Source organism: Mycobacterium sp. SMC-13 (genome assembly GCF_045311035.1).
Taxonomy (GTDB): Bacteria; Actinomycetota; Actinomycetes; order Mycobacteriales; family Mycobacteriaceae; genus Mycobacterium.
Genome location: NZ_JBJIAI010000017.1, coordinates 1 through 57,039, shown reverse-complemented (window position 1 = coordinate 57,039; position 57,039 = coordinate 1). Strand labels below are relative to the sequence as shown.

Annotated in this window: 50 protein-coding genes, 2 pseudogenes and 1 riboswitch; of the genes and pseudogenes, 35 read left to right on the top strand and 17 right to left on the bottom strand. The window is 68.1% G+C overall.

Annotated features, from left to right (window positions below):
• Nucleotides 1-159: 159 nt before the first annotated feature.
• Complete coding sequence (gene sepH / locus ACJH6I_RS22250) at nucleotides 160-1,122, bottom strand: septation protein SepH (protein ID WP_226520632.1); 963 nt, start codon at nucleotides 1,120-1,122, stop codon at nucleotides 160-162.
• Nucleotides 1,123-1,247: 125 nt separating this feature from the next.
• Nucleotides 1,248-2,354 carry a phosphoserine transaminase gene (serC, locus tag ACJH6I_RS22245; RefSeq protein ID WP_226520633.1) on the bottom strand — a complete coding sequence of 369 codons (1,107 nt, stop codon included), beginning with the start codon at nucleotides 2,352-2,354 and terminating at the stop codon, nucleotides 1,248-1,250.
• 206 nt (nucleotides 2,355-2,560) lie between these two features.
• Between serC and ACJH6I_RS22240 the strand changes: the two genes are divergently transcribed.
• Nucleotides 2,561-3,577: a diiron oxygenase gene (locus ACJH6I_RS22240; protein ID WP_226520634.1), complete on the top strand. Its 1,017-nt coding sequence runs from the start codon at nucleotides 2,561-2,563 to the stop codon at nucleotides 3,575-3,577.
• Between the two features lie 29 nt (nucleotides 3,578-3,606).
• On the top strand, nucleotides 3,607-5,283 hold the full coding sequence (locus tag ACJH6I_RS22235; protein ID WP_226520635.1) for a 4Fe-4S binding protein: 1,677 nt from the start codon (nucleotides 3,607-3,609) through the stop codon (nucleotides 5,281-5,283).
• Between the two features lie 59 nt (nucleotides 5,284-5,342).
• Here the strand turns inward: ACJH6I_RS22235 and ACJH6I_RS22230 are convergent, their stop codons facing one another.
• The 3 genes from ACJH6I_RS22230 to ACJH6I_RS22220 all read right to left on the bottom strand — a co-directional run bounded on the left by ACJH6I_RS22230 (nucleotide 5,343) and on the right by ACJH6I_RS22220 (nucleotide 7,713).
• The gene (locus ACJH6I_RS22230; protein WP_020098902.1) at nucleotides 5,343-5,795 is read right to left on the bottom strand and encodes a VOC family protein; all 453 of its coding nucleotides are present in this window, start codon (nucleotides 5,793-5,795) and stop codon (nucleotides 5,343-5,345) included.
• A gap of 99 nt (nucleotides 5,796-5,894) precedes the next feature.
• On the bottom strand, nucleotides 5,895-7,037 hold the full coding sequence (locus ACJH6I_RS22225; protein ID WP_226520636.1) for a citrate synthase 2: 1,143 nt from the start codon (nucleotides 7,035-7,037) through the stop codon (nucleotides 5,895-5,897).
• 55 nt (nucleotides 7,038-7,092) lie between these two features.
• Nucleotides 7,093-7,713 (bottom strand): maleylpyruvate isomerase N-terminal domain-containing protein, encoded by a 621-nt coding sequence (locus tag ACJH6I_RS22220; RefSeq protein WP_226520637.1) that lies wholly within the window; start codon nucleotides 7,711-7,713, stop codon nucleotides 7,093-7,095.
• 40 nt (nucleotides 7,714-7,753) lie between these two features.
• Here ACJH6I_RS22220 and pdxH point away from each other — a divergent pair, with 40 nt between their 5' ends.
• The 7 genes from pdxH (at nucleotide 7,754) to ACJH6I_RS22185 (ending at nucleotide 14,747) form a co-directional block, all read left to right on the top strand.
• On the top strand, nucleotides 7,754-8,428 hold the full coding sequence (gene pdxH / locus ACJH6I_RS22215) for a pyridoxamine 5'-phosphate oxidase (RefSeq protein WP_226520638.1): 675 nt from the start codon (nucleotides 7,754-7,756) through the stop codon (nucleotides 8,426-8,428).
• On the top strand, nucleotides 8,425-9,696 hold the full coding sequence (locus ACJH6I_RS22210; protein WP_226522055.1) for an MFS transporter: 1,272 nt from the start codon (nucleotides 8,425-8,427) through the stop codon (nucleotides 9,694-9,696). Before pdxH ends, ACJH6I_RS22210 begins: the two co-directional genes overlap by 4 nt.
• A gap of 118 nt (nucleotides 9,697-9,814) precedes the next feature.
• Entirely contained in the window at nucleotides 9,815-11,110 is a 1,296-nt protein-coding gene (locus ACJH6I_RS22205) for a citrate synthase (protein ID WP_226520639.1), read from the top strand.
• A gap of 232 nt (nucleotides 11,111-11,342) precedes the next feature.
• Complete coding sequence (locus ACJH6I_RS22200) at nucleotides 11,343-12,797, top strand: MFS transporter (protein ID WP_226520640.1); 1,455 nt, start codon at nucleotides 11,343-11,345, stop codon at nucleotides 12,795-12,797.
• Entirely contained in the window at nucleotides 12,787-13,206 is a 420-nt protein-coding gene (locus ACJH6I_RS22195; protein ID WP_053856484.1) for a MarR family winged helix-turn-helix transcriptional regulator, read from the top strand. Before ACJH6I_RS22200 ends, ACJH6I_RS22195 begins: the two co-directional genes overlap by 11 nt.
• Nucleotides 13,207-13,255: 49 nt before the next feature.
• Nucleotides 13,256-13,621: an FKBP-type peptidyl-prolyl cis-trans isomerase gene (locus ACJH6I_RS22190; protein ID WP_036419981.1), complete on the top strand. Its 366-nt coding sequence runs from the start codon at nucleotides 13,256-13,258 to the stop codon at nucleotides 13,619-13,621.
• A 118-nt stretch (nucleotides 13,622-13,739) separates the two neighbouring features.
• Nucleotides 13,740-14,747, top strand: a complete 1,008-nt coding sequence (locus tag ACJH6I_RS22185) for an OmpA family protein (RefSeq protein WP_226520641.1) — start codon at nucleotides 13,740-13,742, stop codon at nucleotides 14,745-14,747.
• 85 nt (nucleotides 14,748-14,832) lie between these two features.
• Here ACJH6I_RS22185 and ACJH6I_RS22180 read toward each other — a convergent pair whose 3' ends face one another.
• Both ACJH6I_RS22180 and ACJH6I_RS22175 read right to left on the bottom strand, forming a co-directional pair.
• The gene (locus ACJH6I_RS22180; RefSeq protein ID WP_226520642.1) at nucleotides 14,833-16,182 is read right to left on the bottom strand and encodes a HAMP domain-containing sensor histidine kinase; all 1,350 of its coding nucleotides are present in this window, start codon (nucleotides 16,180-16,182) and stop codon (nucleotides 14,833-14,835) included.
• A gap of 66 nt (nucleotides 16,183-16,248) precedes the next feature.
• Entirely contained in the window at nucleotides 16,249-16,959 is a 711-nt protein-coding gene (locus ACJH6I_RS22175) for a response regulator transcription factor (protein WP_029104649.1), read from the bottom strand.
• A 73-nt stretch (nucleotides 16,960-17,032) separates the two neighbouring features.
• On the opposite strand from ACJH6I_RS22175, the gene ACJH6I_RS22170 reads away from it, so the two are divergent.
• The 5 genes from ACJH6I_RS22170 to ACJH6I_RS22150 are packed head-to-tail and all read left to right on the top strand — an operon-like array spanning nucleotide 17,033 to nucleotide 22,966.
• Complete coding sequence (locus ACJH6I_RS22170; RefSeq protein WP_226520643.1) at nucleotides 17,033-18,022, top strand: phosphatidylserine/phosphatidylglycerophosphate/cardiolipin synthase family protein; 990 nt, start codon at nucleotides 17,033-17,035, stop codon at nucleotides 18,020-18,022.
• A complete protein-coding gene (locus ACJH6I_RS22165; RefSeq protein WP_226520644.1) occupies nucleotides 18,015-18,614 on the top strand; it encodes a chromate transporter in 600 nt (199 codons plus the stop codon). Before ACJH6I_RS22170 ends, ACJH6I_RS22165 begins: the two co-directional genes overlap by 8 nt.
• A gap of 10 nt (nucleotides 18,615-18,624) precedes the next feature.
• Entirely contained in the window at nucleotides 18,625-19,185 is a 561-nt protein-coding gene (locus tag ACJH6I_RS22160) for a chromate transporter (protein ID WP_226520645.1), read from the top strand.
• Between the two features lie 47 nt (nucleotides 19,186-19,232).
• Nucleotides 19,233-21,152 carry an ABC transporter ATP-binding protein gene (locus tag ACJH6I_RS22155; RefSeq protein ID WP_226520646.1) on the top strand — a complete coding sequence of 640 codons (1,920 nt, stop codon included), beginning with the start codon at nucleotides 19,233-19,235 and terminating at the stop codon, nucleotides 21,150-21,152.
• Nucleotides 21,149-22,966 carry an ABC transporter ATP-binding protein gene (locus tag ACJH6I_RS22150; protein ID WP_226520647.1) on the top strand — a complete coding sequence of 606 codons (1,818 nt, stop codon included), beginning with the start codon at nucleotides 21,149-21,151 and terminating at the stop codon, nucleotides 22,964-22,966. Before ACJH6I_RS22155 ends, ACJH6I_RS22150 begins: the two co-directional genes overlap by 4 nt.
• Before the next feature lie 4 nt (nucleotides 22,967-22,970).
• On the opposite strand, the gene ACJH6I_RS22145 is transcribed toward ACJH6I_RS22150, so the two are convergent.
• Entirely contained in the window at nucleotides 22,971-23,810 is an 840-nt protein-coding gene (locus ACJH6I_RS22145) for a LuxR C-terminal-related transcriptional regulator (RefSeq protein WP_226520648.1), read from the bottom strand.
• Nucleotides 23,811-23,886: 76 nt separating this feature from the next.
• Here ACJH6I_RS22145 and ACJH6I_RS22140 point away from each other — a divergent pair, with 76 nt between their 5' ends.
• The 6 genes from ACJH6I_RS22140 to ACJH6I_RS22115 all read left to right on the top strand — a co-directional run bounded on the left by ACJH6I_RS22140 (nucleotide 23,887) and on the right by ACJH6I_RS22115 (nucleotide 31,502).
• Nucleotides 23,887-25,587, top strand: coding sequence for an AMP-binding protein (locus ACJH6I_RS22140; protein WP_406784515.1), 1,701 nt, complete (start codon nucleotides 23,887-23,889; stop codon nucleotides 25,585-25,587).
• Nucleotides 25,587-27,203: an AMP-binding protein gene (locus ACJH6I_RS22135; RefSeq protein WP_406784501.1), complete on the top strand. Its 1,617-nt coding sequence runs from the start codon at nucleotides 25,587-25,589 to the stop codon at nucleotides 27,201-27,203. Before ACJH6I_RS22140 ends, ACJH6I_RS22135 begins: the two co-directional genes overlap by 1 nt.
• Nucleotides 27,204-27,463: 260 nt before the next feature.
• Complete coding sequence (locus ACJH6I_RS22130) at nucleotides 27,464-27,616, top strand: hypothetical protein (RefSeq protein ID WP_165605587.1); 153 nt, start codon at nucleotides 27,464-27,466, stop codon at nucleotides 27,614-27,616.
• Between the two features lie 76 nt (nucleotides 27,617-27,692).
• Nucleotides 27,693-27,864, top strand: a riboswitch (M-box (ykoK) riboswitch).
• Nucleotides 27,865-28,153: 289 nt separating this feature from the next.
• Nucleotides 28,154-28,306 (top strand): hypothetical protein, encoded by a 153-nt coding sequence (locus ACJH6I_RS22125; RefSeq protein WP_165605588.1) that lies wholly within the window; start codon nucleotides 28,154-28,156, stop codon nucleotides 28,304-28,306.
• 79 nt (nucleotides 28,307-28,385) lie between these two features.
• On the top strand, nucleotides 28,386-30,146 hold the full coding sequence (locus ACJH6I_RS22120) for an NRAMP family divalent metal transporter (protein ID WP_406784500.1): 1,761 nt from the start codon (nucleotides 28,386-28,388) through the stop codon (nucleotides 30,144-30,146).
• 609 nt (nucleotides 30,147-30,755) lie between these two features.
• On the top strand, nucleotides 30,756-31,502 hold the full coding sequence (locus tag ACJH6I_RS22115) for an SDR family oxidoreductase (RefSeq protein ID WP_406784499.1): 747 nt from the start codon (nucleotides 30,756-30,758) through the stop codon (nucleotides 31,500-31,502).
• 6 nt (nucleotides 31,503-31,508) lie between these two features.
• Here the strand turns inward: ACJH6I_RS22115 and ACJH6I_RS22110 are convergent, their stop codons facing one another.
• The gene (locus ACJH6I_RS22110) at nucleotides 31,509-32,102 is read right to left on the bottom strand and encodes an IclR family transcriptional regulator C-terminal domain-containing protein (RefSeq protein ID WP_406784498.1); all 594 of its coding nucleotides are present in this window, start codon (nucleotides 32,100-32,102) and stop codon (nucleotides 31,509-31,511) included.
• On the bottom strand, nucleotides 32,099-33,556 hold the full coding sequence (locus ACJH6I_RS22105; RefSeq protein WP_406784497.1) for an APC family permease: 1,458 nt from the start codon (nucleotides 33,554-33,556) through the stop codon (nucleotides 32,099-32,101). Before ACJH6I_RS22105 ends, ACJH6I_RS22110 begins: the two co-directional genes overlap by 4 nt.
• 254 nt (nucleotides 33,557-33,810) lie before the next feature.
• Here ACJH6I_RS22105 and ACJH6I_RS22100 point away from each other — a divergent pair, with 254 nt between their 5' ends.
• The 3 genes and pseudogenes from ACJH6I_RS22100 (at nucleotide 33,811) to ACJH6I_RS22090 (ending at nucleotide 38,807) form a co-directional block, all read left to right on the top strand.
• Nucleotides 33,811-35,310, top strand: coding sequence for an aldehyde dehydrogenase family protein (locus ACJH6I_RS22100; protein WP_406784514.1), 1,500 nt, complete (start codon nucleotides 33,811-33,813; stop codon nucleotides 35,308-35,310).
• 108 nt (nucleotides 35,311-35,418) lie between these two features.
• Nucleotides 35,419-36,885 (top strand): annotated as a pseudogene (locus ACJH6I_RS22095) (APC family permease).
• Nucleotides 36,882-38,807: a primary-amine oxidase gene (locus tag ACJH6I_RS22090; RefSeq protein ID WP_406784496.1), complete on the top strand. Its 1,926-nt coding sequence runs from the start codon at nucleotides 36,882-36,884 to the stop codon at nucleotides 38,805-38,807. Before ACJH6I_RS22095 ends, ACJH6I_RS22090 begins: the two are co-directional and overlap by 4 nt.
• A gap of 69 nt (nucleotides 38,808-38,876) precedes the next feature.
• Here the strand turns inward: ACJH6I_RS22090 and ACJH6I_RS22085 are convergent, their stop codons facing one another.
• Nucleotides 38,877-40,016: an FAD-dependent monooxygenase gene (locus ACJH6I_RS22085; RefSeq protein WP_226520658.1), complete on the bottom strand. Its 1,140-nt coding sequence runs from the start codon at nucleotides 40,014-40,016 to the stop codon at nucleotides 38,877-38,879.
• Between the two features lie 96 nt (nucleotides 40,017-40,112).
• Between ACJH6I_RS22085 and ACJH6I_RS22080 the strand changes: the two genes are divergently transcribed.
• Nucleotides 40,113-40,655, top strand: a complete 543-nt coding sequence (locus tag ACJH6I_RS22080; protein WP_406784495.1) for a TetR family transcriptional regulator — start codon at nucleotides 40,113-40,115, stop codon at nucleotides 40,653-40,655.
• On the opposite strand, the gene ACJH6I_RS22075 is transcribed toward ACJH6I_RS22080, so the two are convergent.
• Complete coding sequence (locus tag ACJH6I_RS22075; RefSeq protein ID WP_406784494.1) at nucleotides 40,656-42,155, bottom strand: carboxyl transferase domain-containing protein; 1,500 nt, start codon at nucleotides 42,153-42,155, stop codon at nucleotides 40,656-40,658.
• A gap of 17 nt (nucleotides 42,156-42,172) precedes the next feature.
• Nucleotides 42,173-42,979 (bottom strand): DUF6498-containing protein, encoded by an 807-nt coding sequence (locus tag ACJH6I_RS22070; RefSeq protein ID WP_406784493.1) that lies wholly within the window; start codon nucleotides 42,977-42,979, stop codon nucleotides 42,173-42,175.
• 82 nt (nucleotides 42,980-43,061) lie between these two features.
• Here ACJH6I_RS22070 and ACJH6I_RS22065 point away from each other — a divergent pair, with 82 nt between their 5' ends.
• The 7 genes from ACJH6I_RS22065 (at nucleotide 43,062) to ACJH6I_RS22035 (ending at nucleotide 49,379) form a co-directional block, all read left to right on the top strand.
• Nucleotides 43,062-43,796: an enoyl-CoA hydratase gene (locus tag ACJH6I_RS22065; protein WP_061006583.1), complete on the top strand. Its 735-nt coding sequence runs from the start codon at nucleotides 43,062-43,064 to the stop codon at nucleotides 43,794-43,796.
• Nucleotides 43,796-44,911, top strand: a complete 1,116-nt coding sequence (locus ACJH6I_RS22060) for an MBL fold metallo-hydrolase (RefSeq protein ID WP_406784492.1) — start codon at nucleotides 43,796-43,798, stop codon at nucleotides 44,909-44,911. Before ACJH6I_RS22065 ends, ACJH6I_RS22060 begins: the two co-directional genes overlap by 1 nt.
• A 73-nt stretch (nucleotides 44,912-44,984) precedes the next feature.
• Complete coding sequence (locus ACJH6I_RS22055) at nucleotides 44,985-47,393, top strand: HAD-IC family P-type ATPase (protein ID WP_406784491.1); 2,409 nt, start codon at nucleotides 44,985-44,987, stop codon at nucleotides 47,391-47,393.
• A gap of 49 nt (nucleotides 47,394-47,442) precedes the next feature.
• Nucleotides 47,443-47,655, top strand: a complete 213-nt coding sequence (locus ACJH6I_RS22050; protein WP_020098938.1) for an antitoxin — start codon at nucleotides 47,443-47,445, stop codon at nucleotides 47,653-47,655.
• A gap of 2 nt (nucleotides 47,656-47,657) precedes the next feature.
• Nucleotides 47,658-48,095 carry an SRPBCC family protein gene (locus tag ACJH6I_RS22045; RefSeq protein ID WP_406784490.1) on the top strand — a complete coding sequence of 146 codons (438 nt, stop codon included), beginning with the start codon at nucleotides 47,658-47,660 and terminating at the stop codon, nucleotides 48,093-48,095.
• Nucleotides 48,096-48,240: 145 nt separating this feature from the next.
• Complete coding sequence (locus tag ACJH6I_RS22040) at nucleotides 48,241-49,011, top strand: VOC family protein (RefSeq protein WP_406784489.1); 771 nt, start codon at nucleotides 48,241-48,243, stop codon at nucleotides 49,009-49,011.
• 107 nt (nucleotides 49,012-49,118) lie between these two features.
• Complete coding sequence (locus ACJH6I_RS22035) at nucleotides 49,119-49,379, top strand: hypothetical protein (RefSeq protein ID WP_212813138.1); 261 nt, start codon at nucleotides 49,119-49,121, stop codon at nucleotides 49,377-49,379.
• 7 nt (nucleotides 49,380-49,386) lie between these two features.
• On the opposite strand, the gene ACJH6I_RS22030 is transcribed toward ACJH6I_RS22035, so the two are convergent.
• Nucleotides 49,387-51,066, bottom strand: coding sequence for an NAD-binding protein (locus ACJH6I_RS22030; RefSeq protein WP_226520668.1), 1,680 nt, complete (start codon nucleotides 51,064-51,066; stop codon nucleotides 49,387-49,389).
• Nucleotides 51,067-51,071: 5 nt separating this feature from the next.
• Nucleotides 51,072-51,512: a cupin domain-containing protein gene (locus ACJH6I_RS22025; RefSeq protein WP_226520669.1), complete on the bottom strand. Its 441-nt coding sequence runs from the start codon at nucleotides 51,510-51,512 to the stop codon at nucleotides 51,072-51,074.
• Between the two features lie 62 nt (nucleotides 51,513-51,574).
• On the opposite strand from ACJH6I_RS22025, the gene ACJH6I_RS22020 reads away from it, so the two are divergent.
• From ACJH6I_RS22020 to ACJH6I_RS22010, 3 genes are all read left to right on the top strand, one after another.
• On the top strand, nucleotides 51,575-51,985 hold the full coding sequence (locus ACJH6I_RS22020) for a hypothetical protein (RefSeq protein WP_226520670.1): 411 nt from the start codon (nucleotides 51,575-51,577) through the stop codon (nucleotides 51,983-51,985).
• Nucleotides 51,982-52,572: a GNAT family N-acetyltransferase gene (locus ACJH6I_RS22015; protein ID WP_406784488.1), complete on the top strand. Its 591-nt coding sequence runs from the start codon at nucleotides 51,982-51,984 to the stop codon at nucleotides 52,570-52,572. The genes ACJH6I_RS22020 and ACJH6I_RS22015 overlap by 4 nt, the downstream gene beginning before the upstream one ends.
• 147 nt (nucleotides 52,573-52,719) lie before the next feature.
• Nucleotides 52,720-53,256, top strand: a complete 537-nt coding sequence (locus tag ACJH6I_RS22010) for a CHAP domain-containing protein (RefSeq protein ID WP_318986754.1) — start codon at nucleotides 52,720-52,722, stop codon at nucleotides 53,254-53,256.
• A 5-nt stretch (nucleotides 53,257-53,261) separates the two neighbouring features.
• On the opposite strand, the gene ACJH6I_RS22005 is transcribed toward ACJH6I_RS22010, so the two are convergent.
• Nucleotides 53,262-54,314: a class I SAM-dependent methyltransferase gene (locus ACJH6I_RS22005; RefSeq protein WP_406784487.1), complete on the bottom strand. Its 1,053-nt coding sequence runs from the start codon at nucleotides 54,312-54,314 to the stop codon at nucleotides 53,262-53,264.
• A 212-nt stretch (nucleotides 54,315-54,526) separates the two neighbouring features.
• On the opposite strand from ACJH6I_RS22005, the gene ACJH6I_RS22000 reads away from it, so the two are divergent.
• Nucleotides 54,527-56,365, top strand: coding sequence for an SLC13 family permease (locus tag ACJH6I_RS22000; protein WP_406784486.1), 1,839 nt, complete (start codon nucleotides 54,527-54,529; stop codon nucleotides 56,363-56,365).
• Between the two features lie 158 nt (nucleotides 56,366-56,523).
• Here the strand turns inward: ACJH6I_RS22000 and ACJH6I_RS21995 are convergent.
• Nucleotides 56,524-56,973: pseudogene (locus ACJH6I_RS21995) on the bottom strand (integrase core domain-containing protein); the annotation flags it as partial.
• Nucleotides 56,974-57,039: the final 66 nt, after the last annotated feature.

Below are 57,039 nucleotides of genomic sequence, written 5' to 3'. Positions count from 1 at the left end.
CCCCGCCATTGAATCTGTAACTACGGCGCAGAAGTGCGGGTAGCGGTGACCCTCAGTACAGGGTCAACGTGAGGTCGGCTGACGCTGTCGTTGAGTGTGTAGCTGTGGCGCAGAAGTGCGAGTAGGGGAGACCCTCAGTGCAGGGTCAACGTAACAAGATCAGCGCTGGCCGTTGGCCCGCACGCCGAGCAGGACGTCTTCCCACGCCGGAATCTCGGGCTTCTTCTTGCGCGGACGCGCGGCGGGAGCGGCCGGCTCGGGGGTCTCGACGACGGCTGCCGGCTCCGGCGCCGGGATGGGCTCGGGTGCCGGCGGGGCCACCGGCGCGGCGGGCACCGGGGGAGCGGCCGGGGGCGGCGTCATGACGACGACGGGGGCGGGCGCGGGCTCCGGCGCAGGCGCAGGCGCAGGCGCAGGCGCAGGCGCGGGTTCCGGCTGATGTGCGGGCATCGGGATCTCGGCGACCGATTCCTCGAAATGCAGCTGCGCGAGCGGCGCGACCGACCGCAGGGCCGGGCGGGTGTAGTTCGGGTCGATCAGCTCGGTCGCGGCGTCGTCGAACGCCGTGGTGGTGCCGCCGTGGGCGCCGGGGCTGAACCGGAAGTGTGCGACGTTGTCGGACCGCCCGGCCTTCCAGCCGAACTGCACGGTCCAGCGGCTGTCCTCGTTGCGCCAGGCGTCCCACTTGGTGGCTTCGGGGTCGAGACCGCGGGAGATCAGGGCTCCGGTCACCGTCTCGAGCAGGGTCAGCACCGACGGGCCGTCGGGCAGGATCGGGTGCGACGCGCTGGCGAGTTCGGCGGCGCGGGAGCGCTCCAGCAGCACCGGGTGGGCGAAGCGCATGATGCGCTCCGGGCTCACGCCCGCGGCTGCGGCGAGCTGCTCGACGGAGGCACCGGCCCGGATGCGGGACTGGATGTCACGGGGGCGCAGGGAGTTGGGCACCTCGACCTCGACTTCGATCTCCGTCTGATTGATGGCGGCCCGGTCGCCGCGGACGGCGGCCTTCAGTCGATTGTCGACGCGCAAGACAAACTTGTCTGCGGTGGCCGAACCGTTGGGGGCTTCGCAGATGATGCGCTTGCCGTCGGCGTCGAGTCCGACGACCTTGAGTTCCCTCATTGGTGACCTCCTAGGACGCGGCTTAACGGCTCACCCTAGCGCGTTATCGACTCGTAACCGTGCTGACACACCGAGGCGCGCAGCCCTTCATGGACTGCGCGCCTCGGTTACGTGTCAGGTGGTGCTCAGAGGCGTTCCACAACCCAGTCGACGCACGCCGTCAGGGCGCTGATGTCGTCGGGGTCGACAGCCGGGAACATGGCCACGCGCAGCTGGTTGCGGCCCAGCTTGCGGTACGGCTCGGTGTCGACGATCCCGTTGGCGCGCAACACCTTTGCGACCGCGGCGGCGTCAACGTCGTCGTTGAAGTCGATGGTGCCGACGACCTGCGACCGCAGCGCCGGGTCGGCGACGAACGGCGTGGTGAACGGACGCGACTCGGCCCACGAGTACAGGCGCTGCGACGAGTCGGCGGTGCGCTTGACGGCCCAGTCCAGGCCGCCGTTGCCGTTGAGCCAGTCCAGCTGCTCGGCGAGCAGGATCAGGGTCGCGATCGCCGGGGTGTTGTAGGTCTGGTTCTTGAGGCTGTTCTCGACCGCGATGGGCAGCGACAGGAAGTCGGGCACCCAGCGGTCGGTGGCGGCGATCTGCTCGACGCGGGCCAGTGCGGCGGGGCTCATCACGGCGAGCCAGAGGCCACCGTCGGAGGCGAAGTTCTTCTGCGGCGCGAAGTAGTAGGCGTCGGTGTCGGCGATGTTGACGGGCAGACCGCCGGCGGCCGAGGTGGCGTCGATCGCGACCAGAGCGTCACCGGCGGGACGCTGGATCGGCACCGCGACACCCGTCGAGGTCTCGTTGTGGGCCCAGGCCACGACGTCGACGTCGGGGTCCGACTGCACGGCGGGGGCGCTGCCGGCGTCGGCCTTGATGACGATGGGGTCGCCGACGAACGGGTTCTTGGCGACGCACGACGCGAACTTGCTGCTGAACTCGCCGTAGGTGAGGTGCAGCGAGCGCTTGTCGATGAGGCCGAACGCGGCGGCGTCCCAGAAAGCGGTCGAGCCGCCGTTGCCGAGGATGACCTCGTAGCCGTCCGGAGTGGAGAACAGTTGCTTGACGCCGTCGCGCACGCGGCCGACCAGATTCTTGACCGGGGCCTGGCGGTGCGAGGTGCCGAACAGGTCGCCGGCGGCGGCCAGCGCGGTCAGCTGCTCGGGGCGAACCTTGGACGGGCCGCAGCCGAAGCGTCCGTCGGCGGGCTTGATGTCGGCGGGGATGGTGAGCTCAGCCATGGGTGTCAGCGTAGTTGCAGGTCGACGGCCGGTGTCGTGGGGATCCGGCTGCTCGCCCGGCGGTTCTGCACGTAGGTGTGATCACGGTCACAATAGGTGTGCAGATGTGTGACGACGGGCACTAGTTTTTAGGTGGTACCTCCGGTACCGTTCGACACAAGACAGCCGAATGTAAAGCTGACAGAAAAGCCTTGGGAGGCTCGAAAATGGCTCGTACCCGGATGATCCGTCGTTGGCGCCGGAACATGGACGTGCTGGATGACGCTGTCTACGTGGAGAAGCTTGCCACGCTGTCCGAGGGGTCGGTGCGGCGCAACTTCAACCCGTATCAGGACATCGCCTGGGACTCTCCCGAGTTCGCGGTCGTGCCCAATGACGAGCGCTGGATCCTCCCCGACACCGATCCGCTCGGTGGCCACCCGTGGTACCAGGCGCAGTCGCAGGAACGCAAGATCGAGATCGGCATGTGGCGCCAGGCCAACGTCGCCAAGGTCGGCCTGCACTTCGAGAACATCCTGATCCGCGGCCTGATGGAGTACGCGTTCTGGGTTCCGAACGGTTCGCCCGAGTTCCGCTACTGCACCCACGAGGCCATCGAAGAGGGCAACCACACCCTGATGTTCCAGGAGATGGTCAACCACATGGGGGTTGACGTCCCGGGCATGCCCAAGCTGCTCAAGTGGATTCAGCCGCTGATCCCGCTGGCCGCCGGCCCGGCGCCCATCCCGTTCTTCTTCGGCGTGCTCGCCGGCGAGGAGCCCATCGACCACACCCAGAAGAACATCCTGCGTGAGGGCTCGGAACTGCATCCGATCATGGAGCGGGTCATGGCCATCCACGTGGCCGAGGAAGCCCGGCACATCTCGTTCGCCCACGAGTACCTGCACAAGCGCGTTCCGGAGCTGAGCCGCTGGAAGAAGTTCTGGCTGTCGCTGTTCGTGCCGCTGACCATGCGCATCCTGTGCTCGGCGATCATCGTGCCGCCGCGGGTCTTCTGGAAGACCTTCGACATCCCGCGCTCGGTGCGCGACGAACTGTTCTTCGACGCTCCCGAGTCGCGCATGTTCCTGCGCAACATGTTCTCCGACGTCCGCATGCTGGCGTACGACACCGGTCTGATGAACCCGCTGGCCAAGCTCATGTGGAAGATCTGCAAGATCGACGGCCCGCCGAGCCGGTACCGCAGCGAGCCGCAGCGTCAGCACGTCGTGGTCGCCGCCTGAGCATCTGAAAGATTCAGAGGACGCACGACATGCCTCATGTGATTACCCAGTCGTGCTGTAGCGATGGTTCATGCGTCTTCGCATGCCCGGTGAACTGCATTCACCCGTCCCCGGACGAGCCGGGTTTCGCTACCGCCGAAATGCTGTTCATCGATCCCGCCGCCTGCGTGGACTGTGGTGCCTGCATCACGGCCTGCCCGGTCGGCGCGATCAAGCCGGACACCAAGCTGACCGAAGCGCAGCTGCCGTTCATCGAGCTCAACGCGTCCTTCTACCCGAAGTACGAGGGCAAGCTGCCGCCGACGTCCAAGCTGGCGCCGGTGCCCGACGCCCCGGCGGTCGACCAGCGGCCGCACGGCCCGCTGCGCGTCGCGATCGTCGGCTCCGGGCCGGCCGCCATGTACGCCGCTGACGAGTTGCTGACCCAGCGCGGGGTCCGGGTCAACATCTTCGAGAAGCTGCCGACGCCGTACGGGCTGGTGCGCGCCGGGGTCGCCCCCGACCACCAGAGCACCAAGGGTGTGACGCGCTTGTTCGACCAGATCACGAAGCGCCGCGGGCTCGACTTCTTCCTCAACGTCGAGGTGGGTCGGGACGTCACGCACGCCGAGCTGCTGGAGCACCACCACGCCGTGCTGTACGCGGTCGGTGCGCCGAACGACAAGCGCCTCGACATCGTGGGCATGGAGCTGCCCGGAACCGGAACCGCCACCGAGGTGGTGGCCTGGTACAACGGGCACCCCGAGTTCTCGCATCTGCCGGTCGACCTGGGGCACGAGCGGGCGGTGATCATCGGAAACGGCAATGTCGCGTTCGACGTCGCCCGCATCCTGACCACCGATCCGGATGCGTTGGCGCGCACCGACATTTCCGACCATGCGCTGGCCGCACTGCGCGACTCGAAGGTGCGCGAGGTGGTCATCGTGGCCCGGCGTGGGCCCATCCACTCGGCGTTCACCCTGCCGGAGCTCATCGGCCTGACGTCGACGTGCGACGTGGTGCTCGACGCCGCGGACCACGAGCTGGTTCGTCGGGATCTGGAAGCCGAGACGGACGCACTGACGCGTCACAAGCTCGAGATCCTCACGAAGCTGCCCGACAGCTCGGCCCCGGCGACGCGGCCGCGGATCTGGCTGGCCTACGAGCTGACTCCGGCCCGCGTGCTCGGCTCGGACAAGGTCACCGGCATCGAGTTCACCGTCACCGGCACCGACGAGGTCCGTCAGCTCGACGCCGGCCTGGTGCTGACGTCAATCGGCTACCACGGCAAGGCAATTCGTGGTCTGCCGTTCGACGATGCCGCCGGCGTGGTCCCCAACGACGAGGGCCGCGTCATCGATCCGGCCACCGGTGAACCGGTCCGTGGCAGCTACGTCGCGGGCTGGATCAAGCGTGGTCCGACGGGCTTCATCGGCACCAACAAGTCGTGCGCGGCACACACCGTGGACCGGCTGGTCGCCGACTACAACGCCAGCCGGCTTCGTGAGCCGACCGCGAAAAGCGGTGCGCTGCAACAGCTCATCCGCGACCGCCGGCCCGACGTCGTCGACATGGCGGGGTGGCGGGCCATCGACGCGGCAGAGATCGCGCGCGGCGGCGCCGACCGGCCGCGGGACAAGTTCATCGACGTGTCCGACATGCTGGCCGCTGCCGCGAGCGCGCCCAAGCCGACGCTGCGTCAGCGGCTCCTCAGCGCGTTCTCCTGAGTGGTTTGTGCACGATTTTCCGCGGTCACCGCGGAAAATCGTGCACAAATCACTGGTCGCTAGCCCTGCTGGGCCGCCATCGCCTCGGCGATCTCCTCCGGGCTGACGACGCGCACGGTCTGCGCCAGCGACCAGTGGTGGCCGAACGGGTCCTCCACCTGGCTGTAGCGGTCACCCCAGAACATGTCCTGCGGGGCCATCAGTTCGCGTGCGCCGGCGTCGATGGCGCGCTGGTAGGCCGCGTCGACGTCGGGCACCTGCAGGTGGATGGTGACGGGCGTGCCGCCGAAGGCCGTCGGGGTCTGCGACTTGCCGCCACACATTTCCGGGAAGTCGTCGTTGAGGTAGACGTTCGACCCGTTGATGGTCAGTGCGGCGTGCATGAGCTTGCCGTCGGGCCCGGGCACCCGGCCGAGCTCGGTGGCGCCAAAAGCCTTGACGTAGAAGTCGATTGCAGCGGCGCCGTCGCCGACGACGAGGTGCGGGGCGAGGAAGGTCTGGGACTCGGTCATCGTGTTCTCCTCAGAGCGGTACTGCGTGGATTGGGGTCATTCGTTATGACCATCTCCAACGCTACTTCTCATCGGTGACAAGAAAACGGGTCTGAAGTGTCAGCTGTGCGCGATGCTGTCCCAGCCGGCCACCGAGTCCGCGGGGCGCGGCTGCGGGCCGACATAGATGGCCGCGGGACGGACCAGCTTGCCCAGCCGCTTCTGCTCCAGGATGTGGGCGCACCAGCCCGCGGTGCGGCCGCAGGTGAACATGGCGGGCATCATCGCGCTGGGCACCTGGGCGAAGTCCAGGATCACCGCGGCCCAGAACTCGACGTTGGTCTCGATGGCCCGGTCGGGACGGCGCTCACGCAGCTCGGCGAGGGCGGCCTGCTCCAGCGCGGCGGCGGCCTCGAAGCGCGGTGCGTCCAGGCGCTTGGCCGTGGCGCGCAGCACGCGGGCCCGCGGGTCCTCGGCGCGGTACACCCGGTGCCCGAAGCCCATCAGCTTTTCCTTGCGGTCCAGGATGCCCTTGACCACGGCCCGGGCGTCGCCGGTGCGCTCGGTCTCCTCGATCATCGGCAGCACGCGGGCGGGGGCGCCGCCGTGCAGCGGACCGCTCATGGCGCCGATCGCGCCGGACAGTGACGCGGGCACGTCGGCGCCGGTGGACGCGATGACGCGCGCGGTGAACGTGGATGCATTCATGCCGTGCTCGGCGGCGCTGACCCAGTAGGCGTCGATGGCCTCGATGTGCCGCGGATCCGGCTCGCCCTGCCAGCGGGTCATGAAACGTGCTGTCACCGTGGGGCATTCGTCGACGATGCGCTGCGGCACCGCGGGCTGGTAGATGCCGCGGGCCGACTGCGCGACGAACGACAGCGCCGTCACCGACGTCAGCGCCAGCTGCTCGCGGGCGGTCTCGTCGTCGATGTCGAGCAGCGGCTGGAAGCCCCACAGCGGGGCGAGGGTGGGCAGCGCGGCCTGGACGTCGACGCGGACGTCGCCGGAGTGCACGTGCAGCGGGAAGGGTTCGGCGGCCGGCAGGCCCCGGCCGAACTCGCCGTCGACCAGCAGTGCCCAGACGTCACCGAAGGTGACGCGGTGGCTCACCAGATCCTCGATGTCGACGCCGCGGTAGCGCAGGGCGCCGCCGTCCTTGTCCGGTTCGGCGATCTCGGTCGTGAAGGCGACGACGCCTTCCAGGCCGGCGACGAAGTTCTCGGGGATCTGCGGCGTCGACACTGACGTTGCCTCTGTCATGCCGAAATTGTTCCACTAGCCCGTGGACCGATGGCTACCGGCCGGTAACAAACGGTCAGACGACGGAGAAACCGGCAGGTAGAGCGCCGCGTCCGGTGAGCGCGGGCAGCACTGCGGCGGCCTGACCGGTCAGCGCCGCGATCTGCGCCGCCAGCACCGTGGCGTCGCGCAGTGTCTCGTCGGGCAGCGTGAAATCGATGCCGGTGGCCCGCGCGATGTCGAGGCTGTGCACTGTCAGCTCGAACACCCGGGTCGGCAGGTAGTTGCTGAGCCGGATGCCCAGGCCGCCGATCACGGCGATCAGGGGGTCGCCGGTCCCGTCCAGGTCGGTCCGCACCTGGGCCAGCAGGTCGGCGACTGTGGCCGCGGGGTCCGTCCCCAGATTGCGCCCGGCGTCCCGTCCGCGTTCGACGATGTCGGGGCTGCCGGCGGCGTAGGCGCGCATCAGCGCGTAGTAGTGCGCCGGTCCGGTCACGTCCTCCCGGTCGGCGGGTGTGCGCAGGTAGGTGCTGACGGTGATCAGTGACCGTGAGGTGTGCCCGACCAGCGCCCGCAGGTCCCAGTCACCGAGTCCCGGACCGTCCCACGCCGTGGCCGGGATCTGTGTCACCAGGTCCGCGAAAGCTGTTGCCGCCGAGACGAATACTGAATGGTCCGGGGGTGCGTCGGGCGCCATGTCTGCATTGTGTCACCGCATGGGCGTACCGTCGCCGATCATGGCATCCGATCACGTGGAGCAGTCGGCAGATCATCTGGCCCGGATGCGGGTCGAATACGGCTCGACAGAGAAGGACGGCAGCGTCGACCTCGACGTCGACTGGCTGGACCGGGGCTGGCTGGCGTTGTTCCGCGACTGGATGTCCGACGCGGTGCAGGCCGGGGTCTCCGAACCCAACGCGATGGTGCTGGGCACCGTCGATGCGCAGGGCCACCCCGTCACCAGGTCGGTGCTGTGCAAATCGATCGAAGAGACGGGCATCTCCTTCTACACCAACTACGACTCCGACAAGGGCGAGCAGCTGGCGGCGGTGCCCTACGCGTCCGCGACGTTCCCCTGGTACCTGCTGGGCCGTCAGATCCATATCCGCGGCACGGTGACGAGGGTCGACGCGGCGCACACCGCCGAGTACTGGTCGAAGCGGCCGCGTGGTTCGCAGCTGGGCGCGTGGGCGTCGCACCAGTCAAAATCGATTGCCTCGCGGGCGGCGCTGCTGGAACAGTTGCGTGACGTGACCGAGCGATTCGCCGACGTGCCGGAGGTGCCGGTGCCGCCGAACTGGGGCGGCTACCTCATCGCCCCGCAAGTGATCGAGTTCTGGCAGGGCCGAGAGAACCGCGTGCACAACAGAATTCGCATCACCGGCGACCGGATCGAACGGCTCCAGCCCTGAAAGGTCTGATCGCCGACACCACACCACTGCGCAACCCCGACTACCGCCGCCTGTGGGGGTCCAGCGTCGTCACGGTGATCGGCGCCAACCTGACGATCTTCGCGGTGCCCGTCCAGCTGTACGCGCTGACGCAGAACTCGGCGTACGTCGGCCTGGCGGGCGTGTTCAGCGTGGTGCCGCTCATCGTGTTCGGCCTGTGGGGCGGCGCCTGGGCCGACGCAATGGACCGCCGGCGGCTGCTGATCATCGCGTCCTGCGGGCTGGCGGTCGCGTCGGTGCTGTTGTGGGTGCAGGCCGCCGCCGGGCTGAACAACGTCTGGCTGGTGCTGTGCCTGCTGTCGGTGCAGCAGGCGTTCTATGCCATCAACTCACCGACCCGCTCGGCCGCCATCCCGCGGATGCTGCCTGCCGAGCAGCTGCCGGCCGCCAACTCGCTCAACATGACGGTGTTCCAGGCCGGCGCGATCGTCGGTCCGCTGCTGGCCGGCGTGCTGCTGCGCTGGGTGGACCTGTCGACGCTGTATTTCATCGACGCCCTCACCACGATCGCGCCGATCTGGGCCACGTTCCGGCTGACGCCGATGCCACCGGAGCACTCGCCCGACGACGACACCTCACGCTGGGGCTTCGCCGCCGTGCTCGACGGTTTCCGCTACCTGTCGGGCAACCGCGTCGTCCTCATGTCTTTCGTGGTCGATCTCATCGCGATGATCCTCGGCATGCCGCGGGCGCTGTTCCCGCAGATGGCCCACGAGAACTTCGGCGGGCCGGTCGCGGGCGGAACCGCGATGGCGCTGTTGTCGGCGGCCATGGCGGTCGGCGCGGTGGCCGGCGGAGTCTTCTCGGGATGGCTGCCCCGGGTCCGCAGGCAGGGCCTGGCGGTGGTCGTCTCGATCGTCGTGTGGGGCGCCGCCATGGCCGGTTTCGGGCTGGCGGTCGGCCACGCGACCGGCCGGCCGGACGGCTTCCTCTGGATCGCCCTGGTGCTGCTGGCCGTCGGCGGCGCCGCGGACATGGTCTCGGCGGTGTTCCGGAGCACGATCCTGCAGGAAGCCGCCTCCGACGAGCTGCGGGGCCGTTTGCAGGGCGTCTTCACCGTGGTGGTCGCGGGCGGTCCGCGGATTGCTGACGCGGTGCACGGCGCGGCCGCCGCGGTGGTGGGGACCACGGTGGCCGCGACCGGAGGCGGCGTCCTGGTGGTGGTCGGCGTCATCATCTCGGTCGTGGTGGTGCCGGCGTTCGTGCGCTATTCGGTGGCTCGCAACTGATGCTTGACAGCGGGGTTATGGCGACCCGAGCAAGCACATAGTTCTCTTAACGACTACCGTCTAGTCCCGGACGTTTCACCTGCCGACACTGCAAGTCGACACCGCAAAAGGGGTTCAAGTGGCCGACACCTCCAGCTCTGACGACGTAGCCAACCTCCGGTATCCCGGGGGCGAGGTCGATCTCAAGATCGTGCGCGCCACCGAGGGATCGGACGGCATCGAGCTCGGCTCGCTGCTGTCCAAGACCGGCTACACCACGTACGACGGTGGTTTCGTCAATACCTCGGCCACCAAGAGCGCCATCACCTACATCGACGGTGACGCCGGCATCCTGCGCTACCGCGGGTACCCGATCGAGCAGCTCGCCGAGAAGTCGAACTTCATCGAGGTCAGCTACCTGCTGATCTACGGGGAGCTGCCGACGGCCGCCGAACTCGAGGCGTTCACCACCAAGATCCAGCGGCACACCCTGCTGCACGAGGACCTCAAGCGGTTCTTCGACGGCTTCCCGCGCAACGCGCACCCGATGCCGGTGCTGTCGTCGGCGGCCAACGCGCTGAGCGCCTACTACCAGGACTCGCTCGATCCGAAGGATCCCGAGCAGGTCGAGCTGTCGACCATCCGCCTGCTGGCCAAGCTGCCGACCATCGCGGCCTACGCCTACAAGAAGTCGGTCGGTCAGCCGTTCCTGTACCCGGATAACTCGCTGAACCTGGTCGAGAACTTCCTGCGCATGACGTTCGGCCTGCCGGCCGAGCCGTACCAGGTGGACCCGGAGCTGGTCCGCGCCCTGGACATGCTGTTCATCCTGCACGCCGACCACGAGCAGAACTGCTCGACGTCGACGGTGCGCCTGGTCGGCTCGTCGCAGGCCAACCTGTTCACCTCGATCTCCGGCGGTATCAACGCGCTGTGGGGCCCGCTGCACGGCGGCGCCAACCAGGCGGTGCTGGAGATGCTGGAGAAGATCCGCAGCGAGCACGGCGACGTCCGCGACTTCGTCAAGAAGGTCAAGAACCGCGAAGACGGCGTCAAGCTCATGGGCTTCGGCCACAGGGTCTACAAGAACTACGACCCGCGGGCGCGCATCGTCAAGGAGCAGGCCGACAAGATCCTCGGCAAGCTGGGCGGCGACGACGAGCTGCTGGACATCGCCAAGTCGCTGGAGGAGATCGCCCTCACCGACGACTTCTTCGTCGAGCGCAAGCTGTACCCGAACGTCGACTACTACACCGGCGTGATCTACCGGGCCATGGGCTTCCCGACCCGCATGTTCACCGTGCTGTTCGCCCTCGGCCGTCTGCCGGGCTGGATCGCGCACTGGCGCGAGATGAGCGCCGACCCGGGCACCAAGATCGGCCGCCCGCGCCAGATTTACACCGGCTACACCGAGCGGGATTACCCCAACCACTGAGTTTCACCGAGACGGCCCCTTGCGCACTGTGCGCGAGGGGCTTTCTCTTTTCCCGCGAGCTTGCCGGCTTTCACTTTTTCCGCGAGCGGCCGTGTTTGTACGGCAACACGCCGCCTTTTGCGCGCAGTTCGAGGCCGCTCGCGGGCGCCGAGCGTGCGCGTCCTGCCCATGTCGCCAATGTCACGCCGAAACTCCATTGCCTCGGCAACGGTTGTAGTTTCACAATGGTTGTGTGAATACAACTATCGACGCGCTCACCTCACGGCGCAAGACGATCATCCTGATCTCCTGCTGCCTGAGTCTGCTGATCGTGTCGATGGACTCCACCATCGTGAACGTCGCCATCCCGTCGATCCGCCGCGACCTCGGCGCGAGCGCCGCCCAGATGCAGTGGGTCGTCGACGTCTACACGCTGGTGCTGGCGTCGCTGCTGATGCTCTCCGGCGCCGCCGGTGACCGGTTCGGCCGGCGGCGGGTGTTCCAGATCGGCCTGACGATCTTCGCGTGCGGTTCACTGCTGTGCAGCCTCGCGCCGACCGCGGACGCGTTGATCGCCGCCCGCCTGGTACAGGGCATCGGCGGCTCGATGCTCAATCCTGTTGCCCTCTCGATCATTTCGCAGGTCTTCACCGACAGGGTGGAACGGGCCCGGGCACTCGGTTTCTGGGGCGCGGTCGTCGGCATCTCGATGGCGCTGGGCCCGACCGTCGGTGGCCTGCTGATCCACGCCGTCGGCTGGCGGTCGGTGTTCTGGATCAACCTGCCGATCTGTCTGGCCGCCATCGTGCTGACCGCGATCTTCGTCCCCGAGAGCAAGTCGGGCACCATGCGCGACGTCGACCCGATCGGCCAGGGGCTCGCGGTGGTGTTCCTCTTCAGCCTGGTCTTCACCCTCATCGAGGGGCCGGGGATGGGCTGGGGCCACCCCCGCACCGTGGCCATCGCGGTGCTGGCGGCAGTCGCCCTCGTCGGCTTTCTGCGCTACGAGCGCCGGCGCCACGACCCGTTCATCGATCTGCGCTTCTTCCGCAGCATCCCGTTCGCCGGCGCCACCGTCACGGCCGTGATGGCGCTGACCGGCTGGGGCGCGTTCCTGTTCATGATGTCGTTCTACCTGCAGAACGAGCGGCACTACTCGGCGATGCACACCGGCATCATCTATCTGCCCATCGCCATTGGTGCCCTGGTCTTTTCACCGTTGTCCGGACGGATCGTCGGACGCTACGGCGCCCGGCCGTCACTGATGGTCGCCGGCGTCCTGATGGCCTCGGCGGCCCTCATGCTGACGACGCTGACCGCGACGACGCCCATGTGGCGAGTGGTCGTCATTTTCGCGGTGTACGGCATAGGGTTCGCGATGATGAACGCGCCAGTGACCAACGCCGCCGTGAGCGGCATGCCGGTGGAGCGCGCCGGCGCCGCGGCGGCGGTGACATCCACCAGCCGCCAGGTGGGCGTGAGTATCGGTGTGGCACTGTGCGGTTCGATCGCCGGCTCGGCCCTGGCCGGCAGCGGCGTCGACTTCGCCACGCAGGCCCGGCCGCTGTGGTGGATGTGCGTCGCGATCGGCGTCGCGGTCGCCGTCCTCGGCTTCTTCTCGACCTCGCCGCGTGCCCTGCGCTCCGCGGAGCGGCTGGCGCCACTGATCGAGGGATCGCGTGAGCCGGAGCCGGCCGGTGTCCACTGACCCGCTGGCCGACGAGGTCTGGCAGACCATGGCCGCCGTCGTGGTCGAGAACCGCGACAGCTGGAAACGCGCGGTGGTCGAGCAGACCGGACTGCCCTTCAGCCGGGCCCGGATTCTGCGCCGGCTGGATGCCAAGGCCATGACGGCCAAAGAGATCGCCGCCGCGACCGGCATGGACGCGCCGGCCACCACCGTCGCGATCAACGATCTCGAAGAGCGCGGACTGGTTGTGCGCCAACCGGATCCGGAGAACCGGCGCTGCAAACTGGTGTCGCTGACGGACGCCGGCGGCGCGGTGCTGCGCGGCATCGGCCAGATCGATGACCCGGCACCGCCTGTCTTTGCCACGTTGGACGCCGACGAGCTCGCCACGCTCCGTGACCTGTTGAGCCGGCTGCGCCGCCACTAGGGGTGCGGTTCCTGTCCACCCGCGGCAGGTGCCCGACTACGGTGGTCCCGTGGCAAACACCAAACCTGAGATCGAATTCCCGGACGGCCCGGCACCCGAGACGTTGGTGATCGAGGACGTCATCGTCGGCGACGGTGCCGAGGCGGTGCCGGGCGGCAACGTCACGGTCCACTATGTCGGCGTCGAATACGACACCGGTGAGGAGTTCGACAGCTCCTGGAACCGCGGCGAGACCATCGAATTCCCCCTGCGCGGCCTGATCCAGGGCTGGCAGGACGGCATCCCCGGGATGCGCGTGGGCGGCCGGCGCAAGCTGACCATCCCGCCCGCACAGGCCTACGGCCCCGCCGGTGGTGGGCACCGCCTGTCCGGCAAGACGCTGATCTTCGTCATCGACCTCGTCGGCGTCCGCTGACCTGATCGACTTGCTGTCGGGCTTAGAGCCCGGCGGTTGTGGCGTGTCATGGCGGCAACGTGCCGTCCCCACAGCTGTCGGGCTCTAGGCTCGAACGTGTTTCAGGGAGGGTTTTGCAATGCCGGACACAGCTGACGTCATCGAGCCGTCCGGCAGCGTCCGTCTCCTCGGCACGCGCGGCAGGGTGGCGGCGCTGGCTGTGGTGGTGGCCGTCGTCGCCGCGGTCGGCTGGGTGGTGTTCGGCACCTCCGACGAGCACCGGGCCCCGAGTTCCATCGCCGCCTCGGCGGTACCGACACCGGCACAGCAGCCCGAGTTGACCTCCGCGCCGTTCGCGCTGACCCGCGACGGCAACACCGTCACGCTGACGGGCAGCCTCGCCAACACCCGGTCGAAGTCCGAACTGGCCGCCGCGGTGAAAGCGCAGTGGCTGAACGCCACCTTCAACGACAAAACGACCGTCGTCGACGGCGCCGGGACCCCGGACATGGCGGCCATCGGCAACGTGCTCTCCGCGGCCGACGCCATCGCCGATTTCGGGCTGTCCATCGACGGCGCCACCATCACGCTGATGGGGACGGCGCCCAATCTGGACGTCGCCGGCGAGGTGCAGAGCGCCGCAGCGCTGTCGTTCCCAGGGGCGAAGCTGGCCAACAACATTCAGATTCCGGCGCCGGGTGGTCCGGTGGCGCCGCCTGCGCAGGCACCCTCGTCGGCCCCCGCGCCCACGTCCGCCCCGGCCCCGGCCCCGGCCGGTGGCCCGTGCGCGAAGGTGCAGGCCGACGTCACCGAACTGCTGCGCACCCCGATCAGTTTCGTCACCGGTGGATCGCAGATGACGGGGGAGTCCCGCCGGCTGCTGGTGCAGGTCGCCGACAAGATCCGGGCCGGCTGCCCGAACGGTGCGGTCACCGTGATCGGCTACACCGACAACCAGGGCAGCGACGCTGTCAACCTCAAGCTGAGTGACACCCGGGCCAAAGCCGTTGCCGCCGCGCTGGTTTCGAACGGTGTGCTGGCGGCGAAGATGACGGCCCGCGGCGCCGGCTCCGCCAACCCGATCGCCGACAACGGCACCGAGGAAGGCCGCGCGAAGAACCGGCGGGTCGAGATCACCGTCGGCTGAGCAGGCCCGCGGTCACCGCGCCGCGAGCGTGCCCACAGATCGGCAATTTTCGGAGATTGCGATCTGGCTGCACATTCGCGGCGGGCTAGTGATGCCCGGGCAGCCGTAGCAGCAGCCGCGTCCCGCCGAGCGGGCTGGTCTCCAATGTCGCCGTCCCGCCGTGCAATTCGGCCTGCTGGGCCACGAGCGCCAGGCCCAGCCCGGAGCCGGAGTGCGACGCCGTGGAACCCCGGTTGAACCGTCCGAAGACCTTCAGGCGTTCCTCTTCGGGCACGCCGCAGCCGTCGTCGTCGACGGCGATCTCGACCCCGGCGCGCGAACTGACCGCCGACAGCTGAACTTTCGACGCACCGCCGTGCTTGACGGCGTTGGCGATCGCGTTGTCGACCGAAAGTCGCAGTCCGGCAGGCAGTCCCACGATGATGATGGTCGGCGCCGGCACCAGCGACACCTCCAGGTCCGGGTACACGCGCATGGCGTCGTGCGCGGCGCGGTCCAGGAGTTCGGTGATGTCCACGGGCACATGGTCATCGACGGTGGACAGCTCGCCCTGCGCCAGCCGCTCCAGCGCCCACAGTGTGGTCTCGATGCGCGACTGCGTGCGCACGATGTCGCTCAGCACTTCCTTGCGCTGCTCGTCGGGCAGGTCGAGCGTGCTCAGGATTTCGACGTTGGTGCGCATCGCGGTGAGCGGGGTGCGCAGCTCGTGCGCCGACACCGCCGCGAAGTCCCGCGCCGACGCCAGCGCGGCCTTCGTCCGGCCCTTCTCCTCCCACACGCGGTCCACCAGACCCTTGACGGCGTCAGCGATTTCGACGGCCTCGGTGGCGCCGCGGACGTCGATGTGCGGGGCCTGCCCGTCCTGGCCCTCCGGATCGATGTCGCGCGTCTGCTGCGCCAGCCGTTTGAGGGGACGCACCGCGAACGCGGCCAGCGCCCAGCCCGCGACGGCGGCCGCGCCAATGGCGAACGCGCACAACGCGATCACCCGGCGGTGCAGATTGTTGGTGTCGACGATCGTCGCGTCGTACGTGGCGCCGACCGCCACCAGCATCGGGTCCGGCATGTGGATCTGCACCGTCCGCACCCGGTACCGGACGCCGTTGACCTGGGTATCGGCGTAGCCGACGGGCAGCTCGGGCAGCACGACATTCGAGTTCGAGCTGACCTGGCCGTTCCGGCGTGCGGTGATGACGACGTTCTCGTCGTGCGGTGGCCGCGGAATCTCGTCCAGCCCGCGCGGCAGGAACGGGATCGCGAAACCCGCGGCCTCGTCGAGGCGGCGGTCCAGGCGTTCCTTGCGGTCGTTGGTGATGCCGATCCACACGATGGTGCCGACGATCCCGACCACGATGGCCGCGGCGATACCGGTGGCGAACGCGACGCGCGACTGCAGCGACGGAGTGCGACGGAAGACGCGCGCCAGGATGTTCACGGCTACCGCTGCCGGTTCTTCGCGCAGGCGCTCATCAGTGCACTCTGTTCTTCGCGCAGGCGCTCATCACTGCTGCCTGAGCACGAACCCCACGCCGCGGACCGTGTGCAACAGTCGCGGCGCACCGTTGGCCTCCAGCTTGCGGCGCAGGTAGCCGATGAACACGTCGACGACGTTGGTGTCGGCGGCGAAGTCATAACCCCACACCAGCTCGAGCAGCTGGGCACGGGACAGCACGGCGGTCTTGTGCTCGGCCAGCACGGCCAGCAGGTCGAACTCGCGCTTGGTCAGGTCGACGTCGGCGCCGTTGACGCGGGCCCGCCGGCCCGGGATGTCGACCTCGAGCGGTCCGACCGAGATGGTCTCCGACGAGAACGTCGCCGTCGCGCCGCGGCGGCGCAGCAGCGCCTTGACGCGTGCCACCAGCTCGGCCAACACGAACGGCTTGACCAGGTAGTCGTCGGCGCCGGCTTCCAGCCCCGCCACCCGGTCGTCGACCGAGCTGCGGGCCGAGAGCACACACACCGGCACGTCGTTGTCCATGGCGCGCAGCGCGGTGACGACACTGACGCCGTCGAGCACCGGCATGTTGATGTCCAGAATGATGGCGTCCGGCCGGAATTCGGTGGCACTGCGCAGGGCCTCGGCGCCGTCGACCGCAGTCGACACCTCGAAGCCGGACAGCCGCAGGCCACGCTCCAATGAGGCCAGCACGTCCGGGTCGTCGTCGACTACGAGCAGGCGGGGGGAGGCGCTTCCGCTATCCATATGCCTCATCTTGCCCGATGGCCCACTGTTATTGACGGAGGCACGTCTGGCAGCCGCTATTCGGTGCTAGCATCCGGCGCTTATGGGGCCTGTGTCGCCGCGAGTCATCGTCCAACCCGATGATGGCGTGCAGCCGGTGCGGGATTTCCTCGCATCGGCGCAGAAGTCGTTGCTCATCAAGCAATTCACGTTCACCGAACCGTCGCTCGTGGCGGCGGTGATCGAGCGCCACCAGGCGGGTGTCGACGTGCGCGTCATGCTGAACCCGGCCCGCTCGGGTGGCGACCGCGCCAATGACGAGACCTTCGAACAGTTCTCGGATGCCGGCGTGAACGTCCAGTGGTCCAACCCGACATTCTACGTGACGCACGAGAAGTCGATCGTCGTCGACGAGACGGCGGCGCTCGTGGCCACATTCAACCTGTGCGAGAAGTACTTCACCCTCACGCGTGACTACGGCTTCATCACCACCGAGCCGGACCACGTCGCGCAGATCGTCGAGGTGTTCGACGCCGACTGGTCCCACACCGATTGGGAGCCGTCGCAGTATCACGGCCTGCTGTGGAGCAACTCGAATTCGCGGTACCACATGGCGAAGTTCATCGACACCGCCGAGCACCGGCTGCGCATCCAGCACCCCAAGTACGTCGACGCCGTCATCCTCGACCACATCGCGGCGGCGGTGGGCCGTGGCGTGAATGTCCATGTGTTGTGCGGTGGCAAGCACGGCATCAGCGACTGGGACATCCTCGACACGTTCGCCTCGCTGCGGACCCTGCGCCGGTTCGGCGCGAAGGTGCGCAAGCAGAAGAACCTGCGCGTGCACGCGAAGCTGGTCATCGTCGACGACCACGAAGCCCTCGTGGGTTCGATGAACATCGACCGCAGCGCCTTCGACCTGCGCCGCGAACTGGGCGTGATGGTCAAGGACCCGGACGCCGTCGCGCAGCTGTCGCAGGTGTTCGACGCCGACTGGGAGACCTCGCACCACTACGAGCCGCCGGATCCGCTGGACTCGTCGCAGCACCACGAAGACGACTTCCCGCACGACCCCGAGCTGGTCCATGAGTGAGCAGATCGACTCGACGGCCCAACGGGTTTCGTTGTTCGAGTTGGTCCTGACGTTCAACCACATCGCGCTGGCGTCGTTCGGCGGTGGGCTGTCGGCCTGGTCCCGTGAGGTGCTGGTGGTGGAGAAGGGCTGGCTCGGGGACGCCGAGTTCCTCTCGGCCACAACGATGTGCCGCATCCTGCCCGGTGCCAACCAGGTCAACATGGCGGTGTTCGCCGGCACCAAGATGCGCGGCTTCCCCGGCGCGGCCGCCGCGGTGTTCGGCTTGTGCGCCATGCCGCTGGTCATCGTGCTGGCGTTGTCGTTCGCCTACTTCCGATTCAAGGAAGTGCCCGCCGTCAAGGGCGTGCTGCACGGGGCGTCGGCGGCCGCGGTGGCCCTGACCCTGACGATGGTGCTCAAGACGGGCCAGAAGTGCCTGACGGGCGCGGTGCCGGTCCTGCTGTTCGCCGGCGCCTTCGTGCTCAACGGCGTGCTGCGGTTCCCGCTGCTGGGCACGCTCGCGATCCTGGCGCCGCTGAGCCTGATCTGGGCATGGCCGCGCGAGCGCGGCAACGGGCCAGGGCCGCGGGACCGCGCCGCAGCAGCATGAGCACCCCACGATGAGTACCGCGGCGCTTTCCACCTATATCCAGCTCATCGGGCTGTTCGGGATGCTGTCGCTGCTGTCCATCGGCGGCGGCAACGTCGTACTGCCGGAAATGCACATCAACGCCGTCAACGGCAGGCACTGGCTGTCCGACAACCAGTTCGCCGACCTGTTCTCGATCTCGCAGACCGCGCCCGGCCCGAGCATCCTGATCGTATCGATGGTCGGCTACGGCGCCGGCCTGAAAGAGGGCGGGATTCCCGGCGCGATCATCGGCGGTGTCGTCTCGATGGTCGCGATGGTGGTGCCGGCCGCCGGTTTCGTCTACATCATCACGTTGATCTGGCAGAAGGCCGAACGCTCCAAACTGCGCCGCGCGGTCGAGAAGGGTTTCGCCCCGCTCACGGTCGGCCTCATCCTGGCGGCATCGCTGGTCATGAGCCGTGCCGCCGACCATGACTGGCGCGCCTACACCGTCACCGCGGTGTGCACGGTGATCTTCATGCGCACCAAGCTGAATCCGCTCATCGTCGTCGCCGCGGCCGGTCTGGTCGGGTACCTGGGTTTCATCTGACCTGGTCGTGCCGCCGCGCACCGGGTATGTCGGTGGCACGTGCGAGCATGGAAGTTGTTGTGTCTGATGTAGCCCAGCCCCTGCATTCGGCTCCGGCGATCGCTCCGGTGCCGCAGCGCCGACGTGCGTCGGCGGACCTGCTGCGCCTGCTGCCGTATCTGCGGCCGTACCGCGGACGCTGGGCCGCCATGCTGCTCACCGCGTTCGCCGGTCTGGGCGTGACGGTGTCCATCCCATTGGTGACCAAGGCCGTGATCGACGGCCCGGTGCGGCACCAGGACCAGCCGGGCCTGTGGGTGCTCGGTTCGGCCGCGCTCACATTGGGGCTCGTCGAGGCGGTGCTGTGGTTCATCCGGCGCTGGCTCGGGGCCCGCGCGACCATGGGCGTCGAGGCCGACATCCGCAAGGAGTTGTACGCGCGCCTGCAGATCCTGCCCATGTCGTTCCACCGGCAGTGGCAGTCCGGGCAATTGCTGTCGCGGGTGATGAACGACCTTGGCACCATTCGCCAATTCCTCGGCTTCGGCCTGCTGTTCTTGGTGCTCAACACGATTCAGATCATCGTGGTGACCGGCATCCTGCTGACCATGTACTGGCCGCTGGGTGTGGTGGTGCTGGCGTCGGTGCTGCCGGTGTCCGTCACGATCTTCCGGTTCGAGCGGCAGTTCACCGTGCTGTCGCGGCAGGCGCAGGACCAATCCGGCCATGTCGCAACGCATGTCGAAGAGTCGGCCCTGGGCCTGCGGGTGATCAAGTCGTTCGGCCGCGAGGACTACGTCTACCAGCGGTTCGACGAGCGGGCGACGGCCCTGTACGACGCCGAGGTCGGCAAGGTGGCGGTGTCGGCGCGCTTCTGGACGCTGCTCGAGGTCATCCCCAACCTGACGCTGATCTTCGTGCTCGGGTTCGGTGCGTACGCGGCCGGCCACGGTCAGGTCACGATGGGCACGCTCGTCGCGTTCATCACCATGATGCTGTCGCTGGTGTGGCCCATCGCGTCGCTGGGCTTCCTGCTGTCGATGATGCAGGAGTCCATGACGGCCGCCAATCGGGTCGCCGAGATCTTCGACGCGCCAGTGGATATCAGCGACGGACCGGTCGACACCGTGCCACGTGGCGGGCACCTGGAACTGCGTGACGTCGGCTTCCGTTTCCCCGATGCCGAACCTGACGACTGGGCGCTGCGCCACGTGTCGGTGACGGTCGAGCCGGGGCAGACACTGGCGCTCGTCGGCGCCACCGGCTCTGGCAAATCGGTTCTCGCCGCACTGTTCTCACGGCTGTACGACGTCACCGAGGGCGCGATCCTGCTCGACGGACGAGACATCCGCGAACTGTCGCTGCCCGCCTTGCGGACCGCCGTGGCCACCGCCTTCGAGGACCCGACGCTGTTCTCGATGTCGGTCGTCGAGAACCTCACGCTCGGTCGCGGCGCCGACAACCCGGCGACCGACGCCGAGATTCGCGAGGCCATCGACATCGCCGCCGCCCAGTTCGTCTACGACCTGCCGTTCGGGCTCGACACCCGCATCGGTGAGCAGGGCATGAGCCTGTCCGGTGGTCAGCGGCAACGTCTTTCGCTGGCCCGGGCCATCCTGGCCGCGCCCTCGCTGCTGGTGCTCGACGACACCCTGTCGGCCCTGGACATGCACACCGAAGCGGAGGTCACCGTCGCGCTGCGGCGGGTGCTGACGTCGGTGACGGGCATCGTGGTGGCGCACCGTGCGTCCACCGTGCTGCTGGCCGACCGGGTGGCGCTGCTGCAGGACGGCACCATCACCCGCATCGGTACACACGCTGAATTGCTCGAGCAGGCACCGGAATACCGGTACCTACTGTCCGCCGACGACGAGCTCGACGACGGTTGCGAGCGCAGCTGCGATTGGGAGCAGGACGCCGAGCGCGAACGGCTCGAGCAGCTGTATCTCGAGCAGACGGACGAGTCCGAAGAGGTGCGGAGGCGATGAGCACCGAGAGCTGGCGCGGCCAGACGGTCGACAAGGTCGAGGACCTGCCCATCGACGAGAACGTCTCGCGGCGTCGTGAGGCGCGGTCCCTGCTGGGCTCGTTGCTGAAGCCGTACCGGTTCGCGGTCCTGCTGCTGGCGCTGGTCGTCGTCGTCGAAAATGGTGCGCGCCTGTCGGTTCCGCTGCTCGTGCAGCGCGGCATCGACCACGGCATCCCGCCGATCCTGCAGGGCGGGCCGGCCCGTGAACTGCTGCAGATCGTCGCGGCCCTGTGTGGCGTCGTGGTGCTGCAGGCCACGTTCCGGCTGTTCTTCCTGAACCGGTCGGGCCGCATCGGGCAGAGGGTGCTGCTGGAGCTGCGGCGCCGGGTGTTCCGGCAGTTCCAGCGCCTCGACGTCGCCTTCCACGACCGCTACACCTCGGGCCGCGTGGTGAGCCGTTCCACCAACGACATCGAAGCCATCCAGACCATGCTGTCGACGGGTTTCGACAGCCTCATCACCGCCGTGCTCACCCTGGGCGGCACCGCGGTCCTGCTCGTCACGCTCGACGTGCGGCTGGGCCTGATGTGCCTGGGTGCCTTCCCGCTCCTCGTGCTGCTGGTCGCCTGGTTCCGGCGCGAATCGTCGAAGACGTACCGCACCGTCCGGGAACGCGCGGCGCTGGTGATCGTCCAGTTCGTCGAAACCATGACGGGTATCAAGGCGGTGCAGGCGTACCGGCGCGAGCCGCGCAATCAGGAGATCTTCGACGACGTCGTCGACGACTACCGCGTCATCAACGAACGCACCATGACCCTGCTCGCGGTGTTCATGCCCGCGGTCAAACTCATCGGCAACGTCACCACCTCGGTGGTGCTGCTGTACGGCGGCTACCTGGTGCTGCACGGCCGCATGACGATCGGCACGCTGACCGCCTTCCTGCTGTACCTGCGCATGTTCTTCGAACCGATGCAGGAGATTTCGCAGTTCTTCAACACCTTCCAGTCGGCGGCGTCGGCGCTCGAGAAGCTGGCCGGGGTGCTCGCGCAGCAGCCGGCGATCATGGACCCCGCCGACCCCGTGGCGCTGACGACGGTCAAGGGTGACATCGCTTTTCGGGGCGTCAGCTTCGGCTACACCCCGCAGCGTCCGGTGCTGCCCGAACTGAATCTGACGGTGCCCGCCGGGCAGACCGTCGCCCTCGTCGGTGCCACCGGCGCGGGCAAGACCACCATCGCCAAGCTCATCGCGCGTTTCTACGATCCGGTGACCGGCACCGTCACCCTCGACGGCATCGACCTGCGGTCCATCGCCCAGACCGAGCTGCGTCAGCACGTCGTGATGGTGACGCAGGAGAACTTCATGTTCGCCGGCACCGTCGCCGACAACATCCGGTTCGGGCGCCCCGACGCCACCGACGCCGAGGTCCGCGCGGCCGCGGAAGCCGTTGGCGCGGACCGGTTCATCGACAATCTGCCGGACGGTTACGACACCGACGTCGCCAATCGGGGCGGGCGGCTGTCGGCGGGGCAGCGCCAGTTGGTCGCGTTCGCCCGCGCGTTCCTGGCCGACCCCAAGGTGCTGATCCTCGACGAGGCGACGTCCTCGCTGGACATCCCGACCGAGCGCCTGGTGCAGCGCGCGCTGGCGACCGTGCTGGCCGGGCGGACCGCGCTCGTGATCGCGCACCGGCTCTCCACCGTGCAGTCCGCGGACCGGGTCCTGGTCCTCGACGGCGGCCGCATCGTCGAAGACGGTGCGCCCGACGACCTGGTCGCCCAGAACGGGCGGTACGCGGCGCTGCACCGCGCCTGGATCGACTCGCTGGCCTGACCGCTCAGGGAATCAGCCGCAGCTGCCGCGCCTTCGAGACCGCCTCGTGCCGGCTGTGGGTGCCGAGTTTCGTCGCGGCACTGCGCAGATAGCTCTTGACGGTCTCGGGTTTGAGGGAAAGTCGCTGGGCGGCTTCGGTATTGGTGCAGCCCAGTGCGATCTGCGCCAGCACGTCGAGTTCGCGAGGGCTCAGCGGACCGGCCGGTGCGGGCCCACCGGCCAGGGCCTCGGCCAGCCGGTCGGCGAGGCCGCCGAGATCGCTCGGTGCGACGGGCGCGTTTCCGGCCGCCAGCCGTCGCAACTCGGCGTGCACCTGGCGGATGTGTTCGGTGTTGACCGCCGTGTCGGCGGCCGGGGCCTGCTGCAGCCGCAGCCGGCGGTCCACTTCGTCGCGGATCGTCAGTTCGTCCGACAGGCGCTGCGCCGACGCCATGATCAGGTCGACGGTCCGCCCGCCGAACGGTGCGCTGGACCGGTAGGCGCCGTAGAGCACCGCCCGGGCCCGGCCATCGACCACGACCGGCACCGCCAGCACCGACCGGATGCCCTCCGACAGCACGGGCATGTCGTAGTCGTGGGTGATGGACGGTGCGTGCCGGTAGTCGGCCACCGCGAGCGGCTGACCCGAGACCATGCTGGCCCCGCCGAGCCCGCACATCGAGCGCACCGTCAACCCGCGGAGACCGCCGCCGCGGGTGCCGTAGAACTCGGTGATCAGCAGCGCGTCGTCGTGCACCTCGCCGCCGAACATCACCGGCACCGCGCCCTCGGAGCCGAGACGTCGCAGCTCAGCGCGGACCGCGTCGGTATCGCGCGGGCGCAGCAGGGACGGGCCGGTCGTCACGGTCAGTACCCTCTTTCGGGGGTAGCGGGCGGATGGGTGTGACGTAGATCCTACGTTCATGGCGACAGAGGCTGTGATCACGACCAACACCGAGCAGTACCGAGCGGCCCGGGACCGGCTCGTGGCGTCGATCGGTGACTACTCGCAGGCCGTCGATTCGTTCAGCTGGCCGCGGCTGACCGGCACGTTCAACTGGGCCACCGACTGGTTCGACGTCATCGCCCGTAGTGCCGAACGGAGCGGGCAGACGGCGCTCTGGATCACCGAAGAAGGCGGTGACGAGCAGCGCTACACCTTCGCCGAGATGGCCGACCGGTCCGATCAGGTCGCGACCTGGCTGCAGTCGCTGGGCGTGGGCAAGGGCGACCGCGTCATCGTCATGCTGGGCAACCAGGTCGAGCTGTGGGAGTCGATGCTGGCGGTGGCCAAGCTCGGCGCGGTGGTGATGCCGACGACCGGGGCACTGGGCCCGGCCGACCTGGCCGACCGGATCACCCGCGGCGGCGCGGGCTTCGTGGTGACCAATGCCGCGGACGCGGACAAGTTCGCGTCCGTCGACGGGCAGTACACCGGAATCGTCGTCGGGGATTCGGTGCCCGGCTGGCACCGCTACGCCGATGCGTACCAAGCGGTTTCGGCCGGTCCGTTCCGCACCGTCACCGACGTCGACGACCCGCTGCTGGTCTACTTCACCTCGGGCACCACCAGCAAGCCCAAACTCGTTGAGCACTCGCAGATTTCGTATCCCGTCGGCCACCTGTCCACGATGGCCTGGATCGGGGTGACGCCCGGCGACGTCCATCTGGCGATCAGCTCGCCGGGCTGGGCCAAGCACGCCTGGAGTTGTGTGTTCGCGCCGTGGATCGCCGAGGCGACGATCTTCGTCTACAACTACAGCCGCTTCGACGCCGCCGCGCTCATGGCGCAGCTGCGGCGCGCCGGCGTCAACACCTTCTGCGCGCCGCCGACCGTGTGGCGGATGTTGATCCAGGCCGACCTCGGCACCAAACCCGAAGGGCTGCGCGAGATTCTGGGCGCCGGTGAACCGCTGAACCCCGATGTCATCGCCAAGGTGCAGGATGCCTGGGGCCTGACCATCCGGGACGGCTTCGGACAGACCGAGACCACGCTGCTGGTCGGCAACACCCCGGGGCAGCCGGTCAAGGCCGGATCGATGGGCCGGCCGATGCCGGGTGTGCCCGTGGTGTTGATCGATCCGCTGACCGGCGAGCCGGCCGACGAGGGCGAGATCTGCCTGGAGCTGGGCGCGCGGCCGCTCAACCTGATGACCGGTTATCTCGGTGACCCGCAACGCAATGCGGCCGTCATGGCCGGCGGTTACTACCACACCGGTGACGTGGCTTCCCGCGACAGTGACGGCTACATCACGTATATCGGCCGCACCGATGACGTGTTCAAGTCGTCGGATTACAAGGTGTCGCCGTTCGAGCTGGAGAGCGTGCTCATCGAGCATCCCGCGGTGGTGGAAGCCGCGGTGGTGCCGCAGCCCGACGACACCCGGCTCGCCGTGCCGAAGGCGTACGTCTGCCTGGCTGCCGGCTGGAGTGCCGACGCGGACACCGCGCGCTCGATCATGGAATTCGCCCGTGACCACCTGGCGCCGTACCTCAAGGTGCGCCGGGTGGAGTTCGGTGACCTCCCCAAGACGATTTCCGGCAAGATCCGGCGCGTTGACCTGCGCAAGCGCGAAGATCAAGCGCATGCGGCCGGCACCCCGATCGCATCGGAATACCGCTATGAGGACCTGGTGAACTGATGCTGAGCTACGACGCGGGGCCCACCGACACCCCGATCCTGGAAGAGACCATCGGGGCCAACTTCGAGCGCACCGTCGCGGCCCATCCGGATACTCTCGCGTTGGTCGACCGCGGGCAGGGACTGCGGTACACGTATGCCGAGTTGAACGCCGAGGTCGACCTGATCGCGCGCGGCCTGATGGCCCGCGGCATCGAGAAGGGTGACCGCGTCGGGGTCTGGTCGCCGAACTGTGCGCAGTGGATCGTGACGCAGCTCGCGACGGCCAAGATCGGCGCCATCCTGGTCAACGTGAATCCGGCGTACCGGGTGCACGAACTTGTCTACGCGCTCAACCAATCCGGGATGCGTGTGTTGGTCTCGGCGACGTCGTTCAAGACATCCGACTATGCGGCGATGATCGCCGAGGTGCGTCCGCAGGTTCCCAGCCTGAGTGACGTCGTCTTCCTGGACGGCGCGGACTGGGACCGGTTGCGAGCGGACAGTGCGGCCGTCGGTGCCGATGCCCTGGCGACCCGGCAGGCCACGCTGGCCAACACCGACCCGATCAACATCCAATACACGTCGGGCACAACCGGATTCCCGAAAGGTGCGACGCTGTCGCACCGCAACATCCTGAACAACGGCTACTTCACGACGGAAGGCATCAACCTCCGAGCGGGCGAGCGGTTGTGTGTTCCGGTGCCGTTCTACCACTGCTTCGGCATGGTCATGGGGGTGCTCGGCTGCATGGCTCATGGTGCGGCCGTGGTGATTCCGGCCCCCGGCTTCGACCCGGCGGCGACGCTCGACGCCATCGAAGCCGAGCAGTGCGCCGGCGTCTACGGGGTGCCGACGATGTTCATCGCGATGCAGCACCACCCGTCGTTCGCCGGGCGGGATCTGTCGAGCCTGCGCACCGGCATCATGGCCGGCTCGGTTTGCCCCGTCGAGGTGATGAAGCACTGCGTCTCCGACATGCACATGGCCGAGGTGGCCATCGCGTACGGCATGACGGAGACGTCGCCGGTGTCCTGCCAGACGCTGATCGATGACGATCTGGACCGCCGCACCGCGACGATCGGGCGGGCGCATCCGCACCTGGAGGTCAAGGTCATCAACCCGGAGACCGGCGAGACGGTGGAGCGCGGCGAGCCGGGGGAGTTCTGTACTCGTGGTTACTCGGTGATGTTGGGTTACTGGGACAACGACGAAAAGACCCGGGAGGCCATCGATTCCGAGGGCTGGATGCATACCGGCGATCTCGCGGTGATGCGGTCGGACGGTTACTGCGCCATCGTCGGCCGCATCAAGGACATGGTGATCCGCGGTGGGGAGAACGTGTACCCGCGCGAGATCGAGGAGTTCCTCTACACCCACCCGGACATCGAAGACGCCCAGGTGATCGGCGTGCCCGACGCCCGCTACGGCGAAGAGATCTGCGCCTGGTTGCGGATGCGGCCGGGAGCGCCGCCGCTGGACGCCGCCGCCATCCGGGAATTCACCGCGGATCGGCTGGCGCACTTCAAGATCCCGCGCTACGTGCACATCGTCGACGAGTTCCCGATGACCATCACCGGCAAGGTCCGCAAGGTCGACATGCGCGCCGAGAGCATCCGCATCTTCGGGCTGGAGTGAGCGCACTCCTGCGCCGCGGCCGGGCTACAGAGTCGACGCGATTTCCGCGTAATCCGTGCTCGCGATGACCCCAGTGCCGGCGATCTGAGCGAAAATCCCCTGGTGAGCGGCTGTCCATCAGGCGAAATTCTTAACACGGTTTTGACAGTTTGATCACCTGTCATGTTTACGTTTGCGTGCTGTCATTGTGGGTAAAGGTCTGTCTATCCGGCCCCCTGACACTCTCGGGCCGGCGGGGCAGACGTCGACAGGAGCGCATCATGACCGTTTTTCGTACCGCCGCTGTCCGCCGGGTAGCCAAGTTGGTGCGCCGGCGCGCCCATCTGACCCCGCAGGAACGCCACAATCTCGAGCTGTCGCATACGCCCCTTGCGGTGATCTCGGCGTCGCTCGGAGCGCACCTGGAGCGCTGATCCGGGGCTGTAACCCGATCGCCGGAGCACTCATTCAACTTGACGGGCCCCAATTGCCGGGTCTATCTTCCAAAAGTCAGCACCTCGCTAGGCGAGGCTCCTGAACGAACAGAAGCCACTGATCCCACGACGTCGAGAGACGCCCAGGGTCAGGACAGGTCTCCCCGGATTAAGGGGTTACCCAAAGTGGCTATCCGCCCAGCGGATTACGTCGTCCAGTGCCGAAGCTCTGACGAGAGGGGTGTGAGCGGTGCCGAATCGTGACAGGTTCTTGATGGCCTGGCGGGCACTCGCCTAATCCCTTTTGTGTTGTCATGTACAGCGATGCCTCTGCGGAGGCCCGGCGGCAAGGAGGTGAGGGGCGCAGATGTTACCCGGCGATAGTCCGAGTTCCAGTCCGGAACGAGAACGTATTCATTCCAAGCACATTCAGCATTTTGTGAAATCCCTGCTGCCCTGCCGACGTATCAGCGGTTCGGCCGTCTGAACGACGCTGCACGAGGCAGGCTCGCGGGTTGACCCGACAGGAGCACTGTCATGACCGTATTCCGCGCTAATCCAGTTCGCCGTCTCGCCCGGCTCGTGCACACCCGCACGCACCTGACGCCGCAGGAACGGCACAACCTTCAGATGTCGCAGACGCCGCTCGCGGTGATCTCGGCTTCTCTCGGGGCGCACCCCCACTTCTGACCGTTCGGCCGCACGGTCCGTCCACCGGTTCCGGTGGACGGACCCCTGCTGTGCTGCCTTTCCCGAGAGGAATCTCGACATGGCCCTGTTCGCTCGTACCCCGCGCCCCGCCGGCGAAACGTCAGTGCGGCAACGTGATTCACCAAGCACCGCAGTGCTCGACACCGCACACGTCGGCGACATCGTCGGCGCCCTCGGCGCCATCCGCACCGACGAGACCACCACCGGCCGCGGCCGGTGGCACCGCCTGAAGATGCTGCTCGTGGTGATGGGGCCGGGCCTCATCGTCATGGTCGGAGACAACGACGCCGGCGGCGTCGCGACCTACGCCCAGGCCGGCCAGAACTACGGCATGGCGCTCATGTGGACACTGGCGCTGCTGATTCCGGTGCTCTACGTCAACCAGGAGATGGTGGTCCGGCTCGGCGCCGTCGCCGGGGTGGGCCACGCCCGCCTGATCTTCGCGCGGTTCGGCAAGTTCTGGGGTGCCTTCAGCGTCGGGGACCTGTTCATCGTCAACGCGCTGACCATCGTCACCGAATTCGTCGGGGTGTCCATGGCGTTGAACTACTTCGGGCTGCCCAAGGCCATCTCGGTGCCGCTCGCCGCGGTTCTGCTGTTCGCCGTGGTGGCCGGTGGTTCGTTCCGCCGTTGGGAGCGTTTCATTTTCGCGCTGATCGCCATCAACATCGTGATCTTCCCGCTGGCGTTCATCGTCCACCCGTCGGTGTCGGAAACCGCGCACGGGTTGATCCCGTCCCTCCCGGGTGGCCTGAACTCGACGCTGTTGCTGCTGATCGTGGCCATCGTCGGCACCACCGTGGCGCCATGGCAGTTGTTCTTCCAGCAGTCCAACATCGTCGACAAGCGCTTGACCCCCAAGTGGATTCGCTACGAGCGGGTCGATCTGTGGATCGGCATCGTCGTGGTGATGGTCGGTGCGGTCGCGATCATGGCCGCCGCCGCGTTCGGGCTGGGCGGCAGTGCCGCGGCCGGCAACTTCACCGACGCCGGTGACGTGGCAACCCAGCTGGGCCGGCACGTGTCGCACACGGCGGGCGCACTGTTCGCGATCCTCCTGCTGGACGCGTCGCTCATCGGGGCCAACGCGGTTGGCCTCGCCACCACATACGCGCTGGGTGACACCATGGGAAAGCGGCACTCGTTGCACTGGAAGGTCAGCGAGGCGCCCGCCTTCTACCTGGGTTACGCCGCGTTGTTGGCGGTGGCCGCCGCGGTGTCGTTCAGCCCAGACCACGTGCTGGGGCTGCTCACCCAGGGCGTGCAGGCGCTGGCCGGGGTGCTGCTGCCGTCGGCGACGGTGTTCCTGGTGCTGCTGTGCAACGACAAGGCGGTGCTGGGGCCGTGGGTCAACACCATGCGGCAGAACATCATGGCGGGCGTGATCGTCTGGGCCCTGGTGCTGTTGTCGCTGGCGCTGACGGCCGCGACGTTCTTCCCGAATCTGACTGCCGCACAGCTGGAATGGGGTTTCGGGGCCGGGGTTGCCGTCGGTGTGCTCGGTGGCGGCGCCATCGCGGGGGCGACGCTGCGGTCTCGGCGGCAGGAGCGGAAGCAGGACGCTGTCCAGGTGGCCGCCGAGTTGGGTGGCCTGGATCCCGAGCAGGTGGAGGATCTGGACGAAGAGCCGGATGACCGCAAGGTCCGCAAGGCACTGCGGAGCCAGGAGCGCGACAGCTTCCGCACGCCTGCGCTGGAGACGCTCGATCGGCCCGCCTGGTCACCGCTGCGGGTAGCCGGGATGGTCGCGCTACGCGGCTATCTGTTGGTGGCAGTGGTCCTGGTCGGGGTGAAGGTCGCCGAAGCGATCAGCGGCTGACGGCGGCGGGGCGCGGTGCCGGTGGTGCCGCGCCCCGTCGACACCGGTTCACAGGGAGTCGCGTGCCGGACAGTTCGAAGGGTCGCCGTCCCCGCAGGTACACAGGTCCGTGTGCCGGCGCTCCGGATCGATGCCAGCAACGTCAGCTGCCGGACTCCGCACAGCGGTGACGATCGAGGCCGTCCCGGCCGCCGCGGTGAGCAGCAACTCGAATTGATTTGCCGCCTGTAGCAGAACGACCAAATCATGCACTGTGAGCAGCCGATTTACCATGCTGACCGTCCGATGCATTGCATTGCTGTGCGTACCTGGATTCGTTCCCGTCGACTGTCGCACAGTACCGACGTGGGCGTCAATTCCGCAAACGGTGTGTCCGGGGTCGAGGAACCTGGCGACAGCTGACCGCCAGTGCGGGAGGCCCCGCCGACGGACGAAGCGCGACACCGGCAGCGACACCAATTGTGTTGCGTCGTCCAGCGATACGGGACGTACCGCTGCCGCCGTCCAGCCATCCCGGACGTCGGTTTCACGCCCCTCGGCATGCCGGGCGACGTAGGCTGAGTGTCCGACTCCCAGGTCGGCGTGGCGACGACGAAAGGTGTTGGCACAGTGAAGGTGACAGTCATGGGGGCCAGTGGCCTCATCGGGAAACTGCTGGTCGACCTCTTGACCCGGGAGGGCGAGGACGTGGTCGCCGCGTCCCGGCGCTCCGGTGTCGATGTGCTCAGTGGCGTGGGCCTCGCCAAAGCCCTGGCGGGCGCAGACGCCCTCGTTGACGTCACCAACTCGCCGTCCTTCGAGGACGACGAGGTGATGGACTTCTTCGTCGGTGCGACCACCAATCTGGTGGCCGCGGCCCGGGCGGCCGGGGTTCGCCATTACGTCGCCCTGTCGATCGTGGGCGTCGACGGACTGCCCGACAGCGGCTACCTGCGGGCCAAGGCCGCGCAAGAGCGGATCATCGCGTCGTCGGGGTTGCCCTACACGATCGTGCGTGCCACGCAGTTCCACGAGTTCGCAAGGGCGATAGTCGATTCGATGGTGGTCGAGGCCGACACCGATGACGGTGACGAGCACGATGTGCTGGTGCCGGATGCCTTGATCCAGCCGATCGCGGCCGACGAAGTGGCGGCGTACCTGGCCGAGGTCGCGATAGAGCCACCGCGCAACCACGTCATCAACATCGGCGGGCCCGAGAAGTTCCCGTTCTCGAGGCTGGCTCGGGAGGTGCTGGCGCTCCGTCACGACGATCAGCGGGTGGTGATCGACCCGCACGCGAAGTACTTCGGCACGACGCTGAAGAAGGAGAGTCTGGTCACCGGGGCCGGGGCGATGATCGCGTCGATTCCCTTCTGAGCAGCATCACGCCAGCAGCGGCGCCAACTGGGTCGCGCAGTCCTGCAACGCCGGAACCTGCTTCCGCAGAAGCTGTTCCTGTTCGGCCCGTCCGGACATCGCCACCGCGGCCACCAGGGTCGCGGTGGCGGACCGGACCGGCACCGCGACACACGCCGAATCGGCCCGCAGTTCCCCGGTCTGCGCGGCGTATCCACACTCCTGGATCTCGGCGAGTTGTTCGGCCAGAGCGGATTTCGAGGTGATGGTGCGGTCGGTGAGCGCCGCGGGGGTCAGGGCCAGCAGCGTGTCGGCATCACGCTTCTCGGCCAGTGTCTCGCGAGCTTTGGTGCAGACCGTGGGGGAGACCGCGGCGTCGATCAGCAGGCCCATCCGCGGCCCCAGCGCGAACCCCGACAGGTCGGGTAGCCGCACGATGTAGCCGTCGGCGACAAGGAGATTGAGCAGTCGGTAGGTGGTGGCCGAGGGCATCGACAGGTGCTCGGCGATGTCTTTCGCGGTGACGCCCGTGCCGGCCAGCGCCACGGCCTCGAGCACCTGGAGGGCGCTCTGGACGGCTTTGGGCTGGCGGCCGGACAGCGCGCCGTCGGCGGGGCTCACCGGCGCACCTCCCACGGGTTGTAGTCGGCGAAAACGTCACCGGCGACGGTCTCGTCGAACACCCCGACCCGCTCGGCGAGGTCGGGCACCCGGCGGCGGCGCACCAGGAATGCCGTCAACCCCAGTGCCAGCAGCGCGGAGTAGACCGCGGTGGCGATCCATACCGGCGACGCCACCGACAGTGCAGCCCAGATGATGATGGCGATCATGGTGACGGCGGTGGCCAGCCCGACGATCAGCGGCACCGTGGTGAGCTCGCCGATGCGGCGCAGAAATGCCGGAGTGGCCAGGCACACCAGCAGATACGCCACGATGTAGCCGTGGGCCGACACCGCCAGCAGCCCGATGAGGACGTCGCGGCTGGACTCCGCGGCGAACAGGTAGGCGACCGGCACCGCGACGATCACCGGCATCGCGACGCTGAGTGCGACGTGCGGTGTGCGATAGCGCGGATGCGCATGGCCCAGGACCGCCGGCAGCAGCCCCTCGCGTCCCATCGCGAACAGCGTCCGGGACAACGCGGTGGTGGAACCGATCACGCACGCGATCCAGGACGCGGTGATGCCGACTTCCATTGCCACGGACAATGCGCCGGCCAAAGTGTCGGCAGAGTCGGGGAGTGAGAGCACGATCGGCGTCGACCCGGTTCGGGTCTGGATCGTGCCCGTGGTCTGCAGGACGGCGGCGAAGGTGTACAGCGCCCCCAGCGCCAGTGGCGTCCAGCGGATGGCACGGGTGACGGTGACGAACGGGCGTTGCGCCTCGCGGGCCACAGTGCTGGCGCTCTCGAAGCCCACGTACGAGGTGATGGCGAGCAGCAGAGCGAAGCCCAGCGCGGAATGTGGCGCATCCGCAACGGTTTTCGATGATGCGGCGCTACCGGTCACGGCTCCGCCGAAGGCGATCATCAGCACCACCCCGGCCACCAGGATCGCGAACAGTTCGACGGCCAGCGAGATGCGCGCCGACAGCCTGATGCCGCGCGCCATGAGGATCAGCGCGGCACCGCCGACCAGTACGGACAGGCCGGCGATGACGGGTTTGCCTGCCGGCACCCCGATGCGGCCCAACAGCGTCGCGAGGTAACTGGCCGCGCCGAGCGCGCTCGCCATCGCGGCGGCGGCGTAGCCGATGACCAGCGACCAGCCCGCCGCGATCCCCGGAACCGGGCCGAGGCCCTTGACGGTGTAGCTGTACAGCCCGCTCACCGCGACCATGCGGGTGGAGAACTGGGTGATGCAGTACCCGACCGCGGTCATCATCAAGGCGGTCAGGACGAACACGGCGATGGTGGCGTGACCGGCCGCCGGCAGGACCAGTGCCGGCAGCGTGACCATCACCGCCGACGGCGCCACCGCCGAGACCGACTGCCCGAGAACCTGGGTGAACGTCAGCTGCGCGCGCTGAAGCCCGGCGACCGGCGAGCGGCTCCGGATGGTTCGGGTGTGGCCCATTTGTCGGAAGGTAGCCGATCGCCCCCGGCCTCGGCGGCGTTGTCGGGTAAACATCGAGAATCTTCAAATGAGAATCCGCGACCCGGCGGGCCTCGGTGGCGCCCAGGGCACGTCCGGAAATCGAGACGAGCTGCGATTATCAACGGTCCCGAATGAGAATGCCGAAGCCATTTCAAATGAGAATCGGAATTCGCGAAATACCCATTCCGAATTAGTGGTGACGCGCACCACATCGAGGCGTAGACATGATTTCCATGACAGCCACGCTCAGCGCCGATCTGGACCCGCGGACCACCGAATTCATCGCCCGCCCGCAGCAGATGTACGTCGACGGACAGTGGGTCGAGTCGGCGACGGGCCGTCGGTTCGACACCGTCGACCCCGCCACCGAGCAGGTCATCACGACGGTCCCGCACAGCGACGCCGAAGACGTCGAGCGTGCGGTGCGGGCAGCTCGCCGCGCGTTCGAGGACGGCCCGTGGCCGGCCATGACGCTCGCCGAGCGGCAGCGCATGATCTGGCGCATCGCCGAGGGCATCACGGCCCGGGCCGACCAGTTCGCCGAACTGGAGAGCATCGACAACGGCAAGTCCGTCGCGGTCGCCAAGGCCGTCGACGTCACCTGGGCCGCGGAGATCTTCTACTACTACGCGGGCTGGGCCACCAAGATCGAGGGCCGCACCGTCCCGGTGTCGGTGCCGTGGGCCCCAGGCGCCAAGTTCCACGCCTTCACGCTGCGTGAGCCCGTCGGCGTCTGCGCCCAGATCACCCCGTGGAACTTCCCGCTGGTCATGGCCGCGTTCAAAGTCGCACCGGCCCTGGCCTGCGGGAACACCGTCATCCTCAAGCCCGCCGAACAGACCCCGCTGACCGCGGTGCTGCTCGCCGAGGTCATCGCCGAAGCCGGCGTCCCGGCCGGGGTGTTCAACCTGCTGACGGGTTTCGGTGACGTGGGCGCCGCGCTGTCCGCGCACGACGGCGTCGACAAGGTCGCCTTCACCGGGTCCACCGAGGTGGGCAAGAAGATCGTCAACGCCGCGTCGGGCAACCTCAAGAAGGTCTCGCTGGAACTGGGTGGCAAGAGCCCGCAAGTGGTCTTCGCCGACGCCGACCTCGAGGCCGCCATTCCGGGCGTGGCCAGCGGATTCCTGTTCAACCACGGCCAGACCTGCACGGCCGGCACCCGGCTGCTGGTCGAGGACACCATCTTCGACGAGTTCACCCAGGGCGTCGCCGAGCACGCCGCCGGCCTGCGGATCGGCCCCGGGCTGGACCCCGCCAACGACATCGGCCCGCTGGTCTCGCGTGAGCAGCTCATCAAGGTCACCGGCTACCTCGACGACGGCATCGCGCAGGGTGCGCGGGCCCTGGCCGGGGGTGGCCGGCACGGCGACAGAGGCTTCTACGTGCAGCCCACGCTGCTGGTCGACGTGAACCGCGACTTCACCGTGTACCAGGAGGAGATCTTCGGGCCCGTCGCCGTGGCCGTGCCGTTCAACCGCGACCGCGGCGTGCGTGAAGCCGCCAACGACACGCCCTACGGACTGGCCGCCAGCGTGTGGACACGCGACGTCTCGACGGCACACCGGGCGGCGCAACAGATCAAGGCCGGCACGGTGTGGGTCAACTGCCACAACGCGTTCGATACCGCGCTGCCGTTCGGCGGCTACAAACAATCGGGTTGGGGCCGTGAACTCGGTGAGGGCGCCATTGCCGAATACACCCAGACGAAAGCCATCAACATCGCGCTGTGAATTCCGTCGTCAAATGAGAATTCGCGGATTCGGCAATTCTCATTTGAACTCACCGAAGCCTTACCGCACCGCAACCAATTCACATTCAATTCCAGCGAAGGTGCTGTCATGACAACTGACGCAGTTCTCGATGCCGGTCGACGCACCGGCGCTCAGCCCAACCGATTGACGGGTCGGCTCGGTCCGGTGGCCATCGTGTTCATGGTCGTCGCCGCCGCCGCTCCGCTGACCGTCGTCGCCGGCACCTTCCCGATCGGCATCGCCGCCGGCAACGGGGCGGCCTACCCGGGGTCGTACGTCGTCTGCACCGCGGTGCTGCTGCTGTTCGCGGTCGGCTTCACCGCCATGGCCCGGCACATCACGGGAGCCGGCGCGTTCTACACCTACATCGCGCACGGCTTCGGCCGGCATGCCGGGCTCGGCGCCGCGTTCCTGGCGCTGCTGTCCTACACCGCCGTCCAGGTCGGGGTGTACGGCTACATCGGCGCGTCCATCAACGAGCTCGTCACCGCGCACGGCGGACCCGCCGTGCCGTGGTACCTCTACGCGCTGCTGATGATGGCGGTCACCGGGTTCCTGGGTTACCGGCACATCGAGCTGTCGGGCAAGGTGCTCGGGGTCCTGCTGGTGTGCGAGGTCGGCATCGTGCTGGTGATCAACGCCGCCGTCATCGGCCATGGCGGCGCCCAGGGACTTTCGACGGCTGTCCTGCACTCGGGCAACTTCTTCTCCGGTGCGCCGGGCATCGCCCTGATCTTCGCGCTGGCCGGCTACATCGGTTTCGAGGCGACGGCGGTGTTCCGCGACGAGGCCCGTGACCCGGTGCGGACCATCCCGCGGGCGACGTACGCCGCGCTGTTGCTGATCGGTGGCTTCTACGCGCTCAGCAGCTGGGCGCTGGTCAGCGCGTGGGGTGACGCCGGTGCGGTCGACGAGGCGACGAAGAACCCCGCGACCATGCTGACCGAGACCGCCACCCGCTACGTCGGTGCGGTGGCCGGTGACCTCGTCCAGATCTTTTTGATCACAAGCCTTTTCGCGGCACTGCTGTCCTTCCACAACGTGCTGGCCCGCTACATCTTCTCGCTCGGCAACAGCCGGGCGCTGCCCGAGCGCTGCGGCCGCTCGCACCCGCGGCACGACTCCCCGCACATCGCGTCGTTCGCCCAGACCCTCTCGGCGCTGGTGCTCGTCGCGGCGGCGGTCCTGGCCGGCCTGGACCCCGTGACCTAGGTGTTCACGTGGTTCGTCGGCGCCGCGTCGGTGGGCATCGTGGTGCTGATGACGCTGACGTCCGCGGCCGTCGTCGTCTACTTCCGCCGGACCCGCCTCGACACCCGGCCGTGGCACACCGTCATCGCGCCGAGCCTCGGCTTCGCCGGTCTGGCGGTGCTGTCGGTGATGACCGCGGTCAACCTGCCACTGCTGGTCGGCGGCTCCGGAACCCTGGCGGCGATCATCGGCGTCCTGCTGGTCGGTGCCTTCGCCGGCGGCATCGCGGTCGCGGTGATGCGACCGCACGCCGGAGCTCAACAGAACGAAAACCCTGATATCGCAAAGGAGATCGCACGATGACCGCCACTATCGAACCCCAGGTGACCACAGTCCCCGACCACCCGCTCACCCCACTGAGCGCCGACGAGATTCGCGCGGCACGCCGCATCGTCGACGCGCACGGCCTGCTCGGCGACAGTGTCCGCTTCGTGTTCGTCGCGCTGGAGGAACCACACAAGAGTGACGTGCTGGCCTTCCGCCCGGGCGACACCATGGACCGCCGGGCCCGGGTGCTGCTGCTGAACCGGGCCACCGGCCAGGGCTCCGACCTGGTGGTGTCGGTGACCGAGGGCCGTGTCGTCAGCGAGGTGACGATCGACAGCACCCGCGACGGCCACGTGCCGATCCTGGACCAGGAGTTCGAGGACATCGAAGCGTTCCTGCTCGACTGCCCCGAATGGATCGAGGCCATGACCAAGCGCAAGCTGAATCCGACTGACGTGCGGGCGGTTCCGCTGTCGGCCGGCGTGTTCGGCCACGAGGACGAGGTGGGCCGCCGCATCGTCCGGGTGCTGGCGTTCTACCAGTACGACGCCGCGGACCTGCCGTGGGCGCACCCGATCGACGGTGTGGTCGCCTACGTCGACCTGACGGGCCGCAAGGTCGTGAAGGTGATCGACGAGATCGAGCTGCCGCTGCCCACCGAACGCGGCGAATGGGATGCCGCGCCGCATGCCGTCCCGGCCCGCACCGACCTCAAGCCCATCGAGATCACCCAGCCCGAGGGTGCGAGCTTCACCGTCGACGGCAACCGGATCACTTGGGCCGATTGGTCTTTCCGCTTCGGCTTCGACGTCCGTGAGGGCCTGACGCTGCACCAGCTCTCGATCGACGGGCGGCCGGTGGTGTACCGCGCGTCCATCGCCGAGATGGTGGTGCCGTATGCCGATCCGTCACCGGTCCGCTACTGGCAGAACTACTTCGACCAGGGGGAGTACCTGTTCGGCCGGTACACCAATGCCCTCGAACTGGGCTGCGACTGCCTCGGCGAGATCAAGTACTTCGACGTCACCATCGCCGACGAGAACGGCGAGCCCAAGCTGATGAAGAACGCGATCTGCCTGCACGAGGAGGACTACGGCGTGCTGTGGAAGCACACCGACATGTTCAACGGCATGGCCGAGGTCCGGCGGTCGCGGCGTCTGGTGATCTCGTTCTTTCTGACCATCGGCAACTACGACTACGGCTTCTACTGGTACCTCTACCTCGACGGCACCATCGAGTTGGAGGCCAAGGCCACCGGCATCGTGTTCGCATCGGCTTACCGTGGGCCGGAGGGCTTTTCCACCGAGATGGCGCCGGGCCTGGGCGCGCCGTTCCACCAGCACATGTTCTCCGCGCGGCTCGACATGGCGGTCGACGGGCTGACCAATACCGTCGAGGAAGTCGACGCCGTCGGTGTCCCGATGGGCCCGGAGAACCCGTGGGGCAACGCATTCCGTCCGCAGAAGACCAAGCTGACCCACGAGCTCGAGGCCATGCGGACCGCCGACAACCTCAAGGCCCGGGTGTGGCACATCACCAACCCGACCAAGCAGAACCGGCTCGGCCAGAACGTCGGCTACGCGCTGCACCCGGAGGGGCAGCCCACCCTGCTGGCCGACCCGTCGAGCTCCATCGCCAAGCGCGCCGCCTTCGCGACCAAGCACCTGTGGGTGACGAAATACGACCCGGCCGAACGGTATCCGGCCGGTCAGTTCGTCAACCAGCACCCCGGTGATGCCGGCCTGCCGTCGTACGTCGCGCAGGACCGCAACATCGAGGGCGAGGACATCGTGGTGTGGCACACCTTCGGGCTGACGCACTTCCCGCGGCCCGAGGACTGGCCCGTGATGCCGGTGGACTACGCCGGATTCAAGCTCAAGCCGGTCAGCTTCTTCGATCGCAATCCAGCGCTGAATGTGCCGCCGTCGCCGAAGAAGTCGCACTGCTGCAACGGCTGAGCGGGAAATGAGCTGCCGGGCCTGGTCACCCCCGAAGACCAGGCCCGGCTTTCCGCTGTCGAGGACCGCTCAGCGGTTGGAGAGCCCGGAGAGCCGCCACGCCAACTGATTTCGCACGGCAGGAACGCGGCCCGCGAGCCCGATCGCCAGGTTCCGGATCGGGCGGACCGGTGCGGGCAAGGTGGCCAGCCGGGTCAGGCGGTCGGTCAGCGTCACGACTTGCTGCGCCAGGGGGCGTCGGGCCGCGCTGTAGTCGTCGAGTACCGCGTCGCGTCCCGTCGCCAAAGCAGTTGCCAGGGCTGCACTCAACGCGAGCGCGTCCTGGATACCCAGGTTCATGCCCTGGCCGCCGGCGGGGCTGTGGACGTGGGCGGCGTCGCCGGCGAGCAGTACCCGGCCGGCCCGGTAGCTGTCGGCGACCCGGTGGTGCACCCGGAACCGGGAGCCCCACTCGACGCCGGTCACCGTCACCCGGCCGGGCCCGAAGGCGCGGGTGTCGAGCAGGTTCTGGACGAAGGCGACGGACGGCTCCTCGGGCGCCGAGTCGACGGGCGCCACGATCCGGTACGTGCCGCCGGGCAGCGGCGCGACGACCGTCAGCCCGGTGGACGCCCAGAACAGGATCACCTCGTCGTCGGTGACATCGCCGCCGAGGCGGACGTCGGCCAGGGCGAACGATTGCCCGTACTGCCCGCCGCTGAACCCGATTCCGGCCTGCTCCCGCACGACGCTGTGCATGCCGTCGGCGCCGACGAGGTACCGCGCCCGGATGACGTCGCTGTCCTCGAACTGCGCCGTGACGCCGTCGGCATCCTGCGTCACGCCGGTCAGCGTCTTCGGCCGGATCACCTTGCCGCCGAGCTCGGCCAGGCGGTCGAGCAGCACCTGCTCGGTGGTGCATTGCGGCACCATCAGGCTGTAGGGGTAGCGGGTCGGCAGCGTGCTGAAGTCGACCGGGATCAGGGTGCGGTGGCCATCGCGGATGGTGAACCGTGGAGCCGGAATGCCCAGCTCAACCAGGTGTTCGGAGACGGCCAGTTCTTCGAGCACCTCCAGCGTGCGGGCGTTCACCACCGCGGCGCGTGACGTGTTGGCGCCCGCGGCCAGGCGGTCGACCACCAGGGCGTCGACACCGCGGGCCTGCAGGGCGGCGGCGAGGGCCAGTCCGGTGGGGCCTGCTCCGACGATCAGGACATCGGTGTCGGTCATCTGCGTCTCCTTCCGCGTATGCCAACAGTTGTTGGCATAACCATGGTTACGCGTTTCGGCATCGAAGTCAACAAGTGTTGGCATACAGTTGTTGGCATGCGCAGATCGTCAGAAGAGACCAAGGCCGTGATCCTGGCCGCCGCCCGGGAGCGGTTCGCGACGACCGGTTACCAGGCGGCGACCATCAGGGCCATCGCCGCGGACGCGCGCATCGACCCGTCGATGGTGATGCGGTACTTCGGCAACAAGGACCAATTGTTCGCGGCCGCAGCCGAATTCGACCTGCGCTTCCCCGACCTGTCCGACGTCCCGAAGACCGAACTCGGGGCCGCGCTGGTCGCGCATTTCCTCGACCGCTGGACGCAGGACGAGGGGCTGATCGTACTGCTGCGCTCGTCGACCACGAATGCCGATGCGGCGCAGCGCATGCAGAGCATCTTCGCCGACCAGCTGCGGCCCGCCATCGCGCGGCTCGAACCCACCGATCCCGCACGCTGCGCCGGGCTGATCGCCACTCAGGTGCTCGGCATGGCGATGTGCCGGTTCGTGCTCAAGCTGCCGCCCATCGTCGCGATGAGCGACGGCGACCTCGTCCACTGGCTCGCGCCGACGCTGCAGCGCTATCTCGACGAGGCCTGATCAGCTGTCGGGGACGCCGATCCGCCGGTAGCGCTGCAGCCGCACCCCGAGCCGCTGTGCCGCGGGCACGGTGTGCAGCGCGTGCAGCTCGGCAGCGATGGCGGCAGACATCCGCGCGGTGAACCCGGCCGGGTCGTCGGCGGCGTCGGTTTCCTCGGGCACGATCACGTCGACGATGCCGGCCGTCAACAGATCCGCGGACCGAACACCTTGCGCGGCAGCAAGTTCCGGGGCATGGTCGACGTCGCGGTAGACGATGGCGCTCGCGCCTTCCGGCGGCAGCGGAGCCAGCCAGCCATTCTGCGCGGCGAGCACCCGGTCGGCCGGGACCATCGCCAGGGCCGGCCCACCGCTGCCCTGACCCAGCAGCACCGACACCGTCGGCGTATCGAGCGTGACGAGTTCGGCGAGGCACAACGCGATCTCGCCGGCCAGCCCGTCCTCCTCGGCCTGCCGAGACAGCGCGGGCCCGGCGGTGTCGATCACCAGCACCAGCGGCAGCTGCAAGCCGGCCGCAAGTGCCATGCCGCGGCGGGCCTCCCGCAGCGCGCGCGGCCCGACGAGACCACCGATCACCCGGCGCTGACCGACCACCACCGCGGGCTGCCCGCCGAACCGGGCCAGCGCCAGCAGCGTCGTCCCCGATTCGCCGCGCCCGGTCCCGGACAGCAGCACCCGGTCGGTCGCCCCGTGTGCCAGCAGGTAATCCACGCCCGGCCGGTCCGCGCGCCGCGACGCCTCCACCGACTCCCACGCCGGCACTTCAGGGATTTGTGCACGATTTTCCGCGCCCACCGCGGATTTTCGTGCACAAATCCCTGGGTCGGGCGGGTCCGCGACCACCGTCAAAACCCGATTCACGACGCCGCGCAGCTTGTCGAGCGGGACGACGCTGTCGATCACGCCATGGGCGAACAGGTGCTCGGCGGTCTGCACGCCGTCAGGGAACGGCTCGCCGTACAGGTGCTCGTAGACACGCGGCCCGAGGAACCCGATCAGCGCGCCCGGTTCGGCCGCGGTGAGGTGCCCGAGCGATCCCCACGACGCAAACACCCCGCCGGTCGTCGGATGCCGCAGATACACCAGGTACGGCAGGTGCGCCTTTTTGTGCAGCTCGACGGCCGCGGCGATCTTCACCATCTGCAGGAACGCGACGGTGCCCTCTTGCATGCGCGTCCCGCCCGAGGACGGCGAAGCGATCAGCGGCAAGCCGAGGGCCGTCGCGCGCTGCACGGAAGCGGTGATCCGCTCGGCCGCGGCCACCCCGATCGAGCCGGCCAGGAAGTCGAACTCGCAGGCCAACACGGCCACCCGCCGACCGGAGACGGTGCCCTCACCGGTCAGGACGGACTCGTCCAGCCCGGTGCGCAGCGTCGCGTCGGCCAGCTCGGCGCGGTAATCGTCGGTGACGGCCACTTCCAGCGGCGGTCCGTCCCAGCTGCGGAACGATCCGTCGTCGAGGATGGCGTCGAAGAACTGACGGGCTCCGGTCCGACTCACCCGGTCAGGCTAATCGGCTACCGCCCGGCCCCGGTCCACACTTCGTCGTTTCGCGTCCGGCGTCTGATCTCGGCGGCCTGATCCTTCACCCACATGTCTTCGAACCGCTGCCCCTCCGGCTCGCGGCGAATGCGGTTCATCGCCCGGCTCAGCCACTTCGGTGGGGTGGCCGGCTCGTACATCGGCAGCGCGGTGCTCAGCGAGTACAGCGTCTTCAGCACGACGAACACCCCGAACATCCGGGCGGGTGAGTTGGTCACCGCGGCGGCGAAGATGCCGAAGATCAGCGCGAGGTGCACCACCCCGACCCGCCCGAAGCTGCGATTGGCGGTCTGCTCGAGCACGCCGAATGACCAGCGGCGCAGGTACGGCACGTCGACGAGGAAATCGACGGCGACGATGACGAGCATCTGCAGGCAGCCGATGCCCGCGCTGCGCCAGTCGAGACCGACGAGCTCGGCGTTCCCGTTGTGGGTCAGGATCAGCAGGATCACCGCGATGAAGACGCCGTGCGCCGCGCAGAACACCGCGTTGATGAAGAAGAACCCCTTGATGAACGAACCGGGCTTGCCTTGCGGACCCTTCGACTGCGGCGCTTCGTACCGGAAATGGCCGCGGCGCGGGTTCCACCGCTGCTGCAGGACGCCGCGGGCGTAGATGAACAGCAATCCGGCGACGGTCTCGAACCAGTAGACGATCAACGTCGTCGCCGCGGACCACTCCTGCGTGAACCAGCCGACCGCGGGGATCGCGTTGGCCGCGACCAGCGTCAACAGATGGGCGAACTGATTCGCCCGGGGTTGCTCGGGTGGACTGGGCGGCACGCGCCAATCGTCGCACCTGAACACCGGCGCTACTCCGCAACGCGGCTCGGCGCTCGATCGGCGCACCGCCTAGGCTGGCCCAATGATCGGAGTGACCCGGGACGGCAATGTCCTGACCCTGGAAATGCAGCGCCCCGAGCGGCGCAACGCGCTCAACGCCGCGCTCGTCGACGGCGTACGTGAAGAAATCGAGAAGGCCTCGCCGGCGGACACCCGCGCCATCGTGCTGACCGGGCAGGGCACCGTGTTCAGCGCGGGCGCCGACCTGTCCGACGCCGAGGGGGTGGCCAGGGAACTGCCGGACAAGGCGCTGGCCCTGAACCTGGCCATCGACGCCAGCCCGATCCCGATCATCGCGGCGCTCAACGGTCCCGCGATCGGCGCGGGCGTCATCCTGGCCATGATCTGCGACCTGCGGGTCGCCGCACCGGGCGTGTACTTCCAGTTCCCGATCGCCAAATACGGACTGGCGCTGGACAACTGGAGCATCCGCCGGCTGACGTCGCTGGTCGGCCACGGCCGGGCCCGCGCCATGCTGCTCGCCGCCGAGCGCCTCGACTTCGACACCGCCCTGCAGACCGGCATGATCAACCGCACCGGCACGCTGGCCGACGCGCAGGCCTGGGCCGCCGAGATCGCGGGCTACGCGCCGCTGTCGCTGGCGCACTCGAAGCGCGTCCTCAACGACGACGGTGCCTACGACACCGTCCGCGGCGAACACACCCGCATGTTCAACAAGGCCTGGGCCAGCCCCGACGTGATCGAGGCGCAGGTGGCCCGATTCGAGAAGCGGGCGCCGAGGTTCCAGGGCGCCTGATGCTGCGACGGGCACTGCGGCTGATGTGGGGAACGGCGGCGCTAGCAGCCGGCGGCTGGGTGTTGCGGGCGCTCAATGGCGCGCCCGCCGCACTCGGCGCCGGCCCCGTGGACATCAACGCGGTGGCGGCGAACTCGCCCAACTATCACGACGGGGTGTTCGTCAACCTCGAGCCGCCGTCGGGCACCGAACTGAGCCGCGAACAGCAGGCCGGGCTGGTGCGTGACCTGCTGGCCAGCAGCGCGCTGCAGCGTCCGCCGATGCCCATTCCGCTGGTGGTGCCCGATCCGGGCCTCCCGGCGGGCGACCTGGCGGTCACCTGGTTCGGGCACTCCTCGGCGCTCATCGAGATCGACGGCTACCGCGTGCTGGCCGACCCGGTGTGGAGCCGACGATGCTCCCCGTCCCGGCGGGTCGGACCGCAGCGGCTCCACGAGGTGCCGGCGCCGCTGGAGGCGCTGCCGGCCGTCGACGCGGTGATCATCAGCCACGATCACTACGACCACCTCGACATCGACACCGTCACGCAGCTGGCGGGTATGCAGCGGGCCAAGTTCTTCGTGCCGCTGGGTATCGGCGCGCACCTGCGGTGGTGGGGCATCCCGGCCGAGCGGATCGTCGAACTCGACTGGAACCAGAGCGCCGCGCTCGGCGAGCTGACCCTGGTCTGCACCCCGGCCCGGCACTTCTCGGGACGCTTCCTGACCCGCAACACCACCCTGTGGGCGTCGTGGGCCTTGATCGGCCCGCAGCATCGCGCCTTCTTCGGCGGCGACACCGGCTACACCAAGAGCTTCGCGGACATCGGCGCCGACTACGGCCCGTTCGACCTGACCCTCATGCCCATCGGGGCGTACCACCCGGGCTGGCCGGACATCCACATGAACCCGGAGTTCGCGGTACGGGCGCACCGCGATGTGACCGACAGCGGCCTGCTGGTGCCGATCCACTGGGCGACGTTCCGGCTGGCGCCACACCCGTGGTCCGAGCCGGTCGAGCGGATGATCGCCGCCGCGCGCGACGAATCGGTGGACGTGGCCGTGCCCATGCCGGGTCAACGGCTGGAACCGGCGCGGCTGCCGGGGCTGGATGAGTGGTGGCGGCCGTCTCAATAGCGATTTGTGCACGATTTTCCGCGCCTGCCGCGGATTTTCGTGCACAAATCCCGACTCGGTGGGGGAATGACGGGTGACTGTCGACGATCCGGAACGTACGACGGATCTCAGCGGACTGTCGGATGACGAGGTCGCCCAGCGCGTCGCCGCCGGCCACACCAACGACGTCCCGACGCGGGCGGCCCGCAGCGTCTCGGAGATCATCCGCGCCAACGTCTTCACGCGGATCAACGCGATCCTCGGGACGCTGTTCCTGATCGTGCTCGCGACGGGCTCGGTGATCAACGGACTGTTCGGGCTGCTGATCGTCGCCAACAGCGCCATCGGCATCATCCAGGAGCTGCGGGCCAAGCAGACCCTCGACCGGCTGGCCATCGTCGGACAGGCAAAACCGTTGGTGCGCAGGCAGTCCGGTACCCAGGAACGGCCCGCCGGCGAGGTGGTGCTCGACGATGTCATCGAGCTCGGCCCGGGCGACCAGATCGTGGTCGACGGCGTCGTGCTGGAAGCCGCCAACCTCGAGGTCGACGAGTCACTGCTCACCGGTGAGGCCGACGCCATCGACAAGGCCGTCGGCGACACCGTGATGTCGGGCAGCTTCGTCGTCGCCGGGAGCGGTTCCTACCGCGCCACGAAAGTGGGTCGCGCGGCATACGCGGCCCAATTGGCTGCCGAGGCAAGCAAATTCACCCTGGTGAAGTCCGAGCTGCGCAGCGGTATCAACACCATTCTGCGGTTCATCACCTACCTGCTCTGGCCGGCCGGGGCGCTCATCATCTACACCCAGCTGTTCACCGTCACCGGCGTGGGCTGGAAAGAGTCGGTACTGCGGACGGTTGGTGCGCTGGTGCCGATGGTGCCCGAAGGCCTGGTGCTCATGACGTCGCTGGCATTCGCCGTCGGGGTGGTCCGGCTGGGCCGGCGGCAATGCCTGGTGCAGGAGCTGCCGGCCATCGAGGGCCTGGCCCGCGTCGACGTGGTGTGCGCCGACAAGACCGGCACGCTGACCGAAAACGGCATGCGGGTAAGCGATCTGAGCACCTTTACCCCTGACGACGCCGCGGCGGTGCTGGCCCAGATGGCGGCCGACGACGTCCGGCCCAATGCCAGCATGGCCGCCATCGCCGAGGCCTACAAGCTGCCACCGGGCTGGACCCAGACCGCGAACGCGCCGTTCAAATCGGCGACCAAGTGGAGCGGGGTGTCCTATGGCGAGCACGGCAACTGGGTGCTCGGCGCGCCCGACGTCCTGCTCGCGGCCGGTTCACCCGAGGCCGAGCAAGCCGAACAGATCGGCGCCCAGGGCCTGCGGGTGCTGCTGCTCGGTTCCTCGGACCGTCCCGTCGACGCCCCCGACGCACCCGGGGAAGTGACCCCCGCGGCGCTCGTGACCCTCGAGCAGCGCGTCCGCCCCGATGCCGGCGAGACGCTGGACTACTTTGCGCAGCAACATGTCTCGGTCAAGGTGATCTCCGGTGACAACGCGGTGTCGGTGGGCGCCGTGGCCGGGTCGCTCGGCCTCAATGGCGAGACGCTGGACGCCCGCCGGCTCCCGGACGATCCCGAGCAGCTGGCCGAAACCGTCAGCGAATACACCACTTTCGGCCGCGTTCGGCCCGACCAGAAGCGTGCCATGGTGCATGCCCTGCAGTCCCGCGGCCACACCGTCGCGATGACGGGCGACGGCGTCAACGACGTGCTGGCGCTCAAGGACGCCGACATCGGCGTCGCGATGGGGTCGGGCAGCTCGGCGACGCGGGCCGTCGCGCAGATCGTCCTGCTGGACAACAAGTTCGCGACCCTGCCGTATGTGGTGGGGGAGGGCCGCCGGGTCATCGGCAACATCGAGCGGGTCTCGAACCTGTTCCTCACCAAGACGGTCTACTCGGTGCTGCTGGCCGTGCTCGTGGGGCTGGCGGGCCTGTCCGCCAGGTTCTTCGGCACCGAGCCGGTGCTGTATCCGTTCCAGCCCATCCACGTCACCATCGCGGCGTGGTTCACCATCGGTATCCCGGCTTTCATCCTGTCGCTGGCGCCGAACAATGAACGGGCCCACCACGGTTTCGTGCGCCGGGTGATGACGGCCGCGCTGCCGTCGGGCCTGGTGGTGGGTGCCGCGACGTTCGCCTCGTACCTGCTGGCCTACCACGGGAAGTACGCCGACACCGTCGAGCAGAACCAGGCGTCCACCGCCGCGCTGATCACGCTGCTGGTGTCGGCGGTGTGGGTGCTGGCGGTGGTGGCACGGCCGTACCAGTGGTGGCGCGTTGTGCTGGTCGCGGCGTCGGCGTTGGCATACGTGGTGATTTTTTCGATTCCCTGGGCGCAGCAACAGTTCATGCTCGATCCGTCGAACCTGGCGCTGACCTCGGCGGCCGTCGGAATCGGGCTGGTGGGCGCCGGTGCGATCGAGGTGCTGTGGTGGCTGCAGGGTCGCTGGCTGGGCGAGCCGCGCCGGTTGTGGCGAACCGACGACCAATGAAGAATGAGCACGTTCACCGGACAATCCGGCAATAGATAGGGTGGGAATCATGGGATTTCTGGACAAGGTGAAGGACCTGGCGGCGCAGAACGCCGACAAGGTCGAGGCCGCTATCGAGAAGGTCGGCGACATCGTCGACGAGAAGACCGAAGGCAAGTTCAAGGGCGTTGTCGACAGCGCTCAGGAGGCGGCGAAGAAGGCCGTCGCAGGGGACCAGCCTGCCGCTGAGGCTCCTGCCGAGGGGACGCAAGAACAGCAGTAGCCATGGCAAAACTCGCAAGTTCCATCGAAGTACCGCTGTCGCCCGAAAAGGCCTGGGAGGCAGCGTCGGACCTCTCCCGGTATGACGACTGGCTGTCCATCCACCGGATGTGGCGCAGCCCGTTGCCCGAGACCTTGGGGAAGGGCACGCAGATCTCGTCCGTCGTCGAGGTCAAGGGCATGCTGAACCGGGTCGACTGGACCATCGTGCACTACAACCCGCCGGGATCGTTGACTCTCAACGGTGTCGGCAAGGGTGGGGTCCGGGTCAAGTTGATGGCCAAGATCACGCCGGCCGAAGCGGGTTCGAACGTGGCGTTCGACATCCACCTCGGCGGTCCGGCCCTGTTCGGGCCCATCGGCATGGTGGTGGCGGCCGCACTGCGGTCCGACATCCACCAGTCACTGGAGAAGTTCAAGGCGCTGTTCGCGTCGGTGTAGGCCCGTCAGACGAAGGTGGCGAGAATTCGCGAATTCTCGCCACCTTTTTCATGTCGGCTTTCTTGTCGACGCCGCCGCGATGAGTTTTCGGCGGGGTGCTTGTCTGTATCGGTGACCACCCAGTCACTCGTCTAGGGAGAACACCATGGCCACTCGTACCGCAACCCCGCTGGGCGCGCCCGTCTGGATCGACCTCGCCACCTCGGATGTGGCCGGCGCCCAGGCGTTTTACCGCACAGTGCTGGGCTGGGACTACGAAAACCCCGGGCCCGGTTACGGCGGCTACCTCAACGCCCGGCGCGACGGCCGCTACGTCGGCGGCATGATGGCGAGCGACCCGGCGTGGAACGCCCCCGACGCCTGGACCGTGTATCTGCACACAGCTGACATCCAGGCCACGATCGACGCCGCGGTCGCCGCCGGCGCCACCACCTGCATCCCGGCCATGGAGGTGCCCGACAAGGGCTGGATGGCCATGCTGACCGACCCGACGGGCGCGTTCTTCGGCCTGTGGCAGCCGACCGGCCACCAGGGCTTCGAGGCGTACGAAGAGGCGGGTGCCCCGGTGTGGTTCCAGCTGACCACAACCGACTTCGCCAAGGCCACCGAGTTCTACACGACGGTGTTCGGCTGGCAGCTGCAGGTCGAGGCCGACAGCCCCGAGTTCCGCTACAGCAACGCCATCTTCGACGGCGAGCCGCTGATCGGCGTCATGGACGGCTCCGTCATTCCCGGCCTGGACCGTTCCACGTGGAACGTCTTCCTCGGCAGCGACGACGTCGACAAGACCATCGAACTGATCACCGCCAACGGCGGCTCTGTGGTGCGCGCCGCCGAGGACACCCCGTACGGCCGGCTCGCGGCCGTCACCGACCCGACGGGCGCGGCGTTCAACCTGTCGTCGCTGAAGGACTGACCGGCGAGCCTGAGCTTGTGTCCGAAGATCCCGCGGATTCTCGGACACAAGCTCATTTTCGGCGCAAAAAACTGTCCCGATCCGGTCCGCTCGGTGCTCCTACCGATATGAACATCCACTGGCGGCACCAGCACCCCGCGACTATCACCGATGGGCCGACCTACGAGATCGTCGACCAGCTCCACGATCGTCACGCCGTAGGCGTCACGGCGGACCGCTTGGCGGCGACGGTCGCGGGCTGGCTCGCCGAACTGGATGTGCAGAGCCCATTGACCGAGGAACTGGCCCGCGCGACGCAGCGCGGTGACTGGCCCACCACCCACGCCATCTGCGACCAGCTGTCCATCGACCTGATGATCGCGGCCTGACGTGGCGCTACGGCGTCCGCTGGCCGGTCAGCAGCGTCTCGATCAGTTCGCGGTACGGACCGACCAGATACGCGGTGTCGCCGGCGCACAGCTGGGCGTCGCGCCGCGGTCGCTGCAGCGTGGTGCCCGCTCGCGCGATGGCGATGACCCGAATCTGCGTCGGCACCTCCGCCATCCGCATCCCGTCGAGCGCGCTGCCCGCGTCGATGTGGACGCCGCCCACCATGAACGACTGCAGGCCCACCGAGAAGGTGCCCAACACCTGTAGTCCCATCGCCGCGCCGACGAACCACGGGGCCGCCAGCTCGACCGTCGACCGGACGTGCGCGAAGCCGAAACGCCCCGCCACCGCCGCCCCGAGGGTGCGGTCGTAGATCCGCAGCACCAGTGGGACGTCGGGCCGGTCGATTTCCGGCAGCACCCGGGGACTGAGCATCTCGCGCAGCACGATGCCGGTCTCGACGTTGACCATGTCGTCCTGCGTCAGCACCGCGATGGCGCGCGCCCGGTCCAGGCGGGCGAGCTCGAGCGTCTGGCGCAGGGTCGCGTCGCCGAAGATCACCGGGACATCCAGCTGGGCGGCCTGCGCCAGGAACCGGTTGGTCTCGTCCCGTTCGATGACGGCGACGTCGTAGCCGGCCGCAACCAGGTCGCTGACCACCCGGATACCGAACGAGCCGAGGCCCACCACGACGATGTGGTTGCGCAGGTGCTGCACCCGCCGGCGCCCCGACGAGTTGCCGAGCCGACGGGACAGCAGCGCGTCGGCGACGAACGCGACCAGGATCGCGGTGGTGGTGACGCCGGCGAACATGAGCCCAATGCCCCACAGCCGCAACCAGGTTGGTTGATGCATGAAGCTGAAATCGCCGTAGCCGACCGTCGCGATGGTCTCGGTCGAGAAGTACAGCGCATCGATCCAGCTCATGCCGGCCGGGTTGTGATAGGCGAAGCGCAGCAGCACCGTCGACCCGAGCAGCAGCGACATCGACGTGCCGAGGGCCCACCAGAAGATGGGGTTGATGTCGTCGCGCAGGACGCGCAGCGTGTCGATCACGCGGCGCGGCCATGGGCGGTGGGTTCGGTTGCTCAGCGGACGCGGCACCGTGATGCCGGCGTCCGCGAGTTCGTCGGCGGTGCCGATCATGGCGGTCCAGTCGCCGGCGCGCACCTCGAAATCCCTACCGGGACAAGGCGTCACCTCGCCAGGCGCGTCCGAGTTCTCCCCGCGGACGACGGCGACGGGCGCCAGGTCACCGAACATCTCCCGCAGTGTGGCGTCGCGCGGGGCGTCGGTGCCGGAGATGACGTAGTCCACGCCGGCCACCGAGATGGTGTGGGTGGTGCGGGCCAGGCAGGCCTCGACGACCGACGGCGCGGCCAGGTCGGCGACGTCGAGAACTGCGCCCGGTCCGTTGTCCTGCGCCACCGCGGCGCGCAGCACGCTGTTGGCCAGCCGGGTCACCACCCGGACTGTGGGATTGAGTTCCCTTGCCAGCAGCGCGATTTCGAGGTTGACGGCGTCGTCGTCGCCGGCGCACACGATGGCGGCGGCGCTGGTGACGATGGCCGCCTTGAGGCCGGCGGGTTCGTGGATCGTCACGACGGTGGCACCCGCCGCCTGCAGGCCCTCGGCGATCCGGTTGGCCAGCGCGTCGGTGCCGCAGACGATGACGTGCCCCTGCATGTGGCCTACTGACCAACCAGCGCGAAGTCGGCGAAGTCGAAGCCGGGCACCACGACACAGCTCACGAGGGTAGGTTCGTCGTCACGGGGACGCGCCCGCTGCCAGTGCCCCGGCGGGACCAGCGCCTGCGGCCGTTCGCCCGCCGCAATGTCCGCCCCGAGCAGCACGGTGTCCGCGGTCGCCTGCTCCGGCCCGACCTCCAGCAGCAGCGGACTGCCGCGGTGGAACAGCCACAGCTCGGTGCTGTGCACGGTGTGCCAGGCGGACTGCTGTCCGGGCAGCAGCAGGAACAGGATCGCGGTCCCGGCGCTGCGCGGGCCGGAATACTGCGCGGGCAGCGCGGATTGGGGGACGGTCAGGTCGCTGCGCCAGGTCTCGCGGTACCAGCCGCCTTCCGGATGCGGCGACAGGTCCAGCTGCCGCGCCCAATCGGGGAGATCGGTCATGGCACTTGAGGCTACGGCTGATCAGCTGCGTCGGCCTGCCGGACGGTCGATACGCTCTTGTCATGGAACGGTTGCGGCCCGCCTGGATCGTCGCGCTGTGCGCGTTGGTGCTGTTGGTCAGTGCCTGGTTGCCGTGGCTGTCGAGCCCGGCGGGGCACGCGAACGCCATCGGCGGGAAGGTCGGGCACATCACTGTTCCGCCACCGGGTTTCGGTGTCGGGCAGCTGATGGTCCTGTTGTCCTCATGCCTGCTCGTGGCGGCCACGATGGCCGCGCGCCGGCTCTCGTCGCGCGCGGCTTCCGTTGTGGCCCTGGTGCTTTCGGCCGGGCTGGCGGCGCTCGGGGTCTGGTATCACGTGCTGTACGTGCACAGCCCGGTGGTCGCGTCGTACGGGCTGTACATCGGTCTGGTGTCGGCGGTGCTGGCGATCGTGCTGTCGGTGCTGGCCTCCGTCGTCGCCTGGCGGTCGTGATGGGATTCGTCGAGCCCGTCGTGCTGACGGGGCAGCGGTGGGTGACGCTGGAGCCGCTCACCACCGATCACATCCCCGAGATCGCCGAGGCCGCCGCCGATGAAGACCTGGGCCGGCTGTGGTTCACGGCCGCGCCCTCGCCGGCGACGGCAGCGGAATGGGTGCAGGCCCGGTTGGCGGTGCAGCATCCAGATACCGGGTTGACGTTCGTCGTGCGCGCGCTCGACGGCCGGCTCATCGGGTCGTCCAGCTATCTCAATGTGGACGGTCGCAACCGGCGCCTGGAGATCGGCGCCACCTGGTACGTGGAGTCGGTTCGGCGGACTGGGGTGAACACCGAAGCCAAGCTGCTGCTGCTCTGGCACGCTTTTGAAGCGCTCGACTGTATAGCAGTGGAGCTGCGAACCCACTTCTTCAACTCGGCGAGTCGCGCGGCAATTGAGCGGCTCGGAGCCAAGCTCGACGGGGTGCTGCGCTCACATCAGTTGCTCAGTGACGGCTCCCGCCGGGACACCGTGGTGTATTCGATCCTCGATGTCGAATGGCCCGCAGTGCGCAACAACCTGCAATTCCGCCTGAACCGGTAACTTCTGCCGGCCCCCTGATCAGCATGTCTTGAGCAAAACTTGACAGTTTGCCAAGCTATGTTTTTGAATTCGTGTCTAATCGTGACCGAATTGTGATTTGATCCAAGCATCGGTTCGTTCGCTTGATCGGGGGGACGGATGTACGCAATGAGCTTCAAGTCGTATGCGGGTGTCATGCTCGCGGCCGCTCTGATCGCGGGCGCGGGGGTGGCGGCGGCGCCCCCGAGCAACGCCGACTCGGCGTCGTACGTCGACCCCATGTCCTACGGTCAGCAGACCGGTCAGCCCGCCGGCCAGCAGTACGCCGGCCCCGCCCGGACCATGGGCGCGGTACAGGCCTCGAACTCCGGCTGGCCGGGCCAGTGCACGTGGGGTGCGCTGCAGATGGCCTACCAGAACGTGGGCTACTACCCGGACATCCACGGCAACGCCAAGGTCTGGGCGGACGCCGCACGGTCCCGCGGCTGGACGGTCGTGGACGAACCGCAGGCCCGGTCCATCGCGGTGTACCCCGCCGAACTGCCCGGGGTGAGCCAGTACGGCCACGTGGCCTGGGTGAATTCGGTGTCCGGCCGCTGGATCAACATCACCGAGATGAACAACGAGTCCCACGGCGGGCCGTTCGCCTGGTGGACCCGCGACACCCAGCACATCCCCGGGATGAGCTACATCCTGATTCCCTGACGCCGTTACGGCCGTGCTTCGAAGACGAGGTTGAACGGCGTCTCGGTGGCGCGCCGGAACCGCGTGAAGCCGCTCTTGTCGACGACGACGTCGCGCAGCCTGGCCTCGCCGGCCTGCGCGCCGAGCGCCGGCCCGTTGCGGGCGAGTGACACCGGTACACAGATCTGCGATGACGCGCCGTACATCATGCGGCCGATCGGATTCATGTTGTCCTGCACGTGATCCCCGGCGAACGGCTCGACGATCATCGCGATGCCGTCGTCGTTGAGCGCGGCCCGGGTGTGCCGCATGGCGCCGACCGGATCGCCCATGTCGTGCAGGCAGTCGAAGAACGCGATCAGGTCAAAACCGTTGTCCGCGTAGCTCGTTGCATCGGCGACCTCGAAGCGCGCGTTCGTCACCCCGGCTTCCGCCGCGCGTTCGGTCGCGACGTGTATCGACTCGGGGTGGTAGTCGTAGCCGATGAACGTCGAGTTCGGGTACGTCTTCGCCATCAGGATCGTGCTGACGCCGTGGCCGCAGCCGATGTCGGCCGCCTTGGCGCCGGACTCGAGGCGTTCGATCGCGCCGTCCAGTGCCGGCAGCCACGAGCCGACGAGTTCGGCGTTGTAGCCGGCGCGGAAGAACCGCTCGGTGCCGGCGAACAGGCACGGATGGTGCTCGCCCCATTCCAGGCCGGCGCCGGTTTTGAAGTTCTCGGTCGTGCGGTCGAGGACGTGGAACACCGCTTCGACGATGTTGTAGGCGCCGGGGATATCGACGGGGCCGTTCGGGTCGGCGAGGCAGGCGGCCTGCTCCGGGCTCATCGACCACATGCCGCTGTCCGGATCGAACTGGACGTAGCCGCCGGCGGCCTGGTTGGCCAGCCACTCGCGCACGTACCGCTCCACGGTGCCGGTCTTCTCGGCCAGCTGCGTGGCCGTGAGCGGCCCAGCCGCCAGGGCCTTGTACAGCCCGAGCCGGTCCCCGATCAGGACCAGGCCGGCACTGATCGCGGCACCCATGTCGCCGATCGCCATGCCGAGAAATTGGTTCAGCTTGTCTTCGTCCACAGGCATGTCTGGACCTCCAGAAATGTGGTTGCCAGCTTGACTGTACGACTGCGGAAATTCCTGAACAATGCGTAGTTTTTCGACGGTCGAATGCGTGCTGGGGCCATAGGCGTGGCGGCGACGTGCGCTCCGGATTCGCGGCATCTCCGACCGATCCGTGGCGGCGAATGTTATTGATCAAGGGTGTTCGTATCGGTCGGCGTCGTTCAGGTTCGCCAGTGACTCATCAGATGTGGATCGTCGTAGGCATCCTGGCCGGCGCCATCGGCCTGTTCGTGTGGGGCCGTCCGCGCGCCGACATCGTCGGGGTACTGGTCGTCGTCGCGTTGATGAGCACCGGCGTGCTGACGCCGACCGAGGCGCTGGCCGGCTTCGGTTCGCCCGTGGTGATTCTGTTGGCCGGCATATTCATCGTCAGCGCGGGCTTGGTCAACACCGGCATCACCCAGCGGCTCGGTGAGTTCGTTGTCAAGGTCGGCGGCCGCAGCGAGTCGCGGCTGGTTGCGCTGATCATGGTCCTGTCGGCCGGTATCGGGTCGGTCATGAACTCGTCGGCGATCGTCTCGATGCTGATCCCCGTGGTGCTGACGGTCACGGCCGCAACGGGTTTGAACCGCAAACGCATGCTCATGCCCTTGTGTGTCGCCGTCATGATCAGCGGCATGATGACGTCGATCGCGTCGTCGCCGAACATCATCATCGAGGGCATCCTCAGCCAGCGCGGCATCACGCCGACGCTCGGCTTCTTCGGCTTCACGCCGTTCGGTGTCGTCACGCTCGCGGTCAGTCTTGTTTTCATGCTCCTGGTCGGGCGTAACCTCTTGAGCCGCAACCGGACCGGAGTGGCCGACGCGCAGGAACCCTCCACCTTCGACGTCATCGCGTCCTACGGGCTGCGGCCCCGCTGGCACCTGCTGCACGTATCCGCTGACTCACCACTGGTGGGGCAATCGGTTGCGGCGCAACGCCAACCGCTGCGCGAGCGTTACGGCCTCGATCTTCTCGGTTTCGAGAAGTACACCCGCGGCGCGGCGCAATACCTGTCGGCGCGGCCGGAAACCGTCTTCGAGCCAGGCGATCTGGTCTTCACGCTCGTCGATGAACAGCAGACCGCCGCGGTGTCGGCCGACCTGCGCTGTCAGGTCACCGGCCCGCGGGCCGAAGACGAGCGTCGCGAAGTGCTGCAGAACGTCGGGGTGGCCGAGGTGATGCTGGCACCCGAGTCGAAGTCGATCGGCATGACGCTCGGCGAGCTCGATCTGGCCGCCGCCCATAACGTGACGGTCCTGGCGGTCCGGCACCGTGGCCAGAGCATCACCGCGGACCTGCCCGGGCGCACCCTCGACTTCGGTGATGCGATGTTGGTGGGCGGCAATTGGGACGACATCGAACGGCTCAGCGATTCGCGCCGGAACTTCATCCTGTTGAACCTGCCCGCTGAGTATCAGCAGCGGTTGGTGGCACCGGGCCGGGGTCGTGCCGCGGTGGTCATCCTCATCGCGATGGTCACGTGCATGGCGTTCGGCTGGCTGCCCGGCGCCGATGCGGCGCTGCTCGGGGCACTGGCCATGGTCGGGGCGGGCTGCGTTCGCGTCGACAGCATCTACCGGTTGATCAGCTGGAGCACGCTGGTCCTGATCGCCGGGATGCTGCCGTTGGCCACGGCGCTGGCCAAAACCGGGACGACGACGCTGATCGCCGGTCACCTGGTCGACACGCTGGGCAGCCTCGGTCCGACCGGCATGCTCGCGGTGGTGTTTTTGGTGACGGCGGTGGTCGCCTTGTTCATCTCGAACTCGGCGACCGCCGTGCTGATCGCGCCTGTGGCCATCGAAGCGGCGCAGGCATTGCACGTCTCGCCGCAGGGATTCGCGATGACGGTCGCCATCGCCTGTTCGGCCGCGTTCGTGACGCCGGTGTCGTCGCCGACCAACATGCTGGTGATGGAGCCCGGCGGCTACCGGTTCTCGGATTACGCGAAGGTCGGCGTGCCCCTGCTGGCGCTGACCATGGTGATCACGGTGGTGATGGCCCGGCTGATCTACCTGCCGGGCTAGCGTCCTACGTCGAGCGTGGCGGCTGACGAGGCGACACGCGAGACGGAATCTCGGCAAGCGACACGTTCGACGCAGCGACCCGGCAAAGTGCCCCTGTCGAACTTCGGTTGATGGGTGACGGATCTGTTTCGGTTGATCCTTGACACTCGTGTTGGTGGTCAGGCCTGTTCGCGGGTGCGGCAGGCCTTCTTGTTTCGTACCGCCCCGGTGCTGTTGCGGGCTGCGGTTTTGACCAATTGCTCGCCGACCCAGAACCTCAGCAGGTCCCCGTCGACATGAACGTCGCAGCGTTGCCCGGCCCAGTGCCGGCCGATACTGACCTGCTGCCACGACACGCACACCACCCCGTTGGTGGTGACCCGCCGCGAGACCCAATCTGAGCCCTGGCGCTGGTGCTCGCGCGCAGCTGTGGAGGTCGACGGTGCCGCCGCCGGCGCTGATGCGGTGAACCGCTGAGCTGGGGTGTCCATCTTCAGGGACTGGTGCGGCCGGGCGGTGTTGTACTCGATCACCCACTCATCGAGCGCCTGCTGCGCCGCCTTCAAATTGGGGAAAGGCGCTGCGGTAGAAAGGAACTCCGCGCGCAGACTCCGGTGAAACCGCTCGATGCTCCTATGTTTGTCAAGCCGCGGCGGGTTGGCTGTTTGGGGTCAGTGAGTTGTCTTGTGCTCGTG

Coding starts and splice junctions, on each gene's coding strand:
- sepH (WP_226520632.1), bottom strand. CDS start 1,122: ATGAGGGAACTCAAGGTCGTCGGACTCGACGCCGACGGCAAGCGCATC.
- serC (WP_226520633.1), bottom strand. CDS start 2,354: ATGGCTGAGCTCACCATCCCCGCCGACATCAAGCCCGCCGACGGACGC.
- ACJH6I_RS22240 (WP_226520634.1), top strand. CDS start 2,561: ATGGCTCGTACCCGGATGATCCGTCGTTGGCGCCGGAACATGGACGTG.
- ACJH6I_RS22235 (WP_226520635.1), top strand. CDS start 3,607: ATGCCTCATGTGATTACCCAGTCGTGCTGTAGCGATGGTTCATGCGTC.
- ACJH6I_RS22230 (WP_020098902.1), bottom strand. CDS start 5,795: ATGACCGAGTCCCAGACCTTCCTCGCCCCGCACCTCGTCGTCGGCGAC.
- ACJH6I_RS22225 (WP_226520636.1), bottom strand. CDS start 7,037: ATGACAGAGGCAACGTCAGTGTCGACGCCGCAGATCCCCGAGAACTTC.
- ACJH6I_RS22220 (WP_226520637.1), bottom strand. CDS start 7,713: ATGGCGCCCGACGCACCCCCGGACCATTCAGTATTCGTCTCGGCGGCA.
- pdxH (WP_226520638.1), top strand. CDS start 7,754: ATGGCATCCGATCACGTGGAGCAGTCGGCAGATCATCTGGCCCGGATG.
- ACJH6I_RS22185 (WP_226520641.1), top strand. CDS start 13,740: ATGCCGGACACAGCTGACGTCATCGAGCCGTCCGGCAGCGTCCGTCTC.
- ACJH6I_RS22175 (WP_029104649.1), bottom strand. CDS start 16,959: ATGAGGCATATGGATAGCGGAAGCGCCTCCCCCCGCCTGCTCGTAGTC.
- ACJH6I_RS22170 (WP_226520643.1), top strand. CDS start 17,033: ATGGGGCCTGTGTCGCCGCGAGTCATCGTCCAACCCGATGATGGCGTG.
- ACJH6I_RS22165 (WP_226520644.1), top strand. CDS start 18,015: ATGAGTGAGCAGATCGACTCGACGGCCCAACGGGTTTCGTTGTTCGAG.
- ACJH6I_RS22160 (WP_226520645.1), top strand. CDS start 18,625: ATGAGTACCGCGGCGCTTTCCACCTATATCCAGCTCATCGGGCTGTTC.
- ACJH6I_RS22155 (WP_226520646.1), top strand. CDS start 19,233: ATGGAAGTTGTTGTGTCTGATGTAGCCCAGCCCCTGCATTCGGCTCCG.
- ACJH6I_RS22150 (WP_226520647.1), top strand. CDS start 21,149: ATGAGCACCGAGAGCTGGCGCGGCCAGACGGTCGACAAGGTCGAGGAC.
- ACJH6I_RS22135 (WP_406784501.1), top strand. CDS start 25,587: ATGCTGAGCTACGACGCGGGGCCCACCGACACCCCGATCCTGGAAGAG.
- ACJH6I_RS22130 (WP_165605587.1), top strand. CDS start 27,464: ATGACCGTTTTTCGTACCGCCGCTGTCCGCCGGGTAGCCAAGTTGGTG.
- ACJH6I_RS22125 (WP_165605588.1), top strand. CDS start 28,154: ATGACCGTATTCCGCGCTAATCCAGTTCGCCGTCTCGCCCGGCTCGTG.
- ACJH6I_RS22120 (WP_406784500.1), top strand. CDS start 28,386: ATGGCCCTGTTCGCTCGTACCCCGCGCCCCGCCGGCGAAACGTCAGTG.
- ACJH6I_RS22105 (WP_406784497.1), bottom strand. CDS start 33,556: ATGGGCCACACCCGAACCATCCGGAGCCGCTCGCCGGTCGCCGGGCTT.
- ACJH6I_RS22100 (WP_406784514.1), top strand. CDS start 33,811: ATGACAGCCACGCTCAGCGCCGATCTGGACCCGCGGACCACCGAATTC.
- ACJH6I_RS22090 (WP_406784496.1), top strand. CDS start 36,882: ATGACCGCCACTATCGAACCCCAGGTGACCACAGTCCCCGACCACCCG.
- ACJH6I_RS22085 (WP_226520658.1), bottom strand. CDS start 40,016: ATGACCGACACCGATGTCCTGATCGTCGGAGCAGGCCCCACCGGACTG.
- ACJH6I_RS22080 (WP_406784495.1), top strand. CDS start 40,113: ATGCGCAGATCGTCAGAAGAGACCAAGGCCGTGATCCTGGCCGCCGCC.
- ACJH6I_RS22065 (WP_061006583.1), top strand. CDS start 43,062: ATGATCGGAGTGACCCGGGACGGCAATGTCCTGACCCTGGAAATGCAG.
- ACJH6I_RS22060 (WP_406784492.1), top strand. CDS start 43,796: ATGCTGCGACGGGCACTGCGGCTGATGTGGGGAACGGCGGCGCTAGCA.
- ACJH6I_RS22050 (WP_020098938.1), top strand. CDS start 47,443: ATGGGATTTCTGGACAAGGTGAAGGACCTGGCGGCGCAGAACGCCGAC.
- ACJH6I_RS22045 (WP_406784490.1), top strand. CDS start 47,658: ATGGCAAAACTCGCAAGTTCCATCGAAGTACCGCTGTCGCCCGAAAAG.
- ACJH6I_RS22040 (WP_406784489.1), top strand. CDS start 48,241: ATGGCCACTCGTACCGCAACCCCGCTGGGCGCGCCCGTCTGGATCGAC.
- ACJH6I_RS22035 (WP_212813138.1), top strand. CDS start 49,119: ATGAACATCCACTGGCGGCACCAGCACCCCGCGACTATCACCGATGGG.
- ACJH6I_RS22030 (WP_226520668.1), bottom strand. CDS start 51,066: ATGCAGGGGCACGTCATCGTCTGCGGCACCGACGCGCTGGCCAACCGG.
- ACJH6I_RS22025 (WP_226520669.1), bottom strand. CDS start 51,512: ATGACCGATCTCCCCGATTGGGCGCGGCAGCTGGACCTGTCGCCGCAT.
- ACJH6I_RS22020 (WP_226520670.1), top strand. CDS start 51,575: ATGGAACGGTTGCGGCCCGCCTGGATCGTCGCGCTGTGCGCGTTGGTG.
- ACJH6I_RS22010 (WP_318986754.1), top strand. CDS start 52,720: ATGAGCTTCAAGTCGTATGCGGGTGTCATGCTCGCGGCCGCTCTGATC.
- ACJH6I_RS22005 (WP_406784487.1), bottom strand. CDS start 54,314: ATGCCTGTGGACGAAGACAAGCTGAACCAATTTCTCGGCATGGCGATC.